A 57,671-nucleotide genomic window follows, 5' to 3' on the forward strand; every position below is an offset into this window, starting at 1 on the left:
GGTGCGTTCACCGTGCTCATCAAGGGCACGCCGGCCACGCGCATGACCAGCCTGAGCACGCAGAACCGCAGCAACATGGTGGGCATGCGGATCGTGCCGAGCCAGTTCAAGGTGATGATTCTTTCGCCCTGATCCGGGCGCGACGCGGGCACGATCCGGGCACGTGATCCGATATCCGGCCAGCGGATATCCAAGCGCGCAAATCTTCGTTCGCGCGGCAGGCACCGCAGCCTAGAGTGCCCAACTCCTTTCGCCGTCCTCCGGAGTTGCCGTCATGCCTTCCCTTTCGCGCGCGCCCTCGTGGCTGCGCCGCTCTGCCCCCGTGTTCGGCGGCCTTGCCCTCAGCCTGCTTCTTCACGTTTCGGCCCACGCCGACGACCTGCGCGTCGGCTTCATGCCCGGCCCCTACCGCGACGCCTTCACCAACGGCATCGAGCCCCAGCTGAAGAAACTGGGCTACACCGTCAAGTACGTCGAATTCAGCCAGGGCGTTCAGCCCAACGACGCGGTGGAGCGCGGGCAGATCGACGCCAACATCTTCCAGCACACGCTGTACCTCAACGCCACCAACAAGCAGCAGGGCTTCGACTTGGTGCCCGTGGTGCATGTGCCGACGCCGCCGATGGGCCTCTATTCGCAGCGGCACAAGTCGCTGGCCGCGGTGCCCGACGGCGCCACCGTCACGCTGCCCTCCGATCCGGTGAATGCGGCGCGCGCGCTCAACATCCTCGCGGCCATTGGGTGGGTGACGTTGAAGCCGGGCGTGAGCCCGCTGAGCGTGTCGGAACGCGACATCGTGGGCAACCCCAAGCGCCTGAAGATCGTCCCGCTCGAATCCGCACAGGCCCCGCGCTCGCTGGCCGATGCCGACCTCGCGGCCGTGCAGGGCAACTTCGCCGTCGCCTCTGGCCTGAAGCTCACCGAGGCGCTGAAGCTCGAAGACATGACGCTGCCCTACGTAAACGTGGTGGCCGTCAAGCGCAGCAACGAGAACGCGAAGTTCGCCAAGGACATCGTGGCCGCCTACCAGTCGCCCGAGTTCCAGAAGTTCTTCAAGGCCAACCCCGTGTGGGCGGGCTATCGGCTGCCGGACTACTTCAGCCAATGAGCGACAGCAACAAGGGCGCACCGCGCAGGCAACTGCACCTCAACGTCAACATCCTGCATTCGGGCTTCGTGCCTTCGGCCTGGCGCCTGCCGGAGAGCGATCCGTGGGCGTTCGCCGACATCCAGCACTACATCCGCACCGCGCAGATCGCTGAAGCGGCCAAGCTCGATGCGATCTTCCTCGCGGACAACGCGGCCATCGTGGACCAGATCCACTTTCGCCCGATCACCGCGCTGGAGCCGACGATCTTGCTGGCCTGCGTGGCCGCGGCGACGACGCACATCGGCCTGATCGCGACCGCCTCCACCAGCTACAACGAGCCCTACAACATCGCGCGCCGCTTCTCGACGCTCGACCACGTGAGCAACGGCCGCGCGGGCTGGAACATGGTGACCACGGCCGACCTGCCCTCGGCCCGCAACTTCGGCCTGGACACCACACCCGACCACACGAAGCGCTACGCCCGCGCCTCGGAGTTCGCCGACATCGTGAAGGCGCTGTGGGACAGCTGGGAAGACGATGCCTTCGTCGGCGACAAGGCCACCGGCAGCTTCATCGACCCGGCCAAGGTGCATGCGATTGCGCACCGCGGCGAGCACTTCGCGGTGCAGGGTCCGCTCAATCTTCCGCGTGCGCCGCAGGGCCATCCGGTGCTGGTGCAGGCCGGTGCTTCGGCCGATGGGCGCGAGCTCGCGTCACGCCATGCGGAAGCAGTGTTCTCGGCCTCGCAGTCGTTCGACGAATCGCTGGCCTACGCACGCGCCCTGAAGACCCGCGCCGCAGAACTGGGCCGCGGCCCGGACGCGGTGAAGGTGCTCGCCGGCCTCACCACCATCGTCGGCGGCACAGAAGCGGAAGCCCGCCGTCGTCGCGATGAACTGGTCGACCTGATCCCGTGGGACTACAGCCTCACGCGCCTGGCCGGCACGCTGGGCATCGCGCCCGACCGCCTGAAGCTGGACGAGCGCCTGCCCGACAACCTGCCGCTCCCCGGCAATGGCAACGGCAACCACACCTTCTTCAACGCGGTGGTCGCGGCCGGCCGCACGCACGGCTACACGGTGCGCCAGTTGATCCGCGAACTCGCGGGCGGCGGCGGGCATCGCGTGATCGTGGGCACGCCGGAGCAGATCGCCGACGACATCGAGCACTGGTTCAAGGGCGGCGCGGCGGACGGGTTCAACCTGATGCCGGATGCGCTGCCGCATGGGCTGCAGGACTTTGTCGATGGCGTGGTGCCGATCCTGCAGAAGCGCGGGCTCTTTCGCACGGAGTACGAGGGGCGGACGTTGCGCGATCACCTCGGGCTGGCGCGGCCCGGCGGGCGGATGGCGGAGCGGCTGGTGGCTTGAGCGTTGCTGTTCAGGGCGCGATCGCGCCGACGGGGTACCTTGCTCCGCGAATGTCCCCCGCCTTCGGCTCCTCCTTGATTTCGCTGCGCAAGGCACCCCATCGGCGCGCTCGTTTTCAGAGCAGTCGTTGATCAGCCGTGCACCGGCAGCGCGTCCAGGTGCACAGGGCATCGGGTGCTCCCCGCAGCGAAATCAAGGGGGAGGCCGAAGGCCGGAGGACATTCGCGGAGGGGAGTACCCGGTGGCCTGTGCACACGCCACAAACCCGAACCCCCTTCACTCCTCGTCGGCGTCGTTCCCCGTCAGGGAGAGCACTTCTTCAACAAAGGCCTCGAACAGCGGCAACGCAGCAGGCAGCCCATCGAAAGACTCCGCCTCGCCCGCATCGAAGAAATGCGGCTTGCCAGAGGGAATGGAGACCCACTCTCCCCCCTCGAACAACAACCCCAGGTAGCCCTCGGCAGTAGGCAGATAGAACAGCCCCGCCCCATCGAGCGCGAGCTGCCCCTTCTTCGCCTTGCCTCGCCCCCAACTCACGCCCTGCCCGGCCAGATGCTCGGTGATCCAGCCGTCGCACACATGCGTGTCGCGCCAGCTTCCTTGGGCATCGAATACGGCGAGCACGGGCATGGGGTGTCCTTCGTGGAAGTTGGTTACTGCAGGAAGCTGGGCCTGGCGTAGCCCTGGAACTTGGTGTCGACCACCGTCTTGAATTCCTTCGAATGGTAGGCCTCGACGATGTCTTTGGCCCAGGCCGAGTTCTTGTCGGCGCTCTTCACGGCCACCACATTGAGGTAGTAGTCGGGCGTCTTCTCCAGAACCACCGCCTCGGTGAGCTTCAGGCCCGAGGAGATCGCGAAGTTGCCGTTGACGATGGCGTACTCGGTGTCGCCCAGCGAACGCGGCAGTTGCGCGGCTTCGAGCGGAATGAACTTGAGCTTCTTCGGGTTCTCGGCCACGTCCTTTTCAGACGCGCGGATCGGGTCCACGCCGGCCTTGATGGTGATGAGCTTGTTTTGCTCCAGCAGCACCAGAGCGCGCGCCAGGTTGCTCGGGTCGTTCGGGAGCGTCACGCGGTCGCCCTCTTTCACGTCGGCGAGCGTCTTGCGCTTGGTCGAGTAGATGCCCAGCGGGGCGATCGGGCCCTGCACCAGTTCGGCGAGGTCCAGCTTCTGGTCGGCCGAGAACTTCTTCAAGTAGACCTGATGCTGGAAGAAATTGGCGTCGAGCGAGCCCTGGGCCAGCGCGAGGTTGGGCTGCACGTAGTCGTTGAACTCGACCAGCTTCACCTTGTAGCCCTTCTTCTCGAGGATGGGCACGATGCCGAACTTCAGCTGGTCGTAGTTGGAGCCGGCGGTGCCGCCGATCACGAGGTTCTTCTTGGCGTCTTGCGCCTGCGCGAGCGAGAGGCCGCCGAACGACAGCGCGACGAGGGAAATGGCGAGGACGGAGCGGCGCAGCAATGCGGTTTTCATGGAATGAGCAAAGAGAAGGAAAAGGAAAAAATCAACGCTTGTCCAGCCTGCGCGCCGTGGTGTTCCCCACGAACTGCAGGATCTGTACCAGCACCACCAGCAGCGCCACAGTGAGCACCATCACGTCGGTCTGGAAGCGGTAGTAGCCGTAGCGGATCGCCAGGTCGCCGATGCCGCCGCCGCCCACCACGCCGGCCACCGCCGAGTAGGAGAGAAAGCTCACGGCCAGCACCGTCAGCGCCAGCACCAGGCCCGAACGGGCCTCGACCAGCAGCACGCGGCCGACGATCTGCAGCTCCGAGGCGCCCATGGCATGCGCCGCCTCGATCACGCCGCGCGGCACTTCGCGCAGGCACTGGTCGACCAGGCGCGCCAGATACGGAATGGCCGCGAACGACAGCGGCACCGCGGCCGCCAGCGGCCCGATGGAGGTGCCCGCGATCACCCGCGTGAACGGCACCAACGCCACCAGCAGGATGATGAAAGGGAAGGAACGGACCGTGTTCACGATCCAGTTGAGGATGAGGAACGCCGGCTTGTTCTCCAGCGACTGCCCCGGCCCCAGCAGGAACAGCAGGATGCCCAGCGGCCCGCCGATGAGCACCGCGGCCGAGAGGCCGATGGCCAGCATCATGAAAGTCTGGCCCGTGGCGACCCACAGCTCGGGGAGGATGGGAGCGATGCTCTCAAACATAGGCCACCTCCTGCGCATTGCGTGCGGCAGATGCGGCACGCGGCTCGACCGGCAGACGCGCCTCGCGCTCGCGGCGGCGCACCAGCTCGTCGATCTCGCGGCCCAGCGCGGTCTTGCGCTCTTCGCTCGGCGCATCGACGGCGAACTGCTCGACCAGCCGGCCCTTCTCGAGGATGGCCACGTTGCGGCACAGCACCTCGACCACCGACAGCTCGTGCGTGACGATCACGATGGTCACGCCGATCTTCTGGTTGATGTCGCGCAGCGTCTCGAGCAGCGCGCGGGTGGTTTCGGTGTCCAGCGCCGAGGTGGGCTCGTCGCACAGCAGCACCTGCGGGCGCGGTGCCAGCGCGCGGGCGATGGCCACGCGCTGCTTCTGGCCGCCGGAGAGCTGGGCCGGGTAGGTGTCGATCTTTTCGGCGAGGCCCACGAGGTCGAGGCATTCGCGCACCCGGGTGTTGATCTCGGCCTTGGAATGGCGGCCGTGGATCTTCAGCGGGAAGGCCACGTTGTCGAACACCGTGGCGTTCTGCAGCAGGTTGAACTGCTGGAAGATCATGCCGATGTTCTGGCGCGTGTCGCGCAACTCGCGGCGCGAGAGCGTGGTGAGGTCGCGCCCACCGACGAGCACACGGCCCGCATCGGGCCGCTCCAGCAGGTTGATGAGGCGCAGCAGCGTCGACTTGCCGGCGCCGCTCTTGCCGATCAGGCCGAACACGTCGCCCTGGTGGATGTCGAGCGAGAGCGACTGCACGGCGTCGAACACCTCGCCGCTGGGCAAGGCGAAAGATTTCTGCACCGATTGAAGACGGATGACCGGCTGCGCCGCGTCGCCGCGGGCCGTATCAGGCGAATGGTTGGTCATGGAGAGGAGGCACGGCCCACGTGAAAGCGGGTCGCGGAGTTCGCAAAAAGGTGCCGAGTATGAAAACAAAGGCGCCAAAAGGGAACGAACAAATCCTCGCTTGCTTATGCATGAAAACGCATAAGCATTTCAAAGTGCGTGCCGCAAGCGCCATAACGATATGCGGATTGGTTCGTTCCCAAATCGGTGCGGCAGTGCCACATTCGCGCCTTCATTTTGATTTCGCGCAACAACATGCACAGCACTCTCCGCCGCCGCACCCTCGCCCTTGCCGCACTGGCCACCGCCCTCTTCGCCGGCAGCACCGCCTTCGCGCAGGACAACAAGAACACGCTCAAGGTCGGCGTCTCCGTCGGCAACGGCGAGCAGATCTTCGAGGTGGTGAAAAAAGTCGCCGCCAAGGACGGCCTGAACATCCAGGTGGTGGTTTTCAACGACTACCAGCTGCCCAACGCGGCGTTGGCCTCGGGCGACCTGGATGCCAACGCGTTCCAGCACCAGCCATTCCTGGACAACCAGAACAAGGCGCGCGGCTTCGACATCGTGCCCGTGGGCCTGACCATCACCGCGCCGCTGGGCTTCTACTCGCGCAAGATCAAGTCCATCGACCAGCTGCCCGATGGCGCCTCGGTCGGGATTCAGAACGACCCGTCGAACGGCAACCGCGCCCTGCTGCTGTTGCAGCAGGCCGGCCTCATCACGCTCAAGCCCGAGGCGGTGAAGAACAACAACGCCACCCCGCTGGACGTGGTGACCAACCCCAAGAAGCTCAAGCTGATTGCGCTCGACGCGGCCCAACTGCCGCGCTCGCTGGACGACCTGACCATCGCCTCCATCAACAACGACTACGCCGAGAAGGCCGGCCTGTCGCTCAACAAGGACGCCGTGATCAAGGAAGCACCGAAGAGCCCGTACGCCAACCTGATCGCCGTGCGCCGTGCCGACAAGGACAAGCCCTGGGCCAAGCGCCTGGTGGCGGCTTACCAGTCGCCGGAGGTGAAGAGCTTCATCGAGACGCAGTTCAAGGGGTCGCTGGTTCCCGCGTTCTGACCTGAGCAGATTCCCCCCTTGCCCTCTGCGTGCGCGCGACGCGCCCAGGGGGCTTTTTCTTTGTGTTGCTCCCTCCCCTTCCGGGGGAGGGTGGGGGTGGGGGCTCGCGGCCTTTGCACTCGCACCGCTTTTTCGAGCGCCGCCGTGCCCCCATCCCAGCCTTCCCCCGGAAGGGGAAGGAGCAATACAGGGGCTCTGCAGGGCGGGTTTCCCGAGCATGAGAAAATGCCCGGTTCCCCCGAACACCAACCTCACACAGTCAGGACACCCCATGGACGCAGAACAGATCAACCAAATCGGCGCAATGCTCGCGGACCTGAGCGTTCGCACGGTCGATTTACGGAGGTATCTTTGACTACGATGCCAAAGCTGAACGACTGAGGACGGTCAACGCATCGCTCGAAGACCCGAACGTCTGGAACGACCCCAAGAAGGCCCAGGAACTGGGCCGGGAAAAGAAGTCGCTCGACGACGTGGTCGTCACGCTCGACAAGCTCACCAATGGCCTTTCGGACAACTCCGAGCTCTTCGAGATGTCGAAGGAAGAAGGCGACATGGACGGCTTGCAGTCCATCTCCGATGACGCCACCGCGCTCGAAGCCGACATCAAGCAGCTCGAATTCCGCCGGATGTTCAACAACCCGGCCGACCCGCTCAACGCCTTTGTCGACATCCAGGCCGGCGCCGGCGGCACCGAGGCTTGCGACTGGGCCAGCATGCTGCTGCGCCAGTACCTGAAGTACGCCGAGCGCAAGGGCTTCAAGACGCAGATCGAAGACGAAACGCCTGGCGACACCGCCGGCATCAAGGGCGCGACCATCAAGGTGGAAGGCGACTACGCCTTCGGCCTCTTGCGCACCGAGACCGGCGTGCACCGCCTGGTGCGCAAGTCCCCGTTCGATTCCTCGGGCGGCCGCCACACCAGCTTTGCCAGCATCTTCGTGTACCCGGAAATCGACGATTCGATCGAGATCGACATCAACCCTTCCGACGTGCGCACCGACACCTTCCGTGCCAGCGGCGCGGGCGGCCAGCACATCAACAAGACCGACTCGGCCGTGCGCCTGACGCACATTCCGACCGGCATCGTCGTGCAATGCCAAGACGGCCGAAGCCAGCACAGCAACCGCGACGTGGCGTGGAAACGCCTGCGCTCGCGGCTGTACGACTTCGAGATGCGCAAGCGCCAGGAAGAGCAGCAGAAGCTGGAAGACAGCAAGACCGACGTGGGCTGGGGCCACCAGATCCGCAGCTACGTGCTGGACAACAGCCGCATCAAGGACCTGCGCACCAACGTCGAAGTCTCGGCCACGCAGAAGGTGCTCGACGGCGACCTCGATGTGTTCATCGAAGCCTCACTGAAGCAAGGCGTCTGATCCCATGAGCCTGATGCACGGGAAGGTCGAAGCCTTCATCTTCGACATGGACGGCACCATGATCGACTCCATGCCCTGGCATGCGCGCTCGTGGGTGGAATTCGTGGCGCGCCACGGCCTGAAGCTCGATGTGAGCGACATCCTCGCGCGCACAACGGGCCGCACCGGCGTCGAATGCATGCACGAGCTGTTCGACCGCAAGCTCTCCGACGACGAAGCCCAGGCGATGGTGCACGAGAAGGAAGAGATCTACCGCGCCATGTTCAGCGACAACTTCACCGAGGTCGCGGGCTTCACCGCCTTCGCCAAGGCCGCCGTTGCGCGCGGCCTCAAGGTGGCGGTGGGCACGGCGGGCGACAGGCACAACATCGAGTTCGCGATGTCGCGCCTGAAGATGGACCCGCTGCCACTGGCCATCGTCGGCGGCGACGAAGGCTTCTCGGGCAAGCCCACGCCCGCGATCTTTCTCGAAGCCGCGCGCCGCATCGGCGTGGCGCCCGAGCGCTGCATCGTTTTTGAAGACGCGCCCTTCGGCATCGAGGCCGCCCGCCGCGGCGGCATGCGTGCCGTGGCCGTGTGCAGCACCCATACCGCCGCCGAGTTGGCCGGCCCCCATGTCATTGCCGCGGTTCGTGACTACAACGAACTCGCCCATTCGAATTTTCTGGAGACCCTCGATGATGTTGCGTGACGGCCAAGGCCAACCGATTGCCATTCGACGCGAAGACTATGCCGCTCCGGGCTACTGGATCGATACCGTCGACCTGACCTTCGACCTGGACCCCGCCAAGACCCGCGTGCTCAACCGCATGCGCCTTCGCCGCAACCCCGATGCGCCCATCCAGCCGCTGCGGCTCGATGGCGACGAGCTCAACCTCGCGCGCGTGCTGGTCAACGGCCAGGGCGCCTCGTTCCGCATGGAAGGCGACCAGCTCGTCATCGACGGCCTGCCCTACGCGGAAGAAGGCGCCTTCGAGCTCGAGATCTTCACCACCTGCTGCCCCATCAAGAACACCAAGCTGATGGGCCTGTTCGTGAGCGAAGACACGTTCTTTACGCAGTGCGAGGCCGAGGGCTTCCGCCGCATCACCTACTTCCTCGACCGCCCCGACGTGATGTCGACCTACACCGTGACGCTGCGCGCCGCCAAGGCCGCGTACCCGGTGCTGCTGTCGAACGGCAACCTCGTCGAGCAGGGCGAGCTGCCCGAGGGCCGCCACTTCGCGAAATGGGTCGACCCGTTCCGCAAGCCCAGCTATCTGTTCGCCCTGGTGGCAGGCAAGCTGGTGGCGCGCGAGCAGCGCATCAAGGCGCGCAACGGCAAGGAACACTTGCTGCAGGTGTACGTACGCGCCGGCGACCTCGACAAGACCGAGCACGCGATGAATTCGCTCATCAACTCCGTGCTGTGGGACGAAACCCGCTTCGGCCTGCCGCTGGACCTGGACCGCTTCATGATCGTTGCCACCAGCGACTTCAACATGGGCGCGATGGAGAACAAGGGCCTGAACATCTTCAACACGAAGTACGTTCTGGCCAACCAGGCCACCGCCACCGACGCCGACTACAGCAACATCGAAAGCGTGGTCGGCCACGAGTACTTCCACAACTGGAGCGGCGATCGCGTGACCTGCCGCGACTGGTTCCAGCTTTCGCTGAAGGAAGGCCTCACCGTCTTCCGCGACCAGGAGTTCAGCCAGGACCTGTGCGCCGACGCCTCGGCCCGCGCCGTCAAGCGCATCGAAGACGTGCGCGTGCTGCGCACCGCCCAGTTCCCCGAAGACGCCGGCCCCATGGCCCACCCGGTGCGGCCCGACAGCTACATCGAGATCAGCAACTTCTACACCGTCACCATCTATGAAAAGGGTGCCGAGGTCGTTCGCATGATGCAGACGCTGGTCGGCCGCAAGGGCTTCGAGGCGGGTATCACGCTCTACTTCGAACGCCACGACGGCCAGGCCGTGACCTGCGACGACTTCGCGCAGGCCATTGCCGATGCCAACCCCGATTCGGAACTCGCACGCCTCCTGCCCCAGTTCAAGCGCTGGTACAGCCAGGCCGGCACGCCCCGCCTTGCAGCGCACGGCGTGTACGACGCGCAGAACCGCAGCTACACGCTGAGCGTGGTGCAAAGCTGCCCGCCCACGCCGGGCCAGCCGACGAAGGAACCCTTCGTCATTCCGCTGAACATCGGCCTGCTCGATGCCAACGGGCGCGAGCTGCCCATTCAGCTCGAAGGCGAAGCTGACGTCACGCGCGGTACCCGCACCGTGGTGCTCTCGCGCGCCGGCGAGCAGCTCACCTTCGTGGGCCTCGATGCCGAGCCCGTGCCGTCGATCCTGCGTGGCTTCAGCGCGCCGGTGATCCTCGACTTCGAGTACACCGACGCCCAGCTGCTCACCCTGCTGGCCAACGACCCCGACCCGTTCAACCGCTGGGAAGCCGGCCAGCGCCTGGGCTTGCGCGCCGCGCTGCACGGCATTGCGGCGCTGGCGACCGACACCACCCCGGTGTTGAACGACGCCTACATCGACGCCATGCGCAGCGTGCTGCGCAACCCGCAACTGGACGCCGCCTTCAAGGAACTGGTGCTCACGCTGCCGTCGGAAACCTACATTGCCGAGCAGCTGGCCGTGGTCGACCCGCAGCGGGTGCACATCGTGCGCGAAGCCATGCGCGCCCAACTCGCCACCGCCCTCTTTGCCGACTGGGAACAGGTGTACGAAGAGAACCACGACACCGGCGCCTACACGCCCGATCCGACGTCCTCGGGCCGCCGCGCGCTGGCCGGCATGGCACTCAACTTCCTGTGCCTGGCGGCGCGCGCATCTGGCGACGCCGTGTGGCCCGGCAAGACGCTGCAGCGCTTCAAGGACGCGGGCAACATGACTGATCGCTTCAACGCGCTCAACGCGCTCGTGTCATCGGGCCACACGCTCGCGGCGCAGGCGCTGGCGCGGTTCCACGCCATCTTCAAGGACGAGGCGCTGGTCATCGACAAGTGGTTCTCGCTGCAGGCCGGCGCCCCCGACCGCGGCGGCGACATCCTGCCGCTGGTCAAGCAGCTGATGAAGCACCCGGACTTCTCGCTCAAGAACCCGAACCGTGCACGCAGCGTGATCTTCAGTTATTGCAGCGCGAACCCCGGCGCCTTCCACCGCCCCGACGCGGCCGGCTATGTGTTCTGGAGCGACCGCGTGATCGAGCTCGACGCCATCAACCCCCAGGTGGCCGCACGCTTGGCGCGCTCGCTCGACCGCTGGAGCAAGCTGGCCGAGCCCTACCGCAGCGCCGCGCGCGAAGCCATCGCCCGCGTGGCCGCCCGGCCCGACCTGAGCAAGGACACCCACGAAGTCGTTACCCGCGCGCTCGCCGGAAATTAGGCTCACCCCCAGGCTTCGCGCACTTCGTGTCGCTTCGCCGACCCCCTCACCGGGGGCAACACCAGCGGCCCGGCAAAGCCGGTTCCGCGGTGTTCCGCGAACAGACCCACCCATTTGCATAGGACAGATCCCATGGCTCAACAACAGCAAAAGATTTCCCTCACCCGCTACCTCGTCGAAAAGCAACGCGCCGACGGCCTCATTCCCGGCCAGCTGCGCCTGCTGCTCGAAGTGGTGGCCCGCGCGTGCAAGAGCATCAGCCAGGCCGTCAACAAGGGCGCGCTGGGCGGTGTGCTCGGCACCGCCGAGAGCGAGAACGTGCAGGGCGAGATCCAGAAGAAGCTGGACATCATCGCCAACGAAGTGCTCATCGAGGCCAACGAATGGGGCGGCCATCTCGCGGCCATGGCCAGCGAGGAAATGGACAGCATCTACGTGGTGCCCAACCGCTACCCGCAGGGCGAATACCTGCTGATGTTCGACCCGCTCGACGGCAGCAGCAACATCGACGTGAACGTGAGCATTGGCACCATCTTCAGCGTGCTGAAGAAGCCCGACGAACACCCCGGCGTGCAGGAGTCCGACTTTCTGCAGCCCGGCACCCAGCAGGTGGCCGCCGGCTATTGCATCTACGGCCCGCAGACCACGCTGGTGCTCACCGTGGGCAACGGCGTGGACATGTTCACGCTCGACCGCGAGCAAGGCAGCTTCGTGCTGACGCAGCAAGACATCCAGATTCCGGCGGACACGAAGGAATTTGCGATCAACATGAGCAACCAGCGCCATTGGGACGAGCCCATGAAGCGCTACATCGACGAGTGCCTGGCCGGCAAGGACGGCCCGCGCGGCAAGGACTTCAACATGCGCTGGATTGCCAGCATGGTGGCCGACGTGCACCGCATCCTGATGCGCGGCGGCGTGTTCATGTACCCGTGGGACAAGCGCGAGCCCGAGAAGGCCGGCAAGCTGCGGCTGATGTACGAGGCCAACCCGATGAGCTGGCTGGTCGAGCAGGCCGGCGGCGCGGCCACCAACGGCAAGCAGCGCATCCTGGACCTGAAGCCCACCAAGCTGCACGAGCGGGTGAGCGTGATGTTGGGTTCGCGTAACGAAGTTGAGCGTTTGACCCAGTACCACGCCGAAAAGGGCTGATGGAGTGGCTATAATCTGAGGCTTCGCCGGTGTAGCTCAGTCGGTAGAGCAGCTCATTCGTAATGAGAAGGTCGGGTGTTCGATTCATCTCTCCGGCACCAAAAAAAGTAAAAGCCCGCTATCGCAAGGTAGCGGGCTTTTGCGTTTGGATTCGCTACTGATTCGCATCGCGCTGCGATGGCTTCTGCGACACGTTCAAAAAATAATCCTGGATCGACGCGCTTCGCCATGCAAGCCTTGGAAATTGGTGGTTTGGCTGCGCCGAGCCCCTAGCTATGAGCAACGCCCCAACGCCCGACATCCCGTGTCATAGGGCCGCACACCCAAGGGTCGCTCCGCTTCTCAGCGCCCTCTGCTGCAGAACCAATGCCTCTGCGTTTTGAGCCTGATGCTCTAGCGAGCACACCAAATTTTGAGATTAGGCGACCTGCGCCGCGGAAGGTACGTCAAACGTGCCGAGAGATAGCTCTGAATACAGTCGATGATTGAGGAGCACTTGCATGATCGTTTTCAAACTTGCGTCATTCGCGATGATTCGACCCTGCGGATCAAATTCAATGCCCCAGTTTTTTTGCGCATTCACGACGCGAAGGCGATTCATATATGCCGCATCCGCGTAATGCCCTCTTTGCTCAATGACGGCCATACGTCGTAAATGCATGGCATTTGTTCCAACATGCACCACAAGAGGCGCCACATCAACAAACAAACTCGAAAACTGGACATTCTGCTGCAAGGCACTAAATGAATTCTGATATGTGAGTTTGAAGCTCAACAACGATTCGAAAGCGCCTTTGTTTGCAATCAATACGCCGCCACCGCCAACAAAGAAATCAAAATTCTTAGCTATTGTAAGAGCTCGATCATCTACTAAGTCAAGCTGATTTGCCCCCGTCACAACCACATTAAAAAAACTCTTTGCCTTTGATGCCTTCCACGCATCTGAGACTTTTTTTACGCAATAGATAACTTGGCCGTCGGCTCGCAACCGTACAAGATATCCAATGCTATTGTCAATCTGACGAATATTTTTAATGAGATCTTCTTCGGGCGGCAAATCCACCAAAGCTTGAAGATCGGAAAAAACTGTCTCATCCTCTTGAAGATGGAGGCAACTCACCTCGTTAACTTGCGCCAACAACTCGTACTCCTCGACCTCTTCCAATCTCGCCACTGAAGAGCTCACTATCTGTCTGAGTTGCGCCGTAAGCCCTGGTGTGGTGTTCACTGCGCGCGCACTGAAGCCGCCAACAGTTCTGCGCTTAAAAACCCAAAGGGATAGCGCGGCTTGAGCTACCGGAAAATTTTGGAATAAGGCAAGAGTATTTTCTTTTGACATTTTTATTTTGGCTTGGAAAGAACATAAATTCCTTGGATAAAACAGGAACTGAGTCGCTGTTTCGGATGAACAGGCTGTCTCGACAAAGCGCGTAATTGGCGCTTATTACCTTCAATGTCCGCCCGTATCTCATAAAGCTGCCAGCCTGCCACAAGCAAAAGGGGATTCATTAAAATTTGCCCTGATCGATAGCTGATCAAAAACATCCAGGCCAAAAACAAAATGAATCCCAATGTTTTTCCTGTGCTGCCTAGATCCAATCCCATAAAAGACACCACATAGGGAAATACGTAATTAATCAGGTCATTTGGAATCGTCTTGCTTTCCTCAATTTCCATCTCATGCTGCCCTCCAAAATAACGGAGTGCATATAAAAAGAAGATAAGGCTGAGTGCTGAAACCCCGAGAAGGGTCCAAGCAATTCCGGGATTCTCAAGTGATGGCAGCGAGCATTTGCTCCAAAATACTATTGAGCTGCACAATGGCTGAGCCCAAGAAGTAGCCTTTACATCTTGAACCGCCAGTATTAGCGACAAGGGGAAATATGATCCCAAGAAAAGAAAAATAGCGGCGGCGAAGTTTATTTGCATATTGCCTCACCAAGGAGGGTCTGAGGCATTAACACAGTAACCCCATATGGGGTCCTGCGATAGAGTGAAAGCTCTCTTGAGATCGTCAGAATCGGCAGAGCGACGTGCTATTCAAATCAAGTATTGCATTTGCTTTGCAGGCACGCCCTTCGCGCTGGAACTCGTCGCAGGCCTCAACGAACCGCAGTTGATGACCATCGCGAAAAGTTCGTCGGAGGCCGTTACTCGCGCTCTCTGATGCAGCTCGCTTCGATTGGCGGAGATGCTTTAGCTCCGTCTTTTGTAGGAGTTGGATGGCTATCAAGCAGGCCAATCACAGAGCAGTTCTCCAACTCGTTCAACAGATCCATAACCCGCTTGAATCAAGATTTCAGTGATGTCTCGTCCGCTTATGAGAACGATGGGATGTCGGTCATCCCGCACCTCTGTATAGGCCTGCCGTGCGATCACAGACGTAGTGACCAATACGCCGAACTGACGATGCCGAATGCGCGAAATCAATCGCGCCACCTCACGTACGCCCACCGTGTTTGCCGACGCATCCCCAGAGCTAGGCCGATAGCACTTGGCCTCCAAGGCGAACTCCGCATACACGGGGTCAGCGCTCAGGCCTAACAAGTACCTCCCGATGGCATCTCGTCCGCCATCGACGCTGCCTCTGGTGATCTCGTCGATGATCACGCGCCGATCAGTCAGCTGATAAATCCGTGCCGCGAAAGACTCGAATGCAAGAGGTGAGTCTTTGAAGTGAGCCCAGACGCGCTCCAAGATTGCGGCTTTGAGCGGTGTATCTGGCGTCTGCTCGCTCTCCGTTCGGATCACTTTCGTGGGCTCGGAGGTCAACGGGTTGTACGCGCCTGATTCAATCCAGGAGCGCCACGTACTCGGCGCGGTCGCCAACGCGACATCCTGCGAGGCAAGACTGTCGATCCACGCGCGCGGAATGGTGGCGGCGTTGAGCACGGTAAAGACCGAGCGGTAGTTCTGGAACCGTTCGCCCGAAGTCGTCTTCCACACGGCAACCAAGTCCTCAGTCATGGGGAGGCCGGGAAAACCTGGCACTGCCAGTCCCTTGAACTGGACAGACCTGTTGCTCTTCGCTGTGGGGCACTTAGCGAAGACGAAGAACGGCGGGACTTGCGATCTCTTCGCCGCATCCCCATGCGCGTTCTCGAAGACCGCTTTCAAGATGAGATTGCCGCGACGCGTCGTGTCATGAAGGTCGTGGCCCGGCGTCCGGTTGTCACCGTAATACACGAACTGACCTGTGTTCAAGTCCAGGCGGTCCGGCCAGCCCCCTTCTTCGCCGCTCGAGTAGAGAACGACGAACTTCTTCTTTGCACCCGCACCAGATGCGCGAAAGCCGCCTTGGTTGCCCGCGCCCGGCAACAGCCTAGCGATGGGGTCACTGCCTGTGTTGCGAGCGCTACCGCCTTCATAGATCGCATCCACCACGAGGTCGGCAGTTGGTAGGTCCTCGAAGCTGAATATGCGGGTCATGGTCAAGGCGGAGGTCAAAACGGCTGCCGTAGCAGGTTCGGCAAGCCTTATCAGGACCATTGCTCGCGATATGCCTGCTGGCATTGGATTTAACAATCTTGACCGATTTCGGGCCACGATCCATTTTTTCTCAGAGGGGAGACTGCTGATTGCGCTTTGGCGCTAGATACACTTGTTTCATGAAATCCAGTCTGAACCTTCGCTCTCTGCACCGCGCAGGCTTGGGAAAACCGGGGGCGCCCACGTGACCGAGAAACAGGATTCAGGGCAAGGCGCCTCACTCGTAGACGTCACTCGACTCGCCGCGAAGCTCGATCAATTCGCCACCGAGCGCGACTGGGCGCAGTTCCACTCACCCAAGAATTTGGTGATGGCCTTGACCGGCGAAGTCGGCGAACTGAACGAGATCTTTCAATGGATGTCCGAGGCCGCTTCCAAGGAGGTGGGCCGAGACGCTCAAACCGCAAAGGCCGTGCAAGACGAGCTTGCGGATGTTCTGCTCTACCTCGTGCGCCTCTCCTCGGTCTTGGGCGTAGACCTCGATGCCGCGGTCCAGCAGAAGCTGAAGGACAACGCCATGCGCTACCCCGCAGACAAGGTCCGGGGCAGCAGCAAGAAGCACAGCCAGCCTGCAGTTGGCGAATCTGAGAAGGACTGACGTGATCGTCTACGAGGCCGACAAGAAGCAATTTCTCAGCGACAACAACGACCGAGACATCGAAGACGTCATCCTCGCCAAGTACTTCAGCGCCACCGGCCGCAAGGTGCCTGCGGCGGAGATGAGGTCGTGGAGGGATTCGCTGGGCTACATGTCGCGGGTCCTCAGCGATTCGGAAATCCCGAACGACGTGGGCGTCGCCGTCGAGCTTCATATCCCGCAAAGCTCTAAGCGCATCGACATCAGCCTGACCGGGCGAGGTCACGACGAGTCGAAAAACGTCGTGATCGTGGAGCTCAAGCAATGGGACAAGGTGAAGTCTTCGACCAAGGACGCACTGGTCAGCACCTATCTCGGCGGAGGGCACCGAGAGGTCGTTCATCCCTCGTACCAAGCCTGGTCCTATGCCTCGTTGATGGAGGGCTTCAACGAAGCGGTCTACTCCGGCGGCATCTCGGTTCAAGCCTGCGCGTACCTACACAACTACGAGCGCGATGGCGTCATCGATTCAGACCACTACGCCGGCTACATCGCGAAGGCGCCGCTGTTCCTTCGGGGCGAGACCGAGCGGGGCTTGCTGCGCAACTTCATCAAGCAGCACATCAAGTTCGGCGACCCGAGCGTGCTCTATGAGTTGGCGAACGGCCGCATCAGGCCGTCGAAGGCGCTCAGCGAAAGCCTCGCTGGTTTGCTCAAGGGCAATGCAGAGTTCATCTTGATCGATGACCAGAAAGAGGTCTACGAGAACATCCTGGCCGCAGGTCGAGCCGCATCGAGCGCGAGCCCAAAGGTGGTGATCGTCGAAGGCGGGCCGGGGACTGGCAAGACGGTTCTCGCCATCAATGCACTCGTCGCCTTGATGGGCGCGGGCTTGAACTGCAAGTACGTTTCAAAGAACGCAGCGCCGCGGCGCGTGTACGAAACCAAGCTAGCCGGCACGATGACGCGCACGCATTACTCCAACCTCTTCACGGGCTCCGGTGGATTCATCGACACGCCGAACGACCAGTTCGACGTGCTCATCGTGGACGAGGCCCATCGCTTGAACGAGAAGAGCGGCTTGTACGGCAACCTCGGCGAGAACCAGGTCAAGGAACTCATCGCCGCCGCCAAGTGCACGGTGTTCTTCATCGATGAGGATCAGCGCGTGACGCTGAGCGACATCGGCACCAAGAAGACAATTCGCGACTTCGGCATCGACAAGGGCGCGGAGGTGTCGGAGCACGAACTGGCCTCTCAGTTCAGGTGCAGCGGCTCGGACGGCTACATCGCGTGGCTGGACGACACGCTTGACGTGCGAACGACAGCGAACAAGACGCTCACTCCGGCCGAGTTCGACTTCAAGGTATTCGGCACGCCCGACGAGCTTCATGCATCGATCGCAGCGAAGAACACATCGGGCACCGCACGCGTCGTGGCCGGCTATTGCTGGCCGTGGACCAGCAAGAAAGACCCGAAGGCGTTCGACATCGTCATCGGTGACTACCGCAAGCGTTGGAACCTTGATGTGGACGGCAGCTTGTGGATCATCGCGCCCAACTCGATCAACGAAGTCGGCTGCATTCACACCTGCCAAGGGCTGGAAGTCGACTACATCGGGGTGATCATCGGGCCGGACCTGATCGTGCGTGACGGCTGCGTCAAGACCGTTCCATCGGCGCGAGACCGGTACGACAAGACGTTGCGTGGCTACAAGGTTCGGTTCAAGGCCGATCCCAAAAAGGCCGCTGCAGAGGCCGAGCTCATCATCAAGAACACCTATCGCACGTTGATGACGCGAGGCATGAAGGGGTGCTACGTCTACTGCAGCGACGAAGAGACCGCTGCTTACTTTCGCGCCCGGCTGTCACCCGGTGCGGTCGCTGCGGGCGGGCCATGAGGATTGGCGGTGAGCTGTGACGCCCACCGGCCGACGACTCAGGCCTTCTGCTGATCCATCGCGTGGAGTCTCTTCAGGAGTTCTTGCAAGAGCCGGGCGATGTCATCCGCCAGATCGGCCGCAATCCACATGATGTTGCCCCGATGCCGCGCCCCGATCGAATCGAACAACTCCTGCTCGTCCCCGTAGCAGCAGTTCAGCAGAGACCGCAATTGGGTCAACTTGTTCTCAAGAATGTCGACAGCATCCTGCTGGTCGGTTGCGTCGTGGGAAGTGGGCGAGTTTTGCCCGGCGATAATTCGATCAGCCATTTGATGTGCGCTCCTGCCAAGTTGTTGCACGTTGATTGGTCAGACGGCCATGGTGTTAGCGCACCTTGGCCGTCGCCTTTTCTGCCTCACATCGACATCGCTGCGGTGTGCATTTCGATGTGCCGCCGTGAGGCGCGGCGGTCGACAAATATAAGAACAGAAGCGCTTCAACAGCGCGCTCGCGCGCCGAACAAATCGCGCATCGAGCCAACTTTGCCCACATCGGCAAACCAAAACAAAATGGCCTTCTGTCGCGGCATCCGTCACGGCCATCCACCGACATGCAAGACCCACTCATGACACCGGCCGCCGCCGCGCCCCGCAGCCGGCGCATCGCCTTCCTCGTCGCCGCCGCGTTCTTCATGGAGAACCTCGACGCCACCGTCATCACCACCGCGGTGCCGGCCATGGCGCAGAGCTTCGGCGTGGCGCCGGTGGCGCTGTCCATCGGCATCAGCGCCTACCTGCTGGCGCTGGCGGTGTTCATTCCGGTGAGCGGCTGGGTGGCCGACCGGTTCGGTGCGCGCCAGGTGTTCGCGGGCGCGATCCTCGTCTTCACGCTGGCCTCGGTGGCCTGCGGCCTCGCGCAGAGCCTGCCGATGTTCGTGGCGGCGCGCATCCTGCAGGGCATCGGCGGGGCGCTGATGGTGCCGGTGGGTCGGCTGGTGGTGCTGCGCAGCACGCCCAAGAGCGGGCTCGTGAAAGCCATTGCCACCATCACCTGGCCCGGGCTGGTCGCGCCGATCCTGGGCCCGCCGCTGGGCGGCTGGATCGCCAGCGCGTGGACCTGGCACTGGATCTTCTTTCTCAACGTGCCGCTGGGCGCCGTGGCGCTGGTGCTGGCCCTGCGCTGGATCGACGGCGCACCGGGGCAGCGGCGGCCGTTCGACTGGCCCGGCTTCGTTGCCAGCGGCGCGGGTCTTGCCGCGCTGATGTATGGGCTCGACCTGCTGAGCCACACCGCGATCGACTGGCCCCAGGCGCTGGCCTTCGTGGCGGGTGGAGCGTGTTCGCTCGCGTGGGCGCTGTGGCACCTGCGGCGCGCGAGCCATCCGCTGGTCGACCTGTCGGCTTTCGGCGTGCAGACCTTCCGGGTGTCGGTGTTCGGTGGGTCGCTGTTTCGGGTGGCGATCAGCACGGCGCCGTTTCTGCTGCCGCTGATGTTCCAGCTGGCCTTCGGCTTCAGCATGGTCGCCTCGGGCTTCATGATGCTGGCGCTGTTCGCGGGCAACCTGGGCATGAAGCCGGCCACGAGCTGGGTGATGCGGCGCCTCCGCTTTCGCGGCACGCTGGTGGTCAACGGCGTGCTGATGGCGCTGGGGTTCGTGGCCTGTGCGGCGCTGTCACCGGACACGCCGCGCGCGGTGATGGCCGCGGTGATGGTGGTGGGCGGCATGTGCCGCTCGATGCAGTTCACGGCCTTCAACACGCTCGCCTTTTGCGACACCACGCCCGCGCAGACCAGCAGCGCGACCACGCTGTTCAGCATGTTCCAGCAGTTGAGCGCGGGCATCGGCATCGCGTTCGGCGCGATCGCGCTGAGCGTGGCCGAACGCTTCACGGGGCACGCCGGCCATCCGGGCGTGGCGGACTTTCGCATTGCGCTGGGGTTGGTGGCGGCGTTGGCACTGCTGGCGCTGATCGACGCGGCGGGCCTGCCGCGCGATGCGGGCGCGCGTGTGAGCGGGCACCGTGGCGCTGCTGCGCCGCAGGCTTCGCGGTGAACGCCTGCTTGCGGCCGGACCTTGGCGAGCGGGCTGGCTGCAAACTGCGCTGACTGCGTCTGCCGAGCCCTTCCGCTCACCCGTTTGCCCATCACCCATCTTCCGGAGTCCGCATGGCGTCTTCATCAACTTCCACCGCTGCACCGCATCCGCACTACGACCGCCTGATCGCCGCCGCCCGCGCCCTCCCCCCGCTGCGCGTTGCGGTGGTGCACCCGGCCAACGCGCTGTCGCTCGAAGCGGCGCTGGCTTCGGCCGCGCTGGGCCTCATCGCCCCGGTGCTCGTCGGCCCGCGCGCGAAGATCGAGGCGGCGGCGCAGGAGGCCGGGGCGAGCATTGCGCACCTCGCCATCGTCGATGCGCCGCACAGCCACGCCGCAGCCGACGCGGCGGTGGCCATGGCCTTGCGCGGCGAGGTCGATGCGTTGATGAAGGGGAGCCTGCACACCGACGAGCTGATGGGCGCGGTGGTGCGGCGCGAGGGAGGCCTTCGAACTTCGCGGCGCATCAGTCACTGCTTCGTGATGGACATTCCGGGCCACCCGCAGCCGCTGATCATTTCGGACGCGGCGATCAACATCGCGCCCACGCTCGAAGAGAAGGTCGACATCGTGCAGAACGCCATCGACCTGGCGCATGCGCTGCTGATGCCGGCCGTGCGGGTGGCGATTCTCTCGGCCACCGAAACGGTGAACGCCAAGGTGCCCTCCACGCTCGACGCCGCCGTGCTCTGCAAGATGGCCGACCGCGGCCAGATCACCGGCGCGCAGCTCGATGGCCCGCTCGCGCTGGACAACGCCATCGACGCGGAGGCCGCGCGCATCAAGGGCATCGTCTCGCCGGTGGCCGGCCGCGCGAACGTGCTGATCGTGCCCGACCTGGACGCGGGCAACATGCTCGCCAAGAGCCTCACCTTTCTGGGCGGCGCCTATGCGGCGGGCATCGTGCTGGGCACGAAGGTGCCGGTGATCCTGACGAGCCGCGCGGATTCGGAATCGGCGCGGCTGGCGTCTTGTGCAGTGGCTTCGATGCTGGCGAAGGCGGGGCGGGAGCGGACGATCAAGGCGGTCGGATAAAGGCCCGTATCGACGTCGTTCCAAGAGCGAGCGCAAGCGCTGGAATCGCTCGAAGTTGCAAATTACAGACAAAAAGTGTTTCAGTAATGTAAGTAACACTACTTTTGTTCGCTTGTAAACCACTAAACTTACACTTTTGAAACAAGTTTACGTGGTCAATGCGCGCTCTTTCTTTGTTGCACTCCAGTGCGCGTCACCTCGGTGTTGTGCTTTGCTGTTTCACCGTGCTGCTGAGCACCGGCGCCAGGGCTGCGTTGAACGAGGTCGGCCAGGCCACGCCCAGCGTCCATCGGCTGAAGCTTTTCGTCGATCCGCAGTTGGCTGATGGCATCGGCGCCGCGGAAGCGGGCCGGCGCCTTGCGCAGTACGTGGCCGACGTCAACACGGTGTTCACGCGCGAGACGGTGCGCAGCTTCGTGTTCGATCCGGTCAACGACCTGCAGCTGATCGTCCCCGCCGATGCGCCGCCCTGCAGCCACAGCGGGCTAGTCAACGGCGAGATCGCGGTGTGCATCTCGAAATCGACCCGGGGCTACAGCCACGGCGGCCTTGCGGCGAGCTGGACCTTTCCGCAGAAGGGCGTGGCCTGGAACCTGAACTGGATCGCGATTCACGACCCGCTGCGCCTGTCGCGCGACATCACGAAGGCCGCGCCCGAGTCCACCGAAAAAGACTACCTGGGCCGCCAGCTCAAGACGCTGCTGCACGAGCTGGAGCATGTGTTCGGCGCCGGCGCGGGCGAGTACTACAACACCGCGATGGTGAAGGACACCACCGGCACCGCGCCGCAGGCCGACCTGGCACTGATGAGCGACACCGACCGCTACTGGTGGACGCGACAGAGCTGGCGGCTCGATCCGCTGCTGGGCACCGTCTTCGAGCAGCGGCGCGATCCGGCGACCAACCGCGTCATCACGCTGAACATGATCCGCTTCACGGCGGGCACCAAGGCCAACATCAACACCGACTGGAGCGATTGGCCGAAGTACGGCACGTCGAAGTTCATGGCGGGCACGACGGCCACGCAGGTGCGCATCACCGATCGCGCGACGGGTGCCGCGCTGGCGGGCGCGCAGGTGTCGGTGTGGCGCAATGCGGGCACGTCGACCGAGCAGCCGATGGTCTTGCTCGCGCAGGGCAAGGCGGACGAAGCGGGCCGCTTCGCGTTCGACTGGGCGTGCGGCTTCACCTGCTTCAACAGCGCGAAGTCGACGCTGCTGGTGAAGGCCTCGGCACCGGGCCGGGCACCGCTGGCGAACTGGTTCACCATCTTCGATGCGTTCGAGCAGAAGGCGGTGAAGGGGCAGTCGACCTTCACGATCGACATGGCACTCGGCGGCGTGGACAACGTGCCGCCGACGGTGTCGGTCTCGGCACCCGCGATGGCGACGCTGGGGCAGCCGGTCACCATCGCGCCCGCGGTGGTGGACAACGTGGGCGTGTGGGGCGTGAAGGTGGCGGGGGCGGACGGCATCCCGATCTGCACCTTCGAAGCCCCGCCCTTCACCTGCACCTGGACGCCGATGACGCCGGGCATGCAGACGATCCGCGTGATCGGCGTGGATGCAGCGGGCAACTCCGCGATGGCGACTGCGAATGTGATGGTGAATGCGCCGGCGGACATGGCGCCGCCTGTGGTGTCGGTGGCCGTGCCGGCGGCGACGGGGGTCAGCAGGACGACGACGCTTTCCGCGGCGGCGCAGGCGAATGCGGGGATCGCGGAGCTCCAGTTCATCGTGGATGGGAAGACGCTGTGCACGGTGAAGGCCGCGCCGTACACGTGCAACTGGACGCCGGGTGCGGCAGGCTACGCGAGCATCGAGGCGCGGGCTGTGGATGCGATGGGCAACGTCGCTAGCGTGTCGGCGAATATGCAGGTGAATGCGCAGGTCACGCCGTATCGGGCACTGGCGTTGAAGGAAGGCGAGAAGGATGTGGCGGATGTGCTGACGCAGGCGCCGACGCCGGTGGCGGCGCCGAAGGTTCGGACGGCTGTGGCTGCGAGGGATCGGAGCAGGTCTTGAGGCTGAGCGAGTAGCCGCCTCGCGCGAGTCGCGTCCGCCGCCGATCGCTGCGATTGCCTTTGGTCAACATCGCTTGCCAGCGTGCGCCCCCTTCTGCGCCCATCGAAAGCTACCTGCCGCAGCAAACGCTCACGAAATCATCGATAGCTTTCCGTCTTCGATGGCTTGTTTGTAGTCATGCGTATTCCTGATGCGTTCCGACGAGACATCCAGAATTGCCGGCCGCGGGGGAAGCGTGAAGGTTCCTTCTCTCAACTCTCGCACCTTGGATGCGACGAGCTTGCTGTGCCTTCGCGATTCCACGAGAGAAAGCTGGTAGTTGTTCAGATTGACCTGCTCAGGCTCCGCAAAGCCCAGGAGCCGAAACACTTCGGTAGAGGGCTTTGCGAGTGTCTGCATGTCTTTGTTGGCCCAGAGAGCCAAGCCTGCCGTCAATACGGCTGCACCTGTCATGCCCAACGCCTGGTATTTGACGAAGCCCACATGCTCCTTGACGAAAAAATAGCTCAATGCCCAGCAGATGCTCGCAAACGCGAACCCCCAAAAAGCAAGCTTCCATTTCGCCCTTGTCTCCGCGCCAACGCCCCAAGCGTGCCCCACCCAGACCAATCCCTGCTGCTCGTCCAGAATTCCGCGCGCAACAACCACGCCACCACTCCGTGACGCAGCCAGCCGAACCCGGTTGCCTTCCTTGAGCAGTTGCGCCCCAGCGAACTGCCCGCACACGACCTGATCGCCAATCAGACACGCGAAGTTCTGCGTATCTTCACCGTCATACATTGCCAGCATTGCGGCATTGGCGGCTTGGCCGAACAGGTCGCCCACCGCCGCCCCGACGCCTGCGAGCACGCTCGCTTGCTTGTAGTGCTTATCGATTTTCCGTAGCAGGTTCTCGCGGCCCTCCGACACATGCAGTTCGGCAACTACACCTTCCAGTAGAAACATGCCTGATTCAGACCCGGTCTTCGGTTCCGGCAAAACGCTCACGATCAACCTCCAACGCCGACGGCTTGCGCGGCCTCTTCAAGTGCAGTCAGGTCCTGGACGGAACCGCCACTGAAATACTCCTCAGTCACTTGGCGCCCCAACCAGTTGCTTGAAGTCTTGACCTTCCTGAAAACACATTTCTCGCACCAATTTTGAAGATCGTCGTCTTTGAGCAGCAGATAGCCAATTTCGAGTCCGGTCCAGATCAAGCCGATCAGGTTGATACGCGCCACCCACACCAGCAATCGAACACGCATTGCGAGCCTGCCCGCCCAACCTGCAAGCGTTGTCAGCGCCCTGTATCGGAGCGAATGCTCTGCAAACCTTTTGACAAAGTGCCCAAGAAAAGGCTTTGCATATGAAAACGCCGCTGCCATGGTGAGCCCGGCGCTCACGAATCCGGTCAAGGCGCGAGCGCCATAGATCACGGCGAGTGCGCGATCTGTTTTCTTGTCGAAGATCTTCATCGTATCCAGAATCGCACTGCAAAGCCCCGCAGCTCCGCCCAGCGCACCCGCCCACAATTTGAACCCGCCTCGCACAATGTCCGCCCCCTTGTTGATGGCGTTGATGTCGGTGTAGGGCTGAATCTCTCGAACGGACTTTGTGGCGGAATAGAAGGTGTCCATCACGATGCCGGCTACCGCCATCGCGGAGCCTCCCACCTCCAGGTTGACCTGCCCCCTCCCGGCCGTACCAGCGTAATGGCAGTGAAGTCCGTCAACTTGGAGAATGACGGACATGAGAAAGAGCAGATACACCGAGGAGCAGATCATCGGTTTCATCAAGCAGGCCGAGTGCGGCTTGCCTGCCCTGCTCGACGAAGTAAACGCGCCGGTTCAGGCGATCGAAGTAGATCGGGGCTTCGCTGGGGGAAAAGAGTTCGAAGTAGGCGCCTATGAGGCAGCTGATTGAACTGCAAAAAATGCTCCAGAAGAAGAGTCCGTAGTGACCTTCTTCGTAGCTCCAAGCTATCACATCACCCAAAAAGTAGAAGGCAACAACTGCTGCTACCAACCCAATGGTTGTGACAACTCCCCCCGCACTCACCAGCGATCCGCCATCCAGTTCAATGGCGTTCTGGTAGACCCCTGTCAATCGTCCCTGGTGCCCTGCTTGATGACTACCCGGCACATCCTTTCTGTAGCGGCTCACAAGGTTTCCGATCAGACGATTTCCTTCGCAGCATCGCCCTCGGGCCGCAGCTTGTGCGTCGAGTCGGCGTTCAGGTCTTCTTCTGTGATCGGTGCGCCCAGCGCGTCCTTGACCTCTTGCGGCCAGTGCACCGTGCGGGCTGTCCACACGACCAAGCGATTGACGAAGAAGAATGGAATGAACAGCGGAATGCACAGGTGCTGCCAGAACTGGGTGAACGGGGCTTCGCGCCAGTCTTTCCAGTAATTCTTCTTGCGCTGTTTCAGCGCTTCGATCATGTCGAACTTGCCACCCTTCAATGGAGGCGCCTCACCGGCGAGCAAAGGCGGAGCATCGTCATCCATGTAGCGACGGATGTACTCCCACAAGGCGCCGGGAAATTCGACATTTGAAATCACGTAGCTCGCCATGATGGTCGGGTCGTTTGCGCTGTTGCGGACCAGAAAGACCAAGTGATGGATGCGCCGCAGGCTGGTAGGGCTACCGCCCATGGTGGCGTGATGCTCGACATCGATCAAAGACCAGTCGGCCCAGCAGGGAGAACGCTTCTTGCCCTGCTCGACGAAGTACACGCGCCGGTTCAGGCGGTCGAAATAAATTGGGGCTTCGCTAGGGGAAAAGAGTTCGAAATAGGCGCCAATAAGAAACACCGATCCAAAAGAGAAGAACGAAAACAGCATCAACCCGAAGCCCAGTTCAGCCCAGGTTGTCTTATTCAGGATAGGGAACACATATGCGGCAATCAATCCTGCGATAAGGCCAAACGTCGTCACATACCCTCCGGCGCTCACCAGCGACCCGCCATCCAGTTCAATGGCGTTCTGGTAGACCCCTGTCAATCGTCCCTGGTGCCCTGCTTGATGACTACCCGGCACATCCTTTCTGTAGCGGCTCACAAGGTTTCCGATCAGGCTCTCCTGCCGCGCCTCGTCGGTGCTCTGCCCACTGACGTTCAACCCGATCAGACGATTTCCTTCGCAGCATCGCCCTCGGGCCGCAGCTTGTGCGTCGAGTCGGCGTTCAGGTCTTCTTCTGTGATCGGTGCGCCAAGCGCGTCCTTGACCTCTTGCGGCCAGTGCACCGTGCGGGCTGTCCACACGACCAAGCGATTGACGAAGAAGAATGGAATGAACAGCGGAATGCACAGGTGCTGCCAGAACTGGGTGAACGGGGCTTCGCGCCAGTCTTTCCAGTAATTCTTCTTGCGCTGTTTCAGCGCTTCGATCATGTCGAACTTGCCACCCTTCAATGGAGGCGCCTCACCGGCGAGCAAAGGCGGAGCATCGTCATCCATGTAGCGACGGATGTACTCCCACAAGGCGCCAGGAAATTCGACATTTGAAATCACGTAGCTCGCCATGATGGTCGGGTCGTTTGCGCTGTTGCGGACCAGAAAGACCAAGTGATGGATGCGCCGCAGGCTGGTGGGGCTGCCGCCCATGGTGGCGTGATGCTCGACATCGATCAAAGACCAGTCGGCCCAGCAGGGAGAACGCTTCTTGCCCTGCTCGACGAAGTACACGCGCCGGTTCAGGCGATCGAAGTAGATCGGGGCTTCGCTGGGGGAAAAGAGTTCGAAGTAGGCGCCTATGAGGCAGACGATTGAACTGCAAAAGATGCTCCAGAAGAAGAGTCCGTAGTGACCTTCTTCGTAGCTCCAAGCTATCACATCACCCAAAAAATAGAAGGCAACAACTGCTGCTACCAACCCAATGGTTGTGACAACTCCCCCCGCACTCACCAGCGACCCACCATCCAGTTCAATGGCGTTCTGGTAGACCCCTGTCAATCGTCCCTGGTGCCCCGCCTGATGACTGCTCGGCGCATCCTTGCTGTAGCGGCTTACCAGGTTGCCAATCAGGCCTTCCTGCCGAGCTTCGTCGGTGCTCTGCCCGCTAACATTCAGTCCAGTCATCCATATATCCCAAAGTTGCCACGGGGGCGGTAGGTCTTGTCTTTGCCATCAGAGCGTCGAGGTGCTTCTTTGCCGCGTTGCTCGCGCTTGTTACTCTCCGCAATCTCGCTTGCATTCTCGGTCTCGTAGTACAGCGCAGCCAACCAGTTCTGCTCTTCCTTCAGATTTCTGAACCTCGCCTCCTTGTTCACACCGTCGTCCTTGAGCTGGGGATCGGACTTGTCCTTGCCGAAGTAGCTGCGACCGGCCCAACGCTGGTATTCGTTGCGCTTACTCACCTCGGCGTATACATAGGCAGCCAAACCGACGAGCAGCAAGATCAGGCCGACACCGGTGATGGCGCTTGCGACCACAGCCCCTGCGCCCGCAGCAACAGCCGCTTCGGCAGCGACCGCACCAGCAACACGAGTCAGAACAAAGCGGGCAACACCTCGCGTCGCCGCGCCTTTGGCAAGCGCGTCGACAGTTGCAACAGTGCCAGTAGCGCCCGTCACAACAAATGAGAACTGAGAGTATCGGTACCCCAGCATTGCCTCTGCATCCCCAGCCTTCCCCGCATCCCCCGCCTTCTTCGCCATAAAGATCACCGCAAACACACTCCCCGCCACACCCGTTGCCGCCGCGAATGTCCTGAGCACCGCCAGCTTGGTACTGACGACGGCCAAATGCTCCCCGCCCTCCTTCATCAGGAGCGCCGCCTTGTGCTGGCTGGCCCACACCTCGGCAGCCGCACCCAGCAGCCCGCTCGTGCTGTCGGCCACGCCCATGACGGCCTCGTTCAATTTGCCCTGATCGCGATCCGCCTTGTCCAGTTCGGCCAGCAGCTTCGGAATGCCCTGATACAGCCCCAACGCCTGCACGCCCATCGCAGAAATCGCCAAGCGTCCGTCGATGCTGTTGAAGCCCAGTTCTTTCTTGATGGCCTGGCGTTCCAGCACGGCAACGACCTCTGCGGCCGTTTGCGTGCCCTTGATACCCTGGCCCCGGGCTCGGGCAATCACTTCCTCCAGACTCTGCGGTGCGGGGCCGCCGGTAGGCGCCACGACGACGCGACCGCCTTTGACATCGACCGCCTTGAGCTTGCCCTCATGCACTTTTTGCGCGGTAGCTACATCGGTCACGGCAACGAGGGTCGCCAGATGGCCCCGCTGCACGACCACGGGGACCATCCTGCTGGTGTTCACCTCGGGCATGTAGCTCTTCATCACGCGGGCGACGTCAGCGCTGTCCAGGTCGACCTTGAGCAGCACGGCCACCGACAGTGCCGCCTTGTCGCCACCAGGGCGCGAGGCTTCAACGGCCAGTTCAAGCTGGCGCTGCGCAACGGTCAGAAGCGGTGCCGTCGCAAGGTAGCGCCGCATAGATGCGGAAGGCGGTGCCGTGGGTTTGCCCATGGCCATGGCCGCCATTTGCAGCGCACCGGCAATGAAGGCTGCAGTCTGCCCGGCCGCCAATGCCATCAGCCGCGGATGCAGCCAGCCGAAGCGCCGGCCCAGGTCATGGGTGAGCAACCCGCGCAGCAGGTCGATGGTCTTGTCGCGCACGTCGCCCTGCTCGCTCTGCGGGTCGTCGCTGCGATCCCACGTGCCCAGCAGCAATGCCTTGGCACTGGCGATGACGCTCTTCTGGTTGCCATACATCGCACGCAGCGCAGGCGCTCGCGGATCGGCAAGGTCCTTCAGGCCCGGCTCGATCACGTTCTGCATGTAGCGCTCGCCGTGTTTCTCGAACACCAGGGGCTGGGGCTGGTGGATGAGGCCACTCTCCTGCGCGTAGATAAGGCCCGGGCAAACGGGCGCGGTCGGCTTGTTGGGCTCGTTTTCGTCGAAGTGCTGCTCGAAGTAGTCGAGCGTGCGCGCCTTGCAGGTGATCTCGAGCCAATCTTCTTCCGCATCGCGAACGTAAGCCTCGCGCGTTTTCTCGTTGCTGCGGTGCTGGTCCCACCACTGGGCGCGTTTGGATTCGTCGATCTGGTCGGCAATCGATTGCCAGTTCTTGGCGCCCAACTTCTTGCCGCTGTCTTCTGTCTCCTGGTTGCGGTGACGGCCCAAGGGGGTGTCACCGCCACGCATGCGGCCTGCCGGGCTGCCATCGGGCGCCAAGGAGCCGTCAGGCAACGGCTGCCACACGAAGTCGCCGCGCTTGGCATAAGGCATGCTGTTCTTCATGCGATCCCACTCGGCTTGCGACGTGGTGCTCCAGGCTTTCTCTTGCGCCTCGATCGCCCCGGCCGCCAGCACTTGCTGGTGCAGCGCCTCAAGCGCCACATGGCTGGCCAGCGGCCAGGCCACCCGGGGGACCAGAAGCTGTTGCTTGGCCCAACGATCGGTCGCCAGCCGGATGCCGTTGAGGTCGGCCGACAGACCCACGGGATCGGGAATGGCGAGCACCTGTTCCCTGCCAGCGGTGTCCGAACTGGACTCGGCCTGTTTTTTCATGACGGCGGCAAGACTCTTGGCCGCGGTCGTCTCGTCTTCGCCGGGCTTGCACATCGGCGCGGGATAGAACGGCGTGGCGCTCTCAACGCCTGCATGCGTGAGTTCCGACAAAGCGTAGTCGGCAACGTAACGTTGAATGTCGCCCGCCTCGGCCTTGAAGCCGCTGGGTTGCTTTGCAAGAGCCAGGTTCACTTCCACCATGCCGGCCTGCGTGCGCGCGTCGGCGCTCTGCGCCATTCTGGCTTTGATGGCATCGCTCCAGAAATTCATGCTGAAGCCGATCCAGACCTTGCCGACGATGTTGGGCTCCTCGATGCAAATGGTGCGCACATCGTGTGGGTGGGTTGACTGGCGGCTGCAGGCAAAGTCCGAACTGCTGTGCGAGAACTCGCCCTCGGGCAGCAGTGCGCCTTGCGCATGCACCTTGTAGACCTCCCATGGCTTGAGCAGCTTCTTCGGCTTGGCGCCCGGGTAGTACACGTACACGTAGCCGCCCTCTCGGAGCAAGCGAAACACATAGCGGGCGCGCTTGAGGGACGGCAGCTCAAGCGCATTGCGATGCACTTCGTTCCGATAGGTGGCCAGACGGTGTGCGTTGGGTGGTGCGATCTCTTGCACGTCGGAAATGGCCGAGGGCCGCACCAGCAAGATCGACAGGCCGCTTTTTTCGCACTTCTTGCAGTTTTCCTTTGCCATGGGAGTGCTCTTTCAGGGATTCTTGGATGTCGACGACATCCAGTTGGCACGTTGCTGCGCCAACACATCGGCCAGCGGCCATTCGTGCAGGATGGTCTCGGCAAGGCAGTGACTCAATCCGGTCCATGCTTCGAACGCCGGGTGTTGCAACGCCTCGGCCGCATGGGCCGACTGGTTCTCAGGGCCAACGAGGCCGAGCTGGCTTGCGCAGCGCACCTTGTACAACGCCCGTGCCGCCGCGTCGCCGGGCAACGGATGGCACACGCGTTGCCAAGCCATCAACGTGCGATTGATGGCCTCGGCCTGCAGCAGCAAGGTCCAATGAGATGCTTCGAGCTTCAATGGCCGTGGTCGTGACTCGCCTGCAGCTCCCTGCAAGCTCTGCAAGTCGAAGTCCATGTCCATGTAGGTCCAAACGGCAATGCCCTGGAGCCCCAAAGACCAATCTATCGAGGGCAAAGGCAACACGTCTTGCAGCCGAGATGCCTGTTGCAGCAAGGCCAGCACGCGCCGGTCTGCCAGGCGCAGGTAGCGGCCGCCGTTGGGTGCTCCCCGTGCGCGGAACAAGGCACTCAGTTGAATTGCCAGTGCCGCTCCATCGCTGCCGTGCGTTTGCAACCAGCCACCGATGCGGCAGGGGCCGCCACCGTCGGCACACGCATTCAAATGCTCCTGCACGGCAGAGATCAGGCTCTGGTCAAGCAGGGGATCGTGACGATCTTCGAGCTCGAGCAGATAGGGTGCTCGTTCAGGCAACACCTTCAGATATTTTGTGTTGATGGGGTGCCGAGGGCGGTCTACCGCGTCAAAACCGTCTGGAGAGCCGCTGAACGCATCGACCAGCAGATAAACGGGCCGGCCGTACGCCAAGCGCGACAACAATGCCGCGGAACATGTCTCGATCAATTTGACGGGGGGCGTGTCCCAAGGCCATGGGGGCAAATTCGGAGCCGGGCTGGCCGAATTACTCATTAGATGACCCCTGCGCCACCATCGGTGGCCCTCTGGTCTGCAGGCGAGCACCCTGTGTACGCTCCACTCGACAAGCTGTTGCTAGCGCTATCCCCCTGCGGCCCCACAAAGTCATGCATCCCCCTGAACGTCACCTTCCCCGGCGCATGGATCTTGATGCTCTCGCCTTCCAGCTTGATGTACGCACCGGCCACCGTCAGCAGCACATGCGTCGGCGCCTCCACATCGACGTTCTTCGTCGTGCTGGCAATCGTCACCTTCTTGTCCGCCGCAATCTTCGTGGCGCCCGTCTGGCTCTGCACGCTCACCTTGCCGCTGGCTGCGTGCAGCGCGATGCCGCGTTCCTGGTTGGGCTCGCTGCCGCCGCTGGCCTTCGCACCCACGGTGTACAGGCTTACCCCCTTGGCCACGCTCACCGCGATCTGCCCTTGCGCGGGCAGGTCGATGTCCTGACTCGCGACGATCGCGGTGTGCTGGCCGCTCACGGCGATCACTTCCTTCGGCGTGACGAAGCCGATGCCCATGGGCGCGCTGAACTGCAAGTGCGGCTCGCTGTATGCGGTGACGCTGCCTTGGCCGCCCTCGGTGGCCTTGATGTCGCCGCTGCTGCTGTTTGCACCGCCCGATGATGCCGCCCCGCCTTCCTGCGTCGCGCCCAGCACTTCGGCCACGTGCTTCAACGCCTCGATGGCCGGCAGCTTGTCCGGTGATTCCTCACCCTTGATCTGCGCCTTCTGCGTCTGCGCACTCTTGGCCAGCGAGGTGGCGAGTTCTTCAGCCTGACTGGTCTGCTGCTGCGCCTCGCGGCTCGCCATGAATGCGCCCTTGGCGTTCGGCTGGGCATGGGCGCTCACGAGCAAGCCTGCGCCGGCGCGGATTGCGCCCTGTGCGGTGGTGGCCAGTTCGGCCCCATGGCCTCGGGCCTTGCCGCGCGCGTTGTCGTCCTGCTGCTTGTGGTGGCCCAGGTGCAGCCGGCTTTGTGCCTGTGTGGTGGCCAGGCTGGTGCTGCCCTGCCCGGGTGTGTCGTCGAAGACGAGCTGGTTGTAGCCGCCGTCGCCGCTCTGGCTGGCGCTCAGTTCCTGGGTCTTGATGCCGGAGAAGACGGCGTTGTGCGCATGCTCCTTGGCCTCCTTGCCTTCGCCGGCGAACCAAGCGGGGGCATTGCCGGTGGATTGGGCTGCACCTGAGGTCTTCTCGTTGTGCTGGGCGTCGGTCTGGCCGGCACCGTTGTACAGCGCCGCAACGACGACAGGCCGGTCGATGTCGCCGTGGTGGAACTCGACCAGCACTTCCTGCCCGACGCGCGGCAGCGTGACCTGCCCCCAGTTGTCGCCGGCCGCGCTGGCGGCCACGCGCACCCAGGCGCCCAAGCGATCGGCGGCGGGGGCGTTGTCCTGGCCGTCGGCGCGGGGTTGTCTTGCGCTCGAGGCGCTGCCGCGCTGCCAGTGGAACTGCACCTTGACGCGGTGGTCGCGGTCGGTGTGCACGGGAGCGTTCTCACCCGCGCCGATCACGATGGCGCTCTGGCTGCCGTGCACGCTGGGCTTGGGGTGGATGCGCTGGCCGTGGCCGTCCACGCTCAGCGGGCGGTAGGGAATGGCCGCGCGCACGGTGGTGAAGTCGTTGCGGTAGTGGGTGGCGGTGTCGGGTGTCGAGGCGGCATTGCCGCTGGCACTGTCACTGTGCTCCGATGCATCGAACACGGTGGCGATGTCCGGCAAGCCCAGGCGTTCACTCACGCCGACTTTGAGGTCTTCGTCGAAGTTGTTGCGCGCGATGTGGCGCACGGCCAGCACAGCGAAGCGGCGGTCCTCTTCGCTGTCCTTGTCGTGCTGCTCATGGCCGGTCAGGGTGAAGGTGGTGGCAGGTGCCAGCGTGCGCACGGCGCTTTGGCCTTCGAAGCGCTTGTTGCGCAATTCGAGGGCCTGCAGGGCGTTGGACAGGAGCCGCTCGCCCTGGGCCGAGGTCTCCCAGCCGTAGGCGCCGGGGTCGTCGCTCCAGTGCAGCGTGCGCTGGCCCGTGGCGCGGCTTTGCTGTTGCACGGGGCGCGCGTTCACGCTCTTGTAGTCCCAGCTCTGCTGCGCCAGGCTGTTGGTCTGCAGCTGGCGGCTGCCGCGCCATTGCTGGATGGTGTCTTCGCTCTCGCTGGCATCGGCGCGGTGAAAGCGGATGGCGGCCTGGGCGTTGGCGCGGAAGGCGCCCGCGTGGTCGGCGATGACGAGGGTGTGGCTGCCGAGCGCGCCGTCCTTGCCTGCGGCGTGTTCGAACCAGTAGTACAGCCCCTCTTCGGCGAGCAGCCGCGCGACGAAGTCGAAGTCGCTCTCGTGGTACTGGGTGGTGATGCCGCGCACGGGGTAGATGTCGCGCTGGGCGATCTCCCAGCGCCATTGCACAGTGAGCTTGCCCTGGCTTTGATACCGCGCGAACACGGCATCGACGATGTCGAACACGCTCTGGTGTTGGAACAGGCAGCTGTCCTGGCGATAGCGCAGGAATGCGAGCCAAGGTTCGATGAAGAGCCGGTAGCGGGCCATGCCGCCGTTGCTCGAGACGCACTCGGCTTCGGTCACGTGGCCGTGGAACGGACGCAGTTCGGTGCGGCTTTGTGCGGTCTGCAGGTCCAGGCGCACGCCCTGGCCCATGAGGGTCTTGAGTTCGATGTGCGCGTCGTCGCTCAACGCGGTGAGTTCGAAGCGGAAGCCGCCGTTGTCCAGGGACTCCAAGCCATCAAGGCGTTCGGCCAAGAGCTTGTTGGCACCCAGGGGCGTGTGCAGCACCAGCAGCCGATCGCGCTGCGTCGTACCCGCGCGCAACTGCGCGCCCAGGGACGCAGAGTTGAAGTCCGCCATGTTTTTCTCTCTCCCCTTGACTCTCGATCCGCCGCTTGCCGCGGCGCCCCCGTAATCCTGCAGCGCAACTTGTCTCAGTTCTTGCAGCGGGCCTTTTGTGGACGAAGCTCAGGCCGATCTGCTGTATTTATTGCCCGGATGCGCAGCGCGTGCGACCGCAGGCCGTGCGCACTTTGTAAATGATATCTCGCACATTCTTATCGGCAAAGACGAAGCTGGCCATGCACAGGGCAAGCAACACGCCAGTGCTACTTTCAGATTACTCGGGACGATGCCATCGTGAAACAACTGTGGGGCGTGACACACACAACATGTCCGGGAAGGTCCGTCGCGGTCCGGAAATTCTGGTCCCAAAACACGAATCGAACGTGTGACACGCGCATGAACAGCGGCCGCCACTGCCAGCTGAGCCATCAGGGGAAAAGAACGGAGGCGCGGCCCGGATTCGAACCGGGCTGGACGGATTTGCAATCCATTGCATGGCCACTTTGCTACCGCGCTAGAAATTCGATGAGTGAGTGGTGGATCGTCTTCGAGTCGAACGAAGTATTCCGAAGAGGCGGGGTTACAGCCCGCTGCAGTCGCCAGTGCTGCTCACGATCCGGATGAAGGTTGTATGTGGCGTTCCGCAGGGGAGTCGAACCCCTGGCTTCCTCCTGGACAGGGAGGCACTCTGGCCACTGAGTTAGCGGAACGAAGAAGAGAAGAAAAAAAATGGCAGGCCCTCAAGGATTCGAACCTTGGATGCCGGGATCAAAACCCGGTGCCTTGGGCCACTAGGCGAAGGGCCATCGAACTGGAGCCTCGTGTGGGATTCGGACCCACGATCACCGGGATGAAAGCCCGGGGTCCTGACCGCTAGACGAACGAGACAAGAAGAATGGTCTGAGTGGCAGGATTTGAACCTGCAGCCTCCTGCTTCCAAGGCAGGCCGTCTACCAGATTGACACTACACCCAGAGAAGAAAAATTTGGTGCCCCAGGGGAGATTCGAACTCCCAGAATTCCGCTTCTAAGGCGGACACGTATGCCGGTTCCGTCACCGGGGCAATAGATGGATAGATGGATGGATGCGCCGCGAACTTTTAATGAACGACCACCGACGCCAAGGCGCGGTGTCATGCAGTGCGATCACTGCGTGTGCGTCGAGTGTTGAAAAACAAAAAAGGCCCGGAACCTTTCGGTGTCCGGGCCTCTGCGTGAGAGAGCTTGGGAGTTGCGCGCTCAAGCGCTTCCTCCACCCGGTGACACCCGATCCTCATAGGCGCAATCCCACAGATTCGCCTGCGCCTGCGGCTGCGGAATGCACAGGCCATTGCAGAGCGCGACGCGCACCAGCGCCTGGCCCGATGCGGGTCGAATGCTTGCGATGCGGAGGGTGGCTGCTTTCACGACGGTTCCTGCGATGTGGATCTGAAAATCTTGCGGTGCAAACCGCGAATGAATCGACTGTAAATAGTCTTTACCAAATCGTCAACCACTGTTGTCGAATATTTTCAGCGGCGCATAAGAGACACCGATCCGGATGCCTTTGCACCGACGCGGCGAGACCACAGAATGACGGCCATGCCCAAGTTCCCTCATTCCTCTTTTCTCGCCGCCGCGCTTGCATGCCTGGTCTCGGCGTTCGTCGCAACGTCTGCCCTGGCAGCGCCGCCGCGTGCTGCACCCGGCGAGCCTGTGGCCGCGGGCTCGCCCCTTGTCGGCCCGATCCATTTTCAGTTCGCCATCTACTACCCGACGCGTCCCGCGACCGATCCGCCGGCCGCGCTGCGCGACCGCCTGGCCAAGCTCGACGGCGCACCGAAGCTCGCACGCACGATGCCCTCGCCGGCCTCGGTGAGCGAAGCGGTCGTGTTCGCGAACTGGAACACCACCACCGTGCAGAAGGAGTACCGGGCACCCAGCATGGAACTGGTCCAGCGCTTTGGCCACGGCCTGTCGCGTGAACAGGCCGAAGCGCTGCAGGGCGCGGACAAGGCACTGATCCTCGACTTCGCGCATCCGGCACCACAAGCCAAGACCGCGCTCTTCAAGGCGACCGAGGTGGCCATGCAGGTCGCGCGCGACAGCAACGGCCTGCTCTGGGACGAAGAAACGCGCGAAGTCTTCACGCCCGACGAATGGCAAAAGCGCCGCATCGATTCGTGGGCCGGCGGCATTCCCGATGTGTCGGACCACACCGTCATCCACGCCTACCGCACCGACACCATGGTGCGCGCCATCACGCTGGGCATGTCGAAGTTCGGCCTGCCCGACGTGGTGGTGAGCGACTTCTCGTGGTCCGGCAGCAAGGCCATGGGCAACCTGGTCAACCTGTTCGCGCAGGCGATGGTCGAAGGCGCCGCCGTCCCGCGCGCGGGGCAGTTCGACCTGGACCTGCGCGCCATCAAGCATGCTGGCATGCGCGATCGCGGGCTGTCGGACCAGAAGGCCAGCGCCACGGCCGTCGCGAAGCTCTCGCTGGTCAATGGCAAATGGGAGAGCGGCGATCCGCAGAACCGGCTCTTCGAGATCCAGTTCGATCGCTACAAGGGTCCCGACCGCTACGCGCAGCAGACCGCGCTGCTGGTCTCGGCCTTCGGATCCGCCGAAGACAAGGTCACCCGCCTCAAGCACAACGACGAGCTGCTCGCGGCCAGCAAGGCCGCCAATGCGCAATTGTCCAGGCTGCGCGACGCGTTCAACAAAGGGCTGCAGCCCGGCGAGTACCTGCTCGTGAAAGCGCCTTTCGAAACCCCCAGCGGCAGCAACGAATGGATGTGGGTGGAGGTCGCGCGCTGGAAGGGCGATGTCATCGAAGGCCTGCTGAAGAACGAGCCCGTCGATGTGCCCAGCCTGCACGCCGGACAGATGGTCAAGGTGTCCCAGGCGAAGGTCTTCGACTACATGCGCCGCCATCCCGACGGGCGGGAAGAAGGCAACGAGACCAGCAAGATCATCGCGCGCATGCAGGGCGGCAAGAAATGAGCATGAGCAAATCCATTCCGATGGAACGCGCCTACCTTCTCCTTGTCGCCCTGGCCGTGTTCGTTGGCTGCTGGCTCGCCCCAATCGACACGCCCGCGCGCGAACAGGTCAACGACGGGTTGAAGCGCGCGCTGACCACCTTTGCCGCCGCACGCGCGTTGGGTGCGGTGGTCTCGGTGGCCCAGGGCACGCAGGTCGATGCCACGCCCGGCGGCGTGGGCGTCAGCTTTGCACCGGGCCAGGCGCTGAAGCCGTTGAACGAATTGATCGAGCAGTTCGCGGCCATCATGCTGGCGGCCAGCGTGTCGTTCGGCGTCCAACTGGTGCTGCTGAACATCGGTGCGCACCAGCTGATGTCTTACCTGGTGTGCGCTGTGGCGCTCGTGTGGATCGCCGCGCGCTGGCGGCGCGGCAGCGCACCGCGCTGGCTGCAATCGGCCTTGATCGGCTTGCTGCTGGTGCGCTTCGCGGTGCCGCTGTGCGCCGTGGCGAACGAAGGCGTGTATCGCATCTTCATGGCCAACGAATACCAAGCGGCCCTGTCCGGCATCGAGAAGTCGCCGACCTCCGTGATCGACGCCACCCAGGAGGCGCCCTCGGCCCAGGAAGGCTGGCGAGAGCGCGTCGAACGCTGGCTCCCCAAGCTGCCCAATCTGAAGGCGACCTACGACCAGATTCTGAAATCGGCCTCCGACTGGGCCGAGCGCATCGTGAAGCTGATCGCGCTCTTCGTGCTGCAGACGATCGTGCTGCCGCTGGCCTTCCTGTTCGTCGCATGGCGGCTGGCGCGAGCGACAGTACGCGGCCCGACGACGGCGACATCAGCATCCTCGCGCCCGATGGCAGCGCGATAGACGACTGGCCGACGCCCGGCCTCGCGCTGAACTACGAAGCCTAGGACACCACCTGGTAGTACAGGTTCTGGGGATGCCTGGCCTGCGCAAAGAAGAACCAGCGCTCGGCCAGCAGCCCCGGCGCTTGCACCAGCACGGCAAGCAGCCACGGCAGCACGGCCGCGCTCGCAAGGCCCCACACCAGCAACAGCGCGGGCAGCGCGAAGGCCAGCAAGAGGAAGCCGAGCTTGATGTTCTTCAACGCAGCCATCGATGCGCCATGAAAGAACTCGCGCGTGTTGAACGAACCGGCCGACATGCCCATCGACTTCTGCACCAGCTTTTCTGCGTGGATGCCGGTGGCCGATTGCAGTGTCGACTTGTGGCGGATGCCGGCGTTGCGCCGCAATGCCTGCCCTCGCGCCGCCCACGCCGCCAGCGTGGCGAGGAGCGCGCACGGCCCGAAGACCTGCACGAAGCGCACCTCGCCGACGACCGCCGCCATCGCGCACGCCAGCACCAGCCCCGACGACAACCCGATCAGCGTGAAGTTGACGATGGTGAGCGGATGCGCCCACTCTTCAATGAAGCGAAGGCATGCATAGATCATCGCGGTGCAGTACCAGAGCGCCGCCGCGCCGAAGAGCACCAGCACCGGCAGCAGCCACGACCACGGCGCGCCTACGCCTAACCGCAGCGACAGCCACCACAGCGCCACGAGCGCGATGAAGCCCGGCAGCACGATCACTTCGCGCGACATCCAGGAAGTTCGCCACATCAGCACCGCACGCCATGCGCGCGTCTTGCGGCCCAGGTGCATGAACGATGCGGCGAGCCCCGCCACGAGCAGCACCTCGGCCACACCCAGTGCGAGCGTCAGGAAGCCCGGGGCGATCGCAATGCCGAACAACGCCGCAAGCGCCAGCGTGAAGACAAGGCCCTGCGCCGCGCCGGCCAACGTGGTGAAGAAAAGAATGGAGAACGCGGGATGCATGCAGTCACCCCTGCGCGTCGGTCGACTGCGTGATGCGGCGTGGCAGGTACTGGTTGGCCGGGTTCGTCTCCCATTCGGGCATCAGCTGGTAGCCGCCACGCTCGCGAATGGCCTTCGACACTTCGGAGTCCGGGTCCTTCACGTCGCCGAAGAGCCGCGCGCCCGTGGGGCAGGCCTTCACACAGGCGGGCTTGCGGTCTTCCTTGGGCAACTGCTCGTCGTAGATGCGGTCGACGCACAGCGTGCACTTGGTCATGACCTGGCGTTCTTCATCGAGCTCGCGCGCGCCGTAGGGGCAGGCCCATGCGCAGTACTTGCAGCCGATGCACTTGTCGTAGTCGACCAGCACGATGCCGTCTTCCTTGCGCTTGTAGCTTGCGCCTGTGGGGCACACGGGCACGCAGGGCGGGTCTTCGCAGTGCAGGCAGCTCTTGGGGAGGTGGATGGTCTCCGTGGCGGGGAAGGCGCCGGCCTCGTAGGTCTGCACGCGGTTGAAGAAGGTGCCGGTGGGGTTGGCGGCATAGGGGCGCTCGTCGGCAAGCGGGCCGGCGCTGCCGGAGGTGTTCCATTGCTTGCAGGAGGTGACGCAGGCGTGGCAGCCTACGCAGACGTTGAGGTCGATGACGAGGGCGAGTTGCTTGGCGAGGGTTTCGCCTGGCTCGGCGCGTTTGGAGGTATTGCTCCCTCCCCTTCCGGGGGAGGGTTGGGGTGGGGGCGGCGGCACCGGAACGCCAGGCCGCGCTTCAATGAAGGCCGCCGTGCCCCCACCCCAACCCTCCCCCGGAAGGGAAGGGAGAGAAGCCGGGGCCATCAAGTCCTTGAGCCACTGCATCATTTCTTACCCCTCCCCGCAAAGTACGTCAACACACTCGCCGCCTTCCCCAGCACCCCGGGCGGACTCGGCATGCTCGCCATCTGCGGGAAAGTCTCTTCAGCCTCCCCCGGTTCAGCCGGCCGTATCCGCACCCGCACGTCGTACCACCCCGCCTGCCCCGTGAGCGGGTCGGAGTTGCTGATGCGCCCGCTCGCCGTGCCTTCGCATGGCAACTCCTCGCTGATCAGGTGGTTGAGCAGGAAGCCCTTGCGCGCCTCGTCCGAACCCGGCGCCAGTTGCCACGCCCCATCGGCCTTACCGATCGCATTCCAGGTCCACACCGTGCCCGGCTCCACCGCCTCGCTGTAGCGCAGCATGCAGCGCACCTTGCCCCACTGGCTTTCGACCCAGCACCAGCCGCCATCCGCGATGCCTGCGGCCTCGGCAGTGACCGGATTCACATGCAGGTAGTTGTGGCTGTGGATCTGCCGCAGCCACGCGTTCTGCGAATCCCACGAGTGGTACATCGCCATCGGCCGCTGCGTCAGCGCGTTGAGCGGATAGGCCTTCAGGTCGGTCGCCTCCTCTTCGAGCGGCGGATACCAGAACGGCAGCGGATCGAAGTATTTCTCGATGCGCTCGCGCAGCGCCTCGGGCGGTTGCCGCCCCGGGCTCTTGCCCTGCGCCGCGAGGCGAAAGCTCTGCAGCGTGTCGGAGTACAGGGCCAGCTGCACCGGGTCGTTGCGCTGGCGCCAGCCCTTGTCCTTCGCGAAATCGAGGTACTCCCGGTTCCAGTTGCGCATGTAGTGCATGGTCTCGGGCATGTGGTACTGGAACACGCAGTTGTTCTGCGCGTAGGCCTCCCACTGCTTCGGGTTGGGCGCGCCGCGCAGGTGCTCGGTGCCGTCCTTGCCGCGCCAGCCCATCAGAAAGCCGATGCCCGGCTGCGGCTCGAAGTTGACGACGAAGTCCGGATAGCCCGTGTACTTGCGCCCACCCTCCGGCGTGGTGAACGCCGGAAACTTCAGCCGCGAAGCCAGCTCGATCAGCACCTCCTGGAACGGCTTGCACTCCCCGGTCGGCGGCACCACCGGCACGCGCACCGAATCGACCGGCCCGTCGAACTCCGAGATAGGCCGGTCTAGCATGCCCATCACGTCGTGCCGCTCCAGGTACGTGGTGTCGGGCAGCACCAGATCGGCGAAGGCCACGGTCTCGCTCTGGAAGGCGTCGCACACCACGAGGAAGGGAATCATGTGCTCGCCCTTCTCGTCCTTGCGGTTGAGCATCTCGCGCACGCCCATGGTGTTCATGCTGGAGTTCCACGCCATGTTGGCCATGAAGATCAGCAGCGTGTCGATGCGATAGGGGTCGCCCTTCACTGCGTTCGTGATCACGTTGTGCATGAGCCCGTGCGCCGACAACGGGTGCTCCCACGAGAACGCATGGTCGATGCGGATCGGCGAACCATCGGGGTTGATCGCCAGCTCTTCCGGGTTGGCCGGAAAGCCCAGCGGCGCGGCGTTGAGCGGCGTGTTCGGCTGGATCATCCCGGGGTCGTTGAATGCGCGGTAGTTCGGCACGATGTGGCGCGGGTACGGCGCCTTGTGCCTGAAACCGCCCGGTGCGTCGATGGTGCCCAGCACGCTCATCAGCACCGCGAGGGCACGCACCGTCTGGAAGCCGTTGGAGTGGGCGGCGAGCCCGCGCATCGCATGGAAGGCCACAGGCCGCGCCTGTGTCGTCGGGTGCTTCTTGCCCCACGCGTCGGTCCACGGAATGGGCAGCTCGAAGGCCTGCTGCAGCGCCGTCTCGCCCATCTCTCGCGCGAGCTTGCGGATGCGCGCCGCATCGATGCCGGTGATGCCTTGCGCCCATTCGGGCGTGCAAAGCGCCACGCGCTCGCGCAGCAACTGGAACGATGGCGCGACGCGCGTGCCGTCGGCCAACGTGTAGTGGCCTTCGAGCGCGGGGTCGCAGCCGTCGGCAATGCCTTCGGGGTACGCGGGCTTCACGCTGCCATCGCCCAAGTCCCACACCAGCTTGTTGTGCGGATTGCGGCCATCACCGGGCGGGCCGCGCTCGGGGTCGAACGCGAAAAGCCCCTCGCGCTCGCAGTCGTCCAGCACCACGAGCTGCGGCGCATTGGTGAAGCGCTTGAGGAACGCATGGTCCACCAGATCGTTGCCGATGAGCTCGTGCAGCAACGCCATGAACAACGCGCCATCGGTGCCGGGCTTGATCGGAATCCACTCGTCCGCAATCGCCGAGTAGCCCGTGCGGATCGGGTTGATCGAGATGAAGCGTCCGCCCGCGCGCTTGAACTTGCTGATCGCGATCTTCATCGGATTGCTGTGGTGGTCTTCGGCCGTGCCGATCATCACGAACAGCTTGGTGCGCTCCAGGTCGGGCCCGCCGAACTCCCAGAAGCTGCCGCCGATGGTGTAGATCATTCCCGCGGCCATGTTCACCGAACAGAAGCCGCCGTGCGCCGCGTAGTTGGGCGTGCCGAACTGGCGTGCGAACAAACCGGTGAGCGCCTGCATCTGGTCGCGCCCCGTGAACAGCGCGAACTTCTTCGGATCGGTCGCGCGAATCTTTGCCAGCCGCTCGGTGAGCATGTCGAAGGCGCGCTCCCAGCTGATGGGCTCGAACTCTCCCGCCCCGCGCTCGCTCCCGGCCTTGCGCAGCAGCGGCTGCGTGATGCGCGCGGGCGACACCTGCTTCATGATCCCCGAGGAGCCCTTGGCGCAGATCACGCCCTGGTTCAGCGGGTGGTTGGGGTTGCCGTCGATGTAGCGAACCTCAGGGCCCTTCTCCCCTTCGCGCAGGTGCACGCGGATGCCGCAGCGGCAGGCGCACATGTAGCAGGTGGTGGTCTTGACCTCGGTGTCCGCCGTGGGCGTCGGCGCCTTGAGCGGATCGTGCACGGGCTCTCGGGAGAGGAAACTGAACACTGGCGGTCCTTTGTTTTCAAGCGGGGGCAACGCCGATGTTAGGGAGCCGTCATCGATCGGAAAAGCGGAGAATATCGCTCACCATGACCGGAAAAACAGATCAGCAAACGCCGCAGCGGCTGCGCCTCAACCTGCGCCAGCTCGAAGTGTTCGTGGCCACGGCGCGCGGCGGCAGCACCCGTGCGGCGGCAGACCGCGTGGCGCGTTCGCAGTCGGCTGCGAGCAGCGCGCTGGCCGACCTGGAGTCGTCCGTGGGCGCGCTGCTGTTCGACCGCATCGGCCGCCGGCTGGTGCTCAACGAGAACGGCCGCGCGCTGCTGCCCAAGGCGCAGGCACTGCTCGACCAGGCGAGCGATGTGCAGGCGCTCTTCAGCGGCGAGCATGCGGCGCCGCTGCGCGTGGCGGCCAGCTTCACCATCGGCGAATACCTGCTGCCCGAGCGCGTGTCGCAATGGACCGCGCTGCATCCGCAGAGCCAGGTGCACCTGCACATCGCGAACACGCGCGACGTGATCGAGGCAGTGGCGGGGTTCGATGTAGATGTCGGCTTCATCGAAGGGCCGCAGACGCACCCTGATCTCGTGGTGCGCGCCTGGCGCGAAGACGAACTCGTCATCGTCGCCGCACCGGGCCATGCGCTCGCGAACCGCATCGCCACGCACCACCAGCTGTCGCAGGCCACGTGGGTTCTGAGAGAGCATGGCTCGGGCACGCGGCAGGTCACCGATGCATGGCTGATCCAGAACCTGGAGCAGGTGCGCGTGGGCTTCGAACTCGGCAGCACCGAGGCGATCAAGCGCGTGGTCGCCTCGGGCACGGGGCTGGCCTGTCTCTCGCGCTACACGGTGGCGCAGGCGCTGGAGGACGGGCATTTGATCGAACTGCGCACGCGGCTGCCGGCGGGCATGCGGCGCCTGGCCACGGTGATGCACCGCGACAAGCTGCTGGGGCGTGCGACCGCCGATTTCCTGCGGCACTGCGGGGCAACTGTGCCGCGCACCCAGGCTGCGCGCTAGGAGGCGATGAGCACCTTCGCGGTGTAACGCGCGATCACCGCCTCTTCGTCGGTACGCAACATCCAGGCGCTCACGGGGCTTTCGGGCGTCGTGAGCCGCGCATGGCCCGCACTGTTTGCGGCCACATCGACATTCACGCCGAGCCAGTCGCATTCCTCGAGGATTCGTTCGCGCAATGCGGCCGCGTTCTCGCCGATGCCACCGGTGAAGATCACCGCATCGACCCCGCGCAGCGCAGCGGCCAGGCTGCCCATGTGCTGCACCACCTGCTCGATGAAATGCGCAATCGCTTCGGCGGCTTCCGGTGCGGCGGAGGCTTCGAGCTCGCGCATGTCGCTCGATACGCCCGAGAGGCCCAGTAGCCCCGATTCACGGAACAGCAGCGTCTCGACCTGCTCCGCAGTCATGCCGCGTGAACGCAAAAGGTACAGCACGACCGCCGCATCGAGGTGCCCGCAGCGCGTGCCCATCGTCAGGCCGTCGAGCGGCGAAAAGCTCATCGTCGTCGCAACCGAACGGCCCTGCGCCATCGCGCACATCGAGGCGCCGTTGCCGAGGTGCGCAACGATCACGCGCTTATCCGCCAACTCCGGTGCGAGGCGCGAGAACTGCGCGACGATCGATTCGTAGGAGAGCCCATGAAACCCGTAGCGCCGTACGCCCGCATCGTGCAAGGCACGCGGCAGCGCGAAGCGGCGGTTGACCTCCGTCTGCGTCGAATGAAAAGCCGTGTCGAAGCACGCCACCTGCGGCACGCCGTCGAAAGCCTTCATCGCGGCGCGCACGCCCGCTAGGTTGTGCGGCTGGTGCAGCGGCGCGAGCGGTTCGAGCGCAGCCAGCTCGGCGAGCACTGAATCGTCGATGCGCACCGGTGCCACGAAGTTCACGCCGCCATGCACGATGCGATGGCCGACCGCCGCGATGCGATCGCCTCCGCCTTGCTGCGCATGCCATTCGAGCAACGCCGCGAGCGCGCCCTGGTGCGAGCGATGGTCGCCATCGAGCAGCGCGTCATGCAGCGTGCGCCCTTCTGCATCGCGCACGCGCAGCCGCGCCTTCAACCCTGTACCGAGCCCATCCGCCTGCCCCGACCAGCGTGCAGCCGGCAGCGCATCGCCTCCACCAGCGGCATCGAACAACGCGACCTTGATCGACGAAGACCCGGCGTTCAGCGTGAGCAGCGATTCGGTCAGACGTAGTCCTTGTATTTGTCCAGGAAGCGCACCGGCTTCGACAGCGCATCGCGGCGGAACGGGTCGCCCAGCTCGCGGGTGCACATGATCTCGATCACGCAGGTCTTGCCTTCGTTCATCTGCATGTCGATGGCCTTCTTGAGCGCGGGGCCCACGTCTTCGAGCTTGTCGACCACGATGCCTTCTGCGCCCATCGCCTTGGCGATGCCCGCGAAGCTCTCGCTCTCGAGTTCGCCCGCAACGAAGCGGCGATTGTAGAAATCGACCTGGTTCTTCTTCTCCGCGCCCCATTGGCGGTTGTGGAAGACCACGGCGGTCACCGGAATGTCGTGGCGCACGGCCGTCATGATTTCCGACATGCTCATGCCCCAGGCGCCGTCGCCCGCATAGGCCACGGCCGGGCGATCGGGCGCGGCGCACTTGGCGCCGATCATGGTGGGCAGCGAGTAGCCGCAGTTGCCGAAGCTCATCGGCGCGAAGAAGCTGCGCGGCTCCTCGAAGCGCAGGTAGCTGTTGGCAATGGCGTTGATGTTGCCGATGTCGGTGGAGACCATCACGCGCGGCGGCATGGCCTTCTCCAGCTCGCGCAGCACCTGGCGCGGATGCAGGTAGCTGCCGCCGGTGGGAGTCTTCTCACCCTTGGCTTCCTCGATGGCGTCGAGGCTGTACGGGTCGCGCTCGTGGGTCCACTCGTCGAGCTCTTTTTCCCACGCGGCCTTCTCGGCCTTGATCTTCTCGGCGCGCTCGGCCTTGCTCGCATCGCAGGCGAGTGTTTTGCCTTGCAGGCGCTTGAGCAGTTCCTTGGCAGTAGCCTTCGCATCGCCGTGGATGCCGACGGTGATCTTCTTCACCAGCCCGAGGTTGGTGTGGTCGGCCTCGACCTGGATGATCTTCGCGTCCTTGGGCCAGTAGTCCATGCCGTGCTGCGGCAGCGTGCCGAAGGGGCCCATGCGCGAACCCAGCGCGAGCACCACGTCGGCTTGCGCGATGAGCTTCATCGCAGCCTTCGAGCCCTGGTAGCCGAGCGGACCGGCGGCAAGCGGATGGCTCGCGGGGAAGGAGTCGTTGCGCAGGTACCCGTTCGCGACAGGCGCGCCCAGTCGCTCGGCCAGCGCCTTGCATTCTTCGACCGCATCGCCCATCACCACGCCGCCGCCCGAGAGGATCACCGGGAACTTGGCCGAAGCCAGCAGTTCGACCGCCGCGTTCAGGCTGTTCTCGCCGCCCGCGCCGCGCTCCACGCGCATCGGCTTCGGGATCTCGACCGTGATCTCGCCGTAGAAGTAATCGCGCGGAATGTTGAGTTGCGTCGGGCCCATCTCCGAGATGGCGCGGTCGAAGCAGCGCGCCGTGTACTCGGCCATGCGCTTGGGGTTGTTCACATGGCCCTGGTACTTGGTGAACTCCTGGAACATCGGCAGCTGGTTGGCCTCCTGGAAACCGCCCAGGCCCATGCCCATGGTGCCGGTCTCGGGCGTGATCATCACGACCGGGCTGTGCGCCCAGTAGGCGGCCGCGATGGCGGTCACGCAGTTGCTGATGCCGGGGCCGTTCTGCCCGATCACGAGGCCGTGGCGGCCCGACACGCGCGCATAGCCGTCGGCCATGTGCGCGCCGCCCTGCTCGTGCACCACCGGAATCAGGCGGATGCCGGCGGGCGCGAAGATGTCCATCGCGTCCATGAAGGCCGAGCCCATGATGCCGAAGATGTCGGTCACGCCGTTGGCGACCATGGTCTCGACGAAGGCCTCGGAAGGCGTCATCTTCTGCACGCCGGTGACGGCTTCGCGGGCGGGGGCGGCGGGTTTCTTCTGGCTCATGGAAGGCGTCTCCTGAAAGATGGGGCGGTCGGTCGTGTATCGAAAGTCGGAACCGCTTGTTCCGAAATTCATTCCGGCGGAATATAGGACGGCAGCGCTGTCGCGTCAAACAATTTACAAAAATCGGTACGTCTTGTCTTGTTTTTTGTAAAACAACTATGATCCGCCGCATGAAGATCGTCAAAGGCCTCACGCCTGAAGCCGCCGAACCAGCGAGCGACACGCCCACCATGCGCCTCTTCGGCCTGCTCGAAATCATGGCCGCCAAGGACAAGCGCTACTCCCTGCAGGGCCTGGTCGAGGAAACCGGCCTGCCCAAGCCCACCCTGCACCGCATGCTGCAGCAGCTCGAAGGCGCGGGGCTGCTGCAACGCGAAGGCGACGGGCGCCACTACGGCATCGGCACGCGGCTGCGGCGGCTGTCGGAGAACCTGCTCTTCAACGACAGCCTGCACGGTGCGCGCCATACGGTGCTGCGTCAACTGGTGGAAGAAATCGGCGAGAGCTGCAACCTCACCTCGCTGTCGGGCAGCGAGGTCGTGTACCTCGACCGCGTGGAGACCGCCGCGCCGCTGCGCTTCTACCTGCATCCGGGTTCGCGCGTGCCGGTGCATTGCTCGGCCAGCGGCAAGATCTTTCTGTCGCAGATGAGCGCAGCGCAGCGGCGCCGGCTGCTCTCCAACGCGCCGCTGGAGCCATACACGCCCAAGACGCTGACCGACCCCGAAGCCCTCGAAAAGGAAGTGCAGCGCGTGCGCAAGGACGGCTTCGCGATCGACAACGAAGAGTTCCTGCCCGGCCTTCTGTGCATCGCCGCGCTGGTGCCTTCGGGCGACGAGGCGCCATCGAACCTCTGCATCGCGGTGCAGGCGCCGATCATGCGGCTCGATGCAGCGAAGGCGAAGACGCTGCTGCCCGCGCTGCAACGCGCCGCACTCGCGTTGAGCCGCATCGACACCGACGCGGGCAGCGACCGCGCGACGGCCTGATCCCTCAGTTCTTTTTCGAAAGCCCCACCGTGACCGATACCGCAGACCTGCGACCCGACCGGATGCTCAGCGTGCGCGAGGTGTTCGGCATCGACACCGACCTGCAGGTGCCCGCCTTCACCGAACGCGACGACCACGTGCCCGAGGTCGATGCGGTCTACCGCTTCAACCCCGACGTGACGCTCGCGATCCTTGCGGGCTTCACGCGCGACCGCCGCGTGATGGTGCAGGGCCTGCACGGCACCGGCAAGTCGACCCACATCGAGCAGGTGGCCGCGCGCCTGAACTGGCCCTGCGTGCGCCTTAACCTCGACGGCCACATCAGCCGGCTCGACCTCGTGGGCAAGGACGCGGTGGTGCTGCGCGAAGGAAAACAGGTCACCGAGTTCCAGGAAGGCATCGTGCCCTGGTCGCTGCAACGGCCCGTGGCATTGATCTTCGACGAGTACGACGCGGGCCGGCCCGACGTGATGTTCGTCATCCAACGCATCCTGGAGCGCGACGGCAAGTTCACGCTGATGGACCAGAACAAGGTGCTGCGGCCGCACCCGTTCTTTCGCCTGTTCGCCACCGCCAACACGGTGGGCCTGGGCAACCTCAATGGCCTGTACCACGGCGCGCAGCGGCTCAACCATGCGCAGATCGACCGATGGAACATCGTCGCCTCGCTCAACTACCTGCCGGCCGATGAAGAGATCGCGATCGTGCAGGCGCGCGTGCCGTCGCTGGCCGACGATGCGGGCCGCAAGCTCGTCGCATCGATGGTGGCCGTGGCCGACCTCACGCGCAAGGGATTCGCGGCGGGCGACCTCTCGACGCTGATGTCACCGCGCACCGTCATCACCTGGGCCGAGAACCTCGAGATCTTCAAGGACCCGGCGCTGGCGTTTCGCCTCTCCTTCGTCAACAAGTGCGACGACGCCGAGCGGCCCTTGGTGGCGGAATACTTCCAGCGCTGCTTCGACCAGGAATTGAAGGAGTCGCACCAGCTGTCGTCGGGCTCGCACGAATGACCGACGCGCCTGCCTCCGCCAGCGCGATGCAGCGCCGCGTGCGGCAGGAGGAGCAGGTCGCCGAACTCTGCGCAGGCGTGGTGCGGGCCTTCAGCGGCGAGCGCGACCTGCACTTTCGCGGCAAGCGCCTGCACCGTGGGCGCGTGGCGCTGCCGTGGTTCTCGCCGCACCTGCATCCCTCGGCAGACACCGACGATTTCGCCTCGTTCCGCGGCGTGGCCGACGGACTCGCGTTGCGGCTCACCGCGTCCGATGCGGCATTGCATGAAAGCCTTCGCCCCGAAGAGCCCGTCGAACGCATGCTGTTCGAAATGCTCGAGCAGTTCCGCGTCGAAGCGCTCGCGCCCGCGGTCATGGCAGGGATGCGCCACAACCTGCGGCACCGCCACGAACAGTGGTCGCTGGCCTTCCATCATTCGGGTCTGACCGACACTGCGCGCGGCCTGCTGCTCTATGCCGTCGCGCAGATCTGCCGCGCCCGCGTCAGCGGCCAGCAGGTGGTGGAAGAAACCGAGGACATGCTCGAAGCCACGCGCTTCCACCTCGCCCCGCTCATCGGCCACGCCCTTGCGGGCCTGCGCCGCGACCGTGCGGACCAGTCGGCCTATGCCGTGCACGCCCTCGCCATCGCCCGCACCGTTGCCGCGATGCTGCACGAGGCCGGCGAAGAAGGCAGCGACGCGCGCGACCCGCACGTGGACGACAAGCGCAGCGTGTTCATGCTCGTCGCCGACATGGACCGCGAGATCATCGAGCGCTTCACCACCGCCGAGTCGGGCCGCAGCGCCGTGCTCGAAGGCGCAGGCGGCACCTACCGCGTCTTCACCACCGCCTACGACCGCGAGCACGACGCCGCCACGCTCGCGCGCAAGGAAGTGCTCGCCGGCCATCGCGAAAAACTCGACCGCCGCATCGCGGCACAGGGCGTGAACATCGCCCGCCTCGCCCGCGAGCTGCGCGCCCTGCTGGCCGACCCCGCGCGCGACGGCTGGGACGGCGGGCAGGAGGAAGGCCTCATCGACGGCCGCCGCCTCGCGCAGCTCGTGGCCTCGCCGACCGAGCGCCGCCTGTTCCGCACCGAGCGCATGGAGCCCGTGGCCGACTGCATGGTGAGCTTTCTCATCGACTGCTCGGGCTCGATGAAGGAGCACGCCGAGTCGGTCACGATGATGGCCGACGTGTTCGCGCGCGCGCTCGAACAGGCCGGCGTGACCAGCGAGGTGCTCGGCTTCACCACCGGCGCCTGGACCGGTGGGCGACCGCAGCGCGAGTGGGTGCGCGCGGGCAAGCCGCTCCACCCGGGCCGCCTCAACGAGCGCAGCCACATCGTCTTCAAGGCCGCGGCCACGCCATGGCGCCGCGCGCGCCCCGCGATGGCGTCGCTGCTGAAGGCCGACCTGTTCCGCGAAGGCATCGACGGCGAAGCGATCGACTGGGCCTGCCTTCGGCTGCGCCAGCGTCCCGAGGCGCGCAAGCTGCTGCTCGTGATTTCCGATGGCTCGCCGATGGACAGCGCCACCCACCTCGCGAACGACGCGCACTACCTGGACCACCACCTGCGCGACGTGGTCGCACGCCAGGAGCAGCGCGGCGACATCGAGATCGCCGGCATCGGCGTCGGGCTCGACCTGAGCCCGTACTACAGCCGCAGCCACGTGCTCGGCTTGTCCACCTCCACGGGCAACACGATTTTTCGCGAGGTGGTCGAGCTGATGGCTGGGCGCCATCGGCGGTGAGGGCTGCTGTTCGGGGCGGCGATCACGCCGACGGGGTGCCTTGCTCCGCGAATGTCCTCCGCCCTTCGGGCTCCCCCTTGATTTCGCTGCGCAAGGCACCCCATCGGCGTGCTCGTTTTCAGAGCGGTAGTTGATCGGCCATACACCAACAGCGCGTCCAAGTGCGCAGGGCGTCGGGTACTCCCCGCAGCGAAATCAAGGAGGAGGCGAAGCCGGGGGACATTCGCGGAGGGGAGTACCCGGCGGCCTGCGCACCTGCCCCGAAAAGATTGACAAACCAACCCACCCCTCCGTACATTGCGTTTCACATCCGAGAACGTTGTTCCGATATTTAGAACACAACAAAAGATCTCATGGATTCCACGCTAGCCAAGGGCCTGGCCGCCATCGAATGGATGACGCGGCAACAACGCGACTGCCGCGTCACCGATCTGGCCCAGGCCTTCGGCATGGCGCGCAGCAATGCCCACCGCACGCTGCAGACGCTGGTGGAATGCGGCTGGGCCGTGCAAGACCCCAACACCAGCGCCTACCGGCCGAGCCTGCGCCTCTTCGAACTGGGCACGCTGGTCTCCGAAGCCACCGACATCGGCTCGCTGCTGCGGCCGCACCTGGCCCTGCTGGCGCAACAGACGGGCGAGACCATTCACCTTGCAGTGCTCGACGGCGCCGAGATCGTCTACCTCGACAAGTTCGACAGCCCCTTGCCGGTCGCCGCCTACTCCCGCATCGGCGGCCGCGCGGCGGCCTATTGCGTGGCCTCGGGCAAGGCGCTGCTCGCAGCTGCCGCGACCGACGTGCCCGCGCTGCACAAGCGCCTCGGCACGCTGGTCGCGCACACCAAAAGCAGCATCACCGATTTCGATGCCCTCCTCCTCGAACTGGAACGCACACGCGCCCGCGGCTACGCAGAGAACCGCGAGGAATGGCGCCTGGGCGTCTGCGGCCTCGGCGTGCCGGTGTTCGATGCACGCGGCCAGGCGGTCGCGGCAGTCGGCATGAGCGTGCCCTCGATCCGCTTCACGCGGACCCAGGCGCGTGGCCTGGCCGATCGCCTCATGGCCTGCGCACGCGACGCGAGCGTGACGCTGGGCTACCGGGCAAGCCCGGCGCCCGCGACACCGCTGCCGACATCCACCACAAAGAGAAGGAGACTCGAATGACCCTGTTCCTCGCCCCCTGGCTGCGCGCCGGGCTGCTGGCCATCTCAACGCTCGCAACGCTTGCGGCGCCCTTCGCCGCGCAGGCGCAGAACGGCAGCGACTACCCGAACAAGCCGATCCGCCTCGTCGTACCCTACCCGCCCGGCGGCGGCACCGACGTGATCGCGCGCATCGTGCAGGAGCGCTTCTCCACCCTGCTGGGCCAGCAGGTGCTCATCGACAACCGCGGCGGCGCGGCCGGCTCCATCGGCACCGAGGTCGTGGCCAAGTCGGCGCCCGACGGCTACACGGTGCTGTTTACGCTCTCCTCGCACACCATCAATCCGGCCATCTACACCAAGCTGAGCTTCGACACCGCGAAAGACTTCGCGCCGGTCGGCCTGGTCGCTTCGCTGCCGCAGATCCTGGTGGCCAACAACCAGTTCGCGCCGAACACCGTGGCCGAACTCGTCGCGCTGGCCAAGGCGAAGCCCGACAGCGTCTCCTTTGCCTCGGTAGGCAACGGCTCGCCCGGGCACTTGGCGGGCGAGCTGCTCAAGCTGCGCACCGGCACGCAGATGACGCACATCCCCTACCGCGGCGGCGGCCCGGCCGTGACCGACGTGATGGGTGGGCAGGTGCCGCTGCTGTGGGTGTCGATTCCCGCGGCCGCACAGTTCGTCAAGGCCGGCAAGCTCAAGGCGCTCGCGGTCTCGACCACCAAGCGCAGCGCGGCCTTCCCCGACGTGCCGACGATGCAGGAGGCGGGCATTCCCGACTTCGATGTCGACTCGTGGTACGCCGTGTTCGTGCCCGCGAAAACGCCGCAGCTCGTCATCGACAGGCTCAACCGCGTGATCAACACGGTGGTGAAGGAGCCCGAGATTCGCGAGAAGCTGCTGGCGCAGGGCAGCGAAGGCGTCGGCGGCACGCCTGAACAACTGGGCAAGGTCGTGACGACCGAACTCGTGCGCTGGCAAAAGCTGGCCAAGGAAGCCAACATCAAGGTCGATTGATCGACACGGACAGATCCATGGAACATTCAACCCCCTCTTCCCCCATCGCCGAGCTCGTGGCGCGCGCCCGCGCCGCGCAGCGCATCTACGAAACCTGGTCGCAGGAACAGGTCGACACCGCCGTGGTCGCGGCCGGCTGGGCCATCATCGAGCCGGCGCGCAACCGCGAGCTGGCCGAGCTGGCCGTGGCCGACACCGGCGTGGGCAACGTCGAGGACAAGGTCCGCAAGAACCATCGCAAGACCTTCGGCCTGCTGCGCGACCTGCACGGTGCGCGCTCGGTCGGCGTGATCGGCGAAGACCCGGCACGCGGCATCGTCGAGATTGCGCGGCCCGTGGGTGTGGTCTGCGCGGTCACGCCCTCGACCAACCCGGGCGCGACGCCGGCCAACAAGATCATCAATGCGCTCAAGGGGCGCAACGCGGTCATCGTCGCGCCCTCGCCCAAGGGCTGGTCGACGGCGGCGCGGCTCATCGGGTTCATCCATGCGGAGTTCGACCGCATCGGCGCACCGCGCGACCTGGTGCAGCTGCTGCCGATGCCCATCAACAAGCAGGCGACGGCCGAGCTGATGCGCCTGTGCGACCTCGTGGTGGCGACCGGCTCGCAGGCCAACGTGCGTGCCGCCTATGCGAGCGGCACGCCGGCCTTCGGCGTGGGCGCGGGCAATGTGGCGGGCATCGTCGATGAAACGGCCGACGTGAACGCGGCGGCCGAGCGTATCGTGCGCTCCAAGACCTTCGACAACGCGACCAGCTGCTCGTCGGAAAACAGCCTGGTGATCGTCGATGCGGTGCGCGCATCGATGCTCGCGGCCCTCAAGGACCGCGGCGCCGTGATGCTCGCCGCTACGCAGAAGGCCACGCTGCAATCGCTGATGTGGCCTGAGGGCAAGCTCTCGGCCGCCGTCATCGGCCAATCGGCCCGCACGATCGCGGAGCGCGCGGCGGAGGTAGCCGGCGCCAACCGCGAAGGCTGGCTCGCCATTGCAGCGACCGACCCGCGCATCCTCATGGTGGCCGAAGACGGCGTGGGCCACGACCATCCGTTCTCGGGCGAGAAACTGAGCCCCGTGCTCGCCATCTACGCCGCGCGCGATTTCGAAGAAGCCGCGGCCACGGTCGAGCGCATCTATGCCTACGAAGGCGCGGGCCACTCGGTCGGCCTGCACAGCGCCGTGCCCGAACGCGCGCTCACCCTCGGCCTCACGCTGCCGGTGTCGCGTGTCATCGTCGACCAGGCGCACTGCATCGCCACGGGCGGCAGCTTCGACAACGGCCTGCCCTTCTCGCTCTCGATGGGCTGCGGCACCTGGGGCAAGAACAATTTTTCCGACAACATGAACTACCGGCACTACCTGAACATCACGCGCGTGTCGCGGCCGATTCCGGAGAAGGTGCCGAGCGAGGAAGATATCTTCGGCGCGTACTTCGCCAGGCACGGCGCGAAATGAGCGGCGCCGCGGCCTCCACGGTGCGTGCGCTGGTCGAGCGGCAGGCGGTGCGCCAGCCACACGCGGTGTACGCACGCGCCACCGAGAGCGATCGCCACATCACCTATGGCGAACTCGCGCGCGGCTGCCGGCGCGTGGCTGCCGTGCTTGCGCAGCACGGCGCAAAGCCCGGCGAGACGATCTCCGTGGTCATGCCCAACGGCCTGCAGACGCTGCGCCTGCTGCTGGGCGCGATGCACGCGGGCTACTGCGTGAACCCGGTCAACCTGCTGTCGCAGCCGGAGCAGATGCGCTACGTGCTCACGCACTCCGATTGCCGCCTGGTCTGCGTAGCGCCCGAATGGGAGGCGCGCGTACGCGAGATGGTGCAAGGCTTCGACCGGCCCGTGACGGTGATGGTGGTCGATCCGGAAGCCGAGTCCTTGCCCGGAGAAGCGGAGGCTCCCGACACGGCCCCACCCGCCCCCGACGCCGTCGCGCTGCTGATGTACACCTCCGGCACCACCGGCATGCCCAAGGGCGTGATGCTTTCGCAGCGCAACCTCGCAGCCAACGCGCACGCCATCAGCGCCGAGCATGCACTGCAGCCCGCGGACCGCGTGCTCGCGGTGCTGCCGCTCTATCACATCAACGCCTTCGCGATGACCATGCTCGCGCCGCTCGCGCACGGCGGCAGCCTCGCGATGCCGCCGAAGTTCTCGGCCGGCCGCTTCTGGGAGCAAGCCACCAGGACGCAGTGCAGCTGGATCAACGTGGTGCCGACCATGATCTCGTACCTGCTCGAAGGCCCTAAGCCGCCGCTCGCGCAGACGCTGGCGATCCGCTTCTGCCGCTCGGCCTCGGCGGCGCTCCCGCCCGAGCACCACCGCGCGTTCGAGCAGATGTTCGGCATCGGCATCGTCGAGACCATGGGCCTTACCGAGACTGCGGCGCCTTCGTTCTCCAACCCGATGGATCCGGCCGCGCGCAAGCTCGGCTCGGTCGGCCGCGCCTCGGGCTGCATGGCCGGCGTGGTCGATGCACAGCTTGCGGCCGTGCCCGACGGCACGACTGGCGAGCTCGTGATCCGCGGGCCGAACGTGATGCTCGGCTACTACAAGAACGAAGAAGCCACGCGAGCGAGCTTCACGCCCGACGGATGGCTGCGCACAGGCGACCTCGGCCACCGCGACGAGGACGGCTTCTTCTTCGTCACCGGCCGCATCAAGGAGCTGATCATCAAGGGCGGCGAGAACATCGCGCCGCGCGAGATCGACGAGGCATTGCTGCAGCACCCCGCCGTGCTCGAAGCCGCCGCGGTCGGCGTGCCCGACAAGCACTACGGCCAGGAGATCGGCGTGTGCATCGTGCTGCGCGAAGGCCGCACCTGCACCGAGGACGATTTGCGCGCCTTCAGCGCCACCGCGCTAGGCCGCTACAAGGCGCCGGGCCACTACCGCTTCGTCACCGACCTGCCGCGCGGGCCTTCGGGCAAGGTGCAGCGCCTGAAGCTGCTGCCGCTCTTCGAGGCATGACGGCGGCCGAACTGCTGGTTCCGCCGATTGCGCCGGTGTTGCTCGCCTACAGCCTCTGCGTGGTGTTCGCGGCGGACATCGTGCGTGGCTTCGCGGGCTTTGGCTTCTCTGCCATCACGGTGGCGGGCATGTCGCTGGTGGTGTCGCCCGCGCTCGTGGTGCCGGCCATCTTCATGCTCGAGATCCTCGCGAGCCTGAGCCAGCTGCGCGGCATTGCGCGCGATGTCGACATGCCCTGGCTCAGTTGGCTGATGGTGGGCAACCTGATCTGCATCCCCCTTGGCGTGGCGCTGCTCGCGTGGCTGCCCGAGACACCGCTGCGCCTTCTGATCGGCGCACTGCTAATGGCCGCTGCGTTGCTGCTGCGCGGCGGCGCGCACGTCACGCTCGTGCCCACGCGCGGCGTGCGGCTCGCGGCGGGGCTGGCCTCGGGTTTCATCAATGGCGTGGCGGCCATCGGCGGCATCGCCATCGCGGTGCTGCTGAGCACTGCGAAGATGGTGCCCGCTGTGCTGCGCGCCACACTGATTGCGCTGCTCTTGTTCAGCGATGTGGTGTCGCTGATCTCTGCTGCGCTCATGCCGTCTTCCTCGAATGCGTCGGGCAGCCTGCTCGGGCCCGACACGCTCAAGTGGGCCCTGTGGCTCGCGCCGGCGATGCTGGCGGGCATCTGGTGGGGGCAGCGCTCGTTCAAGGGCGTGTCGCCCGAGCAGTTCAGGAAGCACGTGCTGAACCTGCTGATCGCGCTGGCCACCGTGAGCGTGCTGCGCTCGCTCTTCAGCCTGCTGGCCTGACGCGCGGCGGCGTGGGCCCGCCCTCATGGGCCCTCGCGAGCCGCTGCTCGCATCCGGGGTGACTTTCGGCACGTGTCTTCTGCACCTGCCTTTTCTCACGTGCCTTTTCTCACGTGCCTTTTGACATGTGCCCTTCGGCACTGGCGGCACGGGCCCGTGCTCCGCACCATCGGGCGGCCCTGCCGGCTGGCGATTCAGCCTGCGACACGGCTTCAAGAATCGTTCATCCAAAGAGAGAGGGGAATCACCATGAAATTCAAATTGCTGCTGGCCGCGACATTCGTCGCCGTGGCCGCCGTTGCATGCGGAGGAGGCGACGGCGGATCGAATCCGTTCTACGGGTATCAGGTTCCGCCCCCTCCCCCGCCGCCGCCACCACCTCCGCCTCCGCCCCCCGAAGAGCAGAAGGCCAAGGTCACAGGCCGCGTCACCAACGCACTGAACGGCGAAGGCGTCGCGCAGGTCACGGTCAGCACCGGTTCGTCTTCCACGGTCACCGCCGACGACGGCAGCTACAGCCTCGGCGAGATCACGCCCGCCAGCTCGGTGCTGCTGAGCTTCACCAAGGCCGGCATGGTGCCGCAGAGCCGCGCCACCACCGCGCTGTCGGGCTCGGGTGCCTCGACCGTCATCAACATCCCGATGCTGCCGGTGGCGGTCACGGTGAACTTCGATCCGCAGGCCGCGTACGACGTCGTCGTGCCCGGCTCCACCGCCATGGTCCGGCTGCGCGCGAACTCGCTGCGCCGCGCCGACGGCAGCGCCCCCACCGGCCCGGCGACCGCGCGCGTCACGCCCATCGCACCCGCGAACGACATCAACGTGATGCCCGGCAACTACCTCGCGGGA

General features: G+C 64.5%; 47 protein-coding genes and 6 tRNA genes (2 of these 53 cut by a window edge). 26 read left to right on the forward strand and 27 right to left on the reverse strand.

Annotated features, from left to right (window positions below; all coding sequences use genetic code 11):
• The 3 genes from M2282_RS17705 to M2282_RS17715 all read left to right on the forward strand — a co-directional run.
• Window positions 1-132: the final stretch of a DUF4150 domain-containing protein gene (locus tag M2282_RS17705; RefSeq protein WP_280810094.1), read on the forward strand. Its footprint begins 261 nt before the window's first position; only the last 132 of its 393 coding nucleotides appear in the window; its start codon lies off the left edge, out of view; the stop codon is at window positions 130-132.
• 142 nt (window positions 133-274) lie between these two features.
• Window positions 275-1,108 (forward strand): MetQ/NlpA family ABC transporter substrate-binding protein, encoded by an 834-nt coding sequence (locus M2282_RS17710; RefSeq protein WP_280810095.1) that lies wholly within the window; start codon window positions 275-277, stop codon window positions 1,106-1,108.
• Window positions 1,105-2,460, forward strand: coding sequence for an LLM class flavin-dependent oxidoreductase (locus M2282_RS17715; protein WP_280810096.1), 1,356 nt, complete (start codon window positions 1,105-1,107; stop codon window positions 2,458-2,460). The genes M2282_RS17710 and M2282_RS17715 overlap by 4 nt, the downstream gene beginning before the upstream one ends.
• Before the next feature lie 276 nt (window positions 2,461-2,736).
• On the opposite strand, the gene M2282_RS17720 is transcribed toward M2282_RS17715, so the two are convergent.
• The 4 genes from M2282_RS17720 to M2282_RS17735 are packed head-to-tail and all read right to left on the reverse strand — an operon-like array spanning window position 2,737 to window position 5,494.
• A complete protein-coding gene (locus M2282_RS17720) occupies window positions 2,737-3,090 on the reverse strand; it encodes a hypothetical protein (protein WP_280810097.1) in 354 nt (117 codons plus the stop codon).
• Window positions 3,091-3,113: 23 nt separating this feature from the next.
• Window positions 3,114-3,935, reverse strand: coding sequence for a MetQ/NlpA family ABC transporter substrate-binding protein (locus M2282_RS17725; RefSeq protein ID WP_280810098.1), 822 nt, complete (start codon window positions 3,933-3,935; stop codon window positions 3,114-3,116).
• 31 nt (window positions 3,936-3,966) lie between these two features.
• A complete protein-coding gene (locus M2282_RS17730; RefSeq protein WP_280810099.1) occupies window positions 3,967-4,629 on the reverse strand; it encodes a methionine ABC transporter permease in 663 nt (220 codons plus the stop codon).
• A complete protein-coding gene (locus M2282_RS17735) occupies window positions 4,622-5,494 on the reverse strand; it encodes a methionine ABC transporter ATP-binding protein (protein ID WP_280810100.1) in 873 nt (290 codons plus the stop codon). Before M2282_RS17735 ends, M2282_RS17730 begins: the two co-directional genes overlap by 8 nt.
• A gap of 234 nt (window positions 5,495-5,728) precedes the next feature.
• Between M2282_RS17735 and M2282_RS17740 the strand changes: the two genes are divergently transcribed.
• The 6 genes from M2282_RS17740 (at window position 5,729) to M2282_RS17765 (ending at window position 12,556) form a co-directional block, all read left to right on the forward strand.
• Window positions 5,729-6,544: a MetQ/NlpA family ABC transporter substrate-binding protein gene (locus tag M2282_RS17740; RefSeq protein ID WP_280810101.1), complete on the forward strand. Its 816-nt coding sequence runs from the start codon at window positions 5,729-5,731 to the stop codon at window positions 6,542-6,544.
• 271 nt (window positions 6,545-6,815) lie between these two features.
• Window positions 6,816-7,920 (forward strand): peptide chain release factor 2 gene (gene prfB, locus M2282_RS17745; RefSeq protein WP_280810102.1). Its coding sequence is split into 2 segments (ribosomal slippage): window positions 6,816-6,896 and window positions 6,898-7,920, totalling 1,104 coding nucleotides; the frame shifts between segments, so codons are not numbered across the junction.
• 4 nt (window positions 7,921-7,924) lie between these two features.
• Complete coding sequence (locus tag M2282_RS17750) at window positions 7,925-8,611, forward strand: HAD family hydrolase (RefSeq protein ID WP_280810103.1); 687 nt, start codon at window positions 7,925-7,927, stop codon at window positions 8,609-8,611.
• A complete protein-coding gene (gene pepN / locus M2282_RS17755) occupies window positions 8,598-11,303 on the forward strand; it encodes an aminopeptidase N (protein WP_280810104.1) in 2,706 nt (901 codons plus the stop codon). The genes M2282_RS17750 and pepN overlap by 14 nt, the downstream gene beginning before the upstream one ends.
• Before the next feature lie 132 nt (window positions 11,304-11,435).
• Window positions 11,436-12,455 carry a class 1 fructose-bisphosphatase gene (locus M2282_RS17760; protein WP_280810105.1) on the forward strand — a complete coding sequence of 340 codons (1,020 nt, stop codon included), beginning with the start codon at window positions 11,436-11,438 and terminating at the stop codon, window positions 12,453-12,455.
• A 25-nt stretch (window positions 12,456-12,480) separates the two neighbouring features.
• A tRNA-Thr gene (locus tag M2282_RS17765) sits at window positions 12,481-12,556 on the forward strand.
• A gap of 317 nt (window positions 12,557-12,873) precedes the next feature.
• Here the strand turns inward: M2282_RS17765 and M2282_RS17770 are convergent.
• From M2282_RS17770 to M2282_RS17780, 3 genes are all read right to left on the reverse strand, one after another.
• Window positions 12,874-13,794, reverse strand: a complete 921-nt coding sequence (locus tag M2282_RS17770; protein WP_280810106.1) for a Kiwa anti-phage protein KwaB-like domain-containing protein — start codon at window positions 13,792-13,794, stop codon at window positions 12,874-12,876.
• Between the two features lie 2 nt (window positions 13,795-13,796).
• A complete protein-coding gene (locus M2282_RS17775; protein WP_280810107.1) occupies window positions 13,797-14,384 on the reverse strand; it encodes a hypothetical protein in 588 nt (195 codons plus the stop codon).
• A gap of 300 nt (window positions 14,385-14,684) precedes the next feature.
• Window positions 14,685-15,884: a restriction endonuclease gene (locus M2282_RS17780; RefSeq protein WP_280810108.1), complete on the reverse strand. Its 1,200-nt coding sequence runs from the start codon at window positions 15,882-15,884 to the stop codon at window positions 14,685-14,687.
• 244 nt (window positions 15,885-16,128) lie between these two features.
• Here M2282_RS17780 and M2282_RS17785 point away from each other — a divergent pair, with 244 nt between their 5' ends.
• Both M2282_RS17785 and M2282_RS17790 read left to right on the forward strand, forming a co-directional pair.
• Complete coding sequence (locus tag M2282_RS17785; protein WP_280810109.1) at window positions 16,129-16,542, forward strand: nucleotide pyrophosphohydrolase; 414 nt, start codon at window positions 16,129-16,131, stop codon at window positions 16,540-16,542.
• A gap of 1 nt (window position 16,543) precedes the next feature.
• Window positions 16,544-18,421, forward strand: a complete 1,878-nt coding sequence (locus tag M2282_RS17790) for a DUF2075 domain-containing protein (RefSeq protein ID WP_280810110.1) — start codon at window positions 16,544-16,546, stop codon at window positions 18,419-18,421.
• Between the two features lie 38 nt (window positions 18,422-18,459).
• Here M2282_RS17790 and M2282_RS17795 read toward each other — a convergent pair whose 3' ends face one another.
• Window positions 18,460-18,732 carry a hypothetical protein gene (locus tag M2282_RS17795; protein WP_280810111.1) on the reverse strand — a complete coding sequence of 91 codons (273 nt, stop codon included), beginning with the start codon at window positions 18,730-18,732 and terminating at the stop codon, window positions 18,460-18,462.
• Window positions 18,733-19,013: 281 nt separating this feature from the next.
• On the opposite strand from M2282_RS17795, the gene M2282_RS17800 reads away from it, so the two are divergent.
• The 3 genes from M2282_RS17800 to M2282_RS17810 all read left to right on the forward strand — a co-directional run bounded on the left by M2282_RS17800 (window position 19,014) and on the right by M2282_RS17810 (window position 23,556).
• Window positions 19,014-20,456: an MFS transporter gene (locus M2282_RS17800; RefSeq protein WP_280810112.1), complete on the forward strand. Its 1,443-nt coding sequence runs from the start codon at window positions 19,014-19,016 to the stop codon at window positions 20,454-20,456.
• Between the two features lie 113 nt (window positions 20,457-20,569).
• Window positions 20,570-21,532, forward strand: coding sequence for a phosphate acetyltransferase (locus M2282_RS17805; RefSeq protein ID WP_280810113.1), 963 nt, complete (start codon window positions 20,570-20,572; stop codon window positions 21,530-21,532).
• Window positions 21,533-21,756: 224 nt separating this feature from the next.
• Window positions 21,757-23,556: an Ig-like domain-containing protein gene (locus M2282_RS17810; RefSeq protein ID WP_280810114.1), complete on the forward strand. Its 1,800-nt coding sequence runs from the start codon at window positions 21,757-21,759 to the stop codon at window positions 23,554-23,556.
• Window positions 23,557-23,685: 129 nt separating this feature from the next.
• Here M2282_RS17810 and M2282_RS17815 read toward each other — a convergent pair whose 3' ends face one another.
• From M2282_RS17815 to M2282_RS17880, 14 genes are all read right to left on the reverse strand, one after another.
• On the reverse strand, window positions 23,686-24,543 hold the full coding sequence (locus M2282_RS17815) for a hypothetical protein (RefSeq protein WP_280810115.1): 858 nt from the start codon (window positions 24,541-24,543) through the stop codon (window positions 23,686-23,688).
• Window positions 24,544-24,545: 2 nt separating this feature from the next.
• On the reverse strand, window positions 24,546-25,286 hold the full coding sequence (locus M2282_RS17820) for a hypothetical protein (RefSeq protein WP_280810116.1): 741 nt from the start codon (window positions 25,284-25,286) through the stop codon (window positions 24,546-24,548).
• On the reverse strand, window positions 25,264-25,698 hold the full coding sequence (locus M2282_RS17825) for a hypothetical protein (protein ID WP_280810117.1): 435 nt from the start codon (window positions 25,696-25,698) through the stop codon (window positions 25,264-25,266). The genes M2282_RS17820 and M2282_RS17825 overlap by 23 nt, the downstream gene beginning before the upstream one ends.
• 11 nt (window positions 25,699-25,709) lie before the next feature.
• Window positions 25,710-26,654 (reverse strand): DUF6708 domain-containing protein, encoded by a 945-nt coding sequence (locus M2282_RS17830; protein WP_280810118.1) that lies wholly within the window; start codon window positions 26,652-26,654, stop codon window positions 25,710-25,712.
• A gap of 5 nt (window positions 26,655-26,659) precedes the next feature.
• A complete protein-coding gene (locus M2282_RS17835) occupies window positions 26,660-27,613 on the reverse strand; it encodes a DUF6708 domain-containing protein (RefSeq protein WP_280810119.1) in 954 nt (317 codons plus the stop codon).
• Window positions 27,610-30,747: a T6SS effector BTH_I2691 family protein gene (locus M2282_RS17840; RefSeq protein WP_280810120.1), complete on the reverse strand. Its 3,138-nt coding sequence runs from the start codon at window positions 30,745-30,747 to the stop codon at window positions 27,610-27,612. The genes M2282_RS17835 and M2282_RS17840 overlap by 4 nt, the downstream gene beginning before the upstream one ends.
• Window positions 30,748-30,759: 12 nt before the next feature.
• Complete coding sequence (locus tag M2282_RS17845) at window positions 30,760-31,719, reverse strand: hypothetical protein (protein WP_280810121.1); 960 nt, start codon at window positions 31,717-31,719, stop codon at window positions 30,760-30,762.
• Complete coding sequence (locus tag M2282_RS17850) at window positions 31,719-34,568, reverse strand: type VI secretion system Vgr family protein (RefSeq protein ID WP_280810122.1); 2,850 nt, start codon at window positions 34,566-34,568, stop codon at window positions 31,719-31,721. The genes M2282_RS17845 and M2282_RS17850 overlap by 1 nt, the downstream gene beginning before the upstream one ends.
• A gap of 430 nt (window positions 34,569-34,998) precedes the next feature.
• A tRNA-Cys gene (locus M2282_RS17855) sits at window positions 34,999-35,068 on the reverse strand.
• A 119-nt stretch (window positions 35,069-35,187) separates the two neighbouring features.
• Window positions 35,188-35,263, reverse strand: a tRNA-Asp gene (locus M2282_RS17860).
• Window positions 35,264-35,365: 102 nt separating this feature from the next.
• Window positions 35,366-35,441 (reverse strand) — tRNA-Glu (locus M2282_RS17865).
• Window positions 35,442-35,449: 8 nt separating this feature from the next.
• Window positions 35,450-35,527, reverse strand: a tRNA-Pro gene (locus tag M2282_RS17870).
• Window positions 35,528-35,539: 12 nt separating this feature from the next.
• Window positions 35,540-35,616: transfer RNA gene (locus tag M2282_RS17875), tRNA-Leu, on the reverse strand.
• Window positions 35,617-35,791: 175 nt separating this feature from the next.
• Window positions 35,792-35,959, reverse strand: coding sequence for a hypothetical protein (locus M2282_RS17880; RefSeq protein ID WP_280810123.1), 168 nt, complete (start codon window positions 35,957-35,959; stop codon window positions 35,792-35,794).
• 174 nt (window positions 35,960-36,133) lie between these two features.
• Here M2282_RS17880 and M2282_RS17885 point away from each other — a divergent pair, with 174 nt between their 5' ends.
• Together M2282_RS17885 and M2282_RS17890 are read left to right on the forward strand one after the other, a co-directional pair.
• On the forward strand, window positions 36,134-37,537 hold the full coding sequence (locus tag M2282_RS17885) for a DUF2314 domain-containing protein (RefSeq protein WP_280810124.1): 1,404 nt from the start codon (window positions 36,134-36,136) through the stop codon (window positions 37,535-37,537).
• 2 nt (window positions 37,538-37,539) lie between these two features.
• The gene (locus tag M2282_RS17890; RefSeq protein WP_280810125.1) at window positions 37,540-38,391 is read left to right on the forward strand and encodes a hypothetical protein; all 852 of its coding nucleotides are present in this window, start codon (window positions 37,540-37,542) and stop codon (window positions 38,389-38,391) included.
• Between the two features lie 40 nt (window positions 38,392-38,431).
• Here M2282_RS17890 and M2282_RS17895 read toward each other — a convergent pair whose 3' ends face one another.
• The 3 genes from M2282_RS17895 to M2282_RS17905 are packed head-to-tail and all read right to left on the reverse strand — an operon-like array spanning window position 38,432 to window position 43,135.
• On the reverse strand, window positions 38,432-39,364 hold the full coding sequence (locus tag M2282_RS17895; RefSeq protein WP_280810126.1) for a dimethyl sulfoxide reductase anchor subunit family protein: 933 nt from the start codon (window positions 39,362-39,364) through the stop codon (window positions 38,432-38,434).
• A 4-nt stretch (window positions 39,365-39,368) separates the two neighbouring features.
• The gene (locus tag M2282_RS17900; RefSeq protein ID WP_280810127.1) at window positions 39,369-40,199 is read right to left on the reverse strand and encodes a 4Fe-4S dicluster domain-containing protein; all 831 of its coding nucleotides are present in this window, start codon (window positions 40,197-40,199) and stop codon (window positions 39,369-39,371) included.
• A complete protein-coding gene (locus M2282_RS17905; protein ID WP_280810128.1) occupies window positions 40,196-43,135 on the reverse strand; it encodes a molybdopterin oxidoreductase family protein in 2,940 nt (979 codons plus the stop codon). Before M2282_RS17905 ends, M2282_RS17900 begins: the two co-directional genes overlap by 4 nt.
• A gap of 83 nt (window positions 43,136-43,218) precedes the next feature.
• On the opposite strand from M2282_RS17905, the gene M2282_RS17910 reads away from it, so the two are divergent.
• Window positions 43,219-44,151, forward strand: a complete 933-nt coding sequence (locus tag M2282_RS17910; RefSeq protein WP_280810129.1) for a LysR family transcriptional regulator — start codon at window positions 43,219-43,221, stop codon at window positions 44,149-44,151.
• Here M2282_RS17910 and M2282_RS17915 read toward each other — a convergent pair.
• Entirely contained in the window at window positions 44,148-45,344 is a 1,197-nt protein-coding gene (locus tag M2282_RS17915) for an acetate/propionate family kinase (protein WP_280810314.1), read from the reverse strand. The genes M2282_RS17910 and M2282_RS17915 overlap by 4 nt on opposite strands.
• The gene (gene xsc / locus M2282_RS17920; RefSeq protein WP_280810130.1) at window positions 45,341-47,164 is read right to left on the reverse strand and encodes a sulfoacetaldehyde acetyltransferase; all 1,824 of its coding nucleotides are present in this window, start codon (window positions 47,162-47,164) and stop codon (window positions 45,341-45,343) included. The genes M2282_RS17915 and xsc overlap by 4 nt, the downstream gene beginning before the upstream one ends.
• A 158-nt stretch (window positions 47,165-47,322) precedes the next feature.
• Between xsc and M2282_RS17925 the strand changes: the two genes are divergently transcribed.
• The 9 genes from M2282_RS17925 to M2282_RS17965 all read left to right on the forward strand — a co-directional run.
• A complete protein-coding gene (locus M2282_RS17925; protein ID WP_280810131.1) occupies window positions 47,323-48,153 on the forward strand; it encodes an IclR family transcriptional regulator in 831 nt (276 codons plus the stop codon).
• 29 nt (window positions 48,154-48,182) lie between these two features.
• On the forward strand, window positions 48,183-49,166 hold the full coding sequence (locus tag M2282_RS17930) for an AAA family ATPase (RefSeq protein WP_280810132.1): 984 nt from the start codon (window positions 48,183-48,185) through the stop codon (window positions 49,164-49,166).
• Window positions 49,163-50,902: a cobaltochelatase CobT-related protein gene (locus tag M2282_RS17935; protein WP_280810133.1), complete on the forward strand. Its 1,740-nt coding sequence runs from the start codon at window positions 49,163-49,165 to the stop codon at window positions 50,900-50,902. Before M2282_RS17930 ends, M2282_RS17935 begins: the two co-directional genes overlap by 4 nt.
• A gap of 353 nt (window positions 50,903-51,255) precedes the next feature.
• Window positions 51,256-52,065, forward strand: coding sequence for an IclR family transcriptional regulator (locus M2282_RS17940; protein WP_280810134.1), 810 nt, complete (start codon window positions 51,256-51,258; stop codon window positions 52,063-52,065).
• Complete coding sequence (locus M2282_RS17945) at window positions 52,062-53,060, forward strand: tripartite tricarboxylate transporter substrate binding protein (protein ID WP_280810135.1); 999 nt, start codon at window positions 52,062-52,064, stop codon at window positions 53,058-53,060. The genes M2282_RS17940 and M2282_RS17945 overlap by 4 nt, the downstream gene beginning before the upstream one ends.
• A 17-nt stretch (window positions 53,061-53,077) precedes the next feature.
• Window positions 53,078-54,514 carry an acylating sulfoacetaldehyde dehydrogenase gene (gene sauS, locus M2282_RS17950; protein WP_280810136.1) on the forward strand — a complete coding sequence of 479 codons (1,437 nt, stop codon included), beginning with the start codon at window positions 53,078-53,080 and terminating at the stop codon, window positions 54,512-54,514.
• A complete protein-coding gene (locus M2282_RS17955; protein WP_280810137.1) occupies window positions 54,511-56,028 on the forward strand; it encodes an AMP-binding protein in 1,518 nt (505 codons plus the stop codon). The genes sauS and M2282_RS17955 overlap by 4 nt, the downstream gene beginning before the upstream one ends.
• Window positions 56,025-56,822, forward strand: coding sequence for a sulfite exporter TauE/SafE family protein (locus M2282_RS17960; protein ID WP_280810138.1), 798 nt, complete (start codon window positions 56,025-56,027; stop codon window positions 56,820-56,822). Before M2282_RS17955 ends, M2282_RS17960 begins: the two co-directional genes overlap by 4 nt.
• A gap of 249 nt (window positions 56,823-57,071) precedes the next feature.
• Window positions 57,072-57,671: the 5' portion of a carboxypeptidase-like regulatory domain-containing protein gene (locus tag M2282_RS17965; RefSeq protein WP_280810139.1), read on the forward strand. 1,011 nt of this gene lie beyond the right edge of the window; only the first 600 of its 1,611 coding nucleotides appear in the window; it begins with the start codon at window positions 57,072-57,074; its stop codon lies beyond the right edge, outside the window.

Source organism: Variovorax boronicumulans (assembly GCF_029892485.1).
GTDB classification, from domain to species: Bacteria; Pseudomonadota; Gammaproteobacteria; order Burkholderiales; family Burkholderiaceae_C; genus Variovorax; species Variovorax boronicumulans_B.

What these genes read in the sequence shown, in the direction of transcription:
- M2282_RS17710 (WP_280810095.1), top strand. Translation starts at nt 275, where the DNA reads ATGCCTTCCCTTTCGCGCGCGCCCTCGTGGCTGCGCCGCTCTGCCCCC.
- M2282_RS17715 (WP_280810096.1), top strand. Translation starts at nt 1,105, where the DNA reads ATGAGCGACAGCAACAAGGGCGCACCGCGCAGGCAACTGCACCTCAAC.
- M2282_RS17720 (WP_280810097.1), bottom strand. Translation starts at nt 3,090, where the DNA reads ATGCCCGTGCTCGCCGTATTCGATGCCCAAGGAAGCTGGCGCGACACG.
- M2282_RS17725 (WP_280810098.1), bottom strand. Translation starts at nt 3,935, where the DNA reads ATGAAAACCGCATTGCTGCGCCGCTCCGTCCTCGCCATTTCCCTCGTC.
- M2282_RS17730 (WP_280810099.1), bottom strand. Translation starts at nt 4,629, where the DNA reads ATGTTTGAGAGCATCGCTCCCATCCTCCCCGAGCTGTGGGTCGCCACG.
- M2282_RS17735 (WP_280810100.1), bottom strand. Translation starts at nt 5,494, where the DNA reads ATGACCAACCATTCGCCTGATACGGCCCGCGGCGACGCGGCGCAGCCG.
- M2282_RS17740 (WP_280810101.1), top strand. Translation starts at nt 5,729, where the DNA reads ATGCACAGCACTCTCCGCCGCCGCACCCTCGCCCTTGCCGCACTGGCC.
- M2282_RS17750 (WP_280810103.1), top strand. Translation starts at nt 7,925, where the DNA reads ATGAGCCTGATGCACGGGAAGGTCGAAGCCTTCATCTTCGACATGGAC.
- pepN (WP_280810104.1), top strand. Translation starts at nt 8,598, where the DNA reads ATGATGTTGCGTGACGGCCAAGGCCAACCGATTGCCATTCGACGCGAA.
- M2282_RS17760 (WP_280810105.1), top strand. Translation starts at nt 11,436, where the DNA reads ATGGCTCAACAACAGCAAAAGATTTCCCTCACCCGCTACCTCGTCGAA.
- M2282_RS17770 (WP_280810106.1), bottom strand. Translation starts at nt 13,794, where the DNA reads ATGTCAAAAGAAAATACTCTTGCCTTATTCCAAAATTTTCCGGTAGCT.
- M2282_RS17775 (WP_280810107.1), bottom strand. Translation starts at nt 14,384, where the DNA reads ATGCAAATAAACTTCGCCGCCGCTATTTTTCTTTTCTTGGGATCATAT.
- M2282_RS17780 (WP_280810108.1), bottom strand. Translation starts at nt 15,884, where the DNA reads ATGACCCGCATATTCAGCTTCGAGGACCTACCAACTGCCGACCTCGTG.
- M2282_RS17795 (WP_280810111.1), bottom strand. Translation starts at nt 18,732, where the DNA reads ATGGCTGATCGAATTATCGCCGGGCAAAACTCGCCCACTTCCCACGAC.
- M2282_RS17800 (WP_280810112.1), top strand. Translation starts at nt 19,014, where the DNA reads ATGCAAGACCCACTCATGACACCGGCCGCCGCCGCGCCCCGCAGCCGG.
- M2282_RS17805 (WP_280810113.1), top strand. Translation starts at nt 20,570, where the DNA reads ATGGCGTCTTCATCAACTTCCACCGCTGCACCGCATCCGCACTACGAC.
- M2282_RS17820 (WP_280810116.1), bottom strand. Translation starts at nt 25,286, where the DNA reads ATGTCCGTCATTCTCCAAGTTGACGGACTTCACTGCCATTACGCTGGT.
- M2282_RS17835 (WP_280810119.1), bottom strand. Translation starts at nt 27,613, where the DNA reads ATGACTGGACTGAATGTTAGCGGGCAGAGCACCGACGAAGCTCGGCAG.
- M2282_RS17840 (WP_280810120.1), bottom strand. Translation starts at nt 30,747, where the DNA reads ATGGCAAAGGAAAACTGCAAGAAGTGCGAAAAAAGCGGCCTGTCGATC.
- M2282_RS17845 (WP_280810121.1), bottom strand. Translation starts at nt 31,719, where the DNA reads ATGAGTAATTCGGCCAGCCCGGCTCCGAATTTGCCCCCATGGCCTTGG.
- M2282_RS17850 (WP_280810122.1), bottom strand. Translation starts at nt 34,568, where the DNA reads ATGGCGGACTTCAACTCTGCGTCCCTGGGCGCGCAGTTGCGCGCGGGT.
- M2282_RS17885 (WP_280810124.1), top strand. Translation starts at nt 36,134, where the DNA reads ATGCCCAAGTTCCCTCATTCCTCTTTTCTCGCCGCCGCGCTTGCATGC.
- M2282_RS17890 (WP_280810125.1), top strand. Translation starts at nt 37,540, where the DNA reads ATGAGCAAATCCATTCCGATGGAACGCGCCTACCTTCTCCTTGTCGCC.
- M2282_RS17895 (WP_280810126.1), bottom strand. Translation starts at nt 39,364, where the DNA reads ATGCATCCCGCGTTCTCCATTCTTTTCTTCACCACGTTGGCCGGCGCG.
- M2282_RS17900 (WP_280810127.1), bottom strand. Translation starts at nt 40,199, where the DNA reads ATGATGCAGTGGCTCAAGGACTTGATGGCCCCGGCTTCTCTCCCTTCC.
- M2282_RS17910 (WP_280810129.1), top strand. Translation starts at nt 43,219, where the DNA reads ATGACCGGAAAAACAGATCAGCAAACGCCGCAGCGGCTGCGCCTCAAC.
- xsc (WP_280810130.1), bottom strand. Translation starts at nt 47,164, where the DNA reads ATGAGCCAGAAGAAACCCGCCGCCCCCGCCCGCGAAGCCGTCACCGGC.
- M2282_RS17925 (WP_280810131.1), top strand. Translation starts at nt 47,323, where the DNA reads ATGATCCGCCGCATGAAGATCGTCAAAGGCCTCACGCCTGAAGCCGCC.
- M2282_RS17935 (WP_280810133.1), top strand. Translation starts at nt 49,163, where the DNA reads ATGACCGACGCGCCTGCCTCCGCCAGCGCGATGCAGCGCCGCGTGCGG.
- M2282_RS17940 (WP_280810134.1), top strand. Translation starts at nt 51,256, where the DNA reads ATGGATTCCACGCTAGCCAAGGGCCTGGCCGCCATCGAATGGATGACG.
- M2282_RS17945 (WP_280810135.1), top strand. Translation starts at nt 52,062, where the DNA reads ATGACCCTGTTCCTCGCCCCCTGGCTGCGCGCCGGGCTGCTGGCCATC.
- sauS (WP_280810136.1), top strand. Translation starts at nt 53,078, where the DNA reads ATGGAACATTCAACCCCCTCTTCCCCCATCGCCGAGCTCGTGGCGCGC.
- M2282_RS17955 (WP_280810137.1), top strand. Translation starts at nt 54,511, where the DNA reads ATGAGCGGCGCCGCGGCCTCCACGGTGCGTGCGCTGGTCGAGCGGCAG.
- M2282_RS17960 (WP_280810138.1), top strand. Translation starts at nt 56,025, where the DNA reads ATGACGGCGGCCGAACTGCTGGTTCCGCCGATTGCGCCGGTGTTGCTC.